At 42.5% G+C, this 57,671-nt stretch carries 51 protein-coding genes (1 of these 51 running past the window's edge); 32 read left to right on the forward strand and 19 right to left on the reverse strand.

The window, feature by feature from the left end:
* Window positions 1-198 precede the first annotated feature (198 nt).
* A complete protein-coding gene (locus AC57BQ_RS05245) occupies window positions 199-1,236 on the reverse strand; it encodes a LacI family DNA-binding transcriptional regulator (protein ID WP_496405262.1) in 1,038 nt (345 codons plus the stop codon).
* Window positions 1,237-1,519: 283 nt separating this feature from the next.
* Between AC57BQ_RS05245 and AC57BQ_RS05250 the strand changes: the two genes are divergently transcribed.
* The 10 genes from AC57BQ_RS05250 to AC57BQ_RS05295 all read left to right on the forward strand — a co-directional run bounded on the left by AC57BQ_RS05250 (window position 1,520) and on the right by AC57BQ_RS05295 (window position 9,637).
* On the forward strand, window positions 1,520-2,731 hold the full coding sequence (locus AC57BQ_RS05250; RefSeq protein WP_496405263.1) for a glycoside hydrolase family 88 protein: 1,212 nt from the start codon (window positions 1,520-1,522) through the stop codon (window positions 2,729-2,731).
* 3 nt (window positions 2,732-2,734) lie between these two features.
* On the forward strand, window positions 2,735-3,832 hold the full coding sequence (locus tag AC57BQ_RS05255; RefSeq protein WP_496405264.1) for an alginate lyase family protein: 1,098 nt from the start codon (window positions 2,735-2,737) through the stop codon (window positions 3,830-3,832).
* Between the two features lie 147 nt (window positions 3,833-3,979).
* Complete coding sequence (locus AC57BQ_RS05260) at window positions 3,980-4,672, forward strand: TapB family protein (RefSeq protein ID WP_496405265.1); 693 nt, start codon at window positions 3,980-3,982, stop codon at window positions 4,670-4,672.
* Window positions 4,673-4,881: 209 nt separating this feature from the next.
* Complete coding sequence (locus AC57BQ_RS05265; protein WP_496405266.1) at window positions 4,882-5,433, forward strand: RNA polymerase sigma factor; 552 nt, start codon at window positions 4,882-4,884, stop codon at window positions 5,431-5,433.
* Between the two features lie 11 nt (window positions 5,434-5,444).
* A complete protein-coding gene (locus AC57BQ_RS05270; RefSeq protein ID WP_496405267.1) occupies window positions 5,445-6,260 on the forward strand; it encodes a zf-HC2 domain-containing protein in 816 nt (271 codons plus the stop codon).
* A 9-nt stretch (window positions 6,261-6,269) separates the two neighbouring features.
* Complete coding sequence (locus AC57BQ_RS05275; protein WP_496405268.1) at window positions 6,270-7,118, forward strand: DUF4097 family beta strand repeat-containing protein; 849 nt, start codon at window positions 6,270-6,272, stop codon at window positions 7,116-7,118.
* Window positions 7,119-7,132: 14 nt separating this feature from the next.
* Entirely contained in the window at window positions 7,133-7,960 is an 828-nt protein-coding gene (locus AC57BQ_RS05280) for a DUF4097 family beta strand repeat-containing protein (RefSeq protein ID WP_496405269.1), read from the forward strand.
* A gap of 78 nt (window positions 7,961-8,038) precedes the next feature.
* Window positions 8,039-8,620: a Crp/Fnr family transcriptional regulator gene (locus tag AC57BQ_RS05285; RefSeq protein ID WP_496405270.1), complete on the forward strand. Its 582-nt coding sequence runs from the start codon at window positions 8,039-8,041 to the stop codon at window positions 8,618-8,620.
* A gap of 79 nt (window positions 8,621-8,699) precedes the next feature.
* Window positions 8,700-9,116 carry a VOC family protein gene (locus tag AC57BQ_RS05290; RefSeq protein ID WP_496405271.1) on the forward strand — a complete coding sequence of 139 codons (417 nt, stop codon included), beginning with the start codon at window positions 8,700-8,702 and terminating at the stop codon, window positions 9,114-9,116.
* Between the two features lie 11 nt (window positions 9,117-9,127).
* On the forward strand, window positions 9,128-9,637 hold the full coding sequence (locus AC57BQ_RS05295; RefSeq protein WP_496405272.1) for a cupin domain-containing protein: 510 nt from the start codon (window positions 9,128-9,130) through the stop codon (window positions 9,635-9,637).
* Here AC57BQ_RS05295 and AC57BQ_RS05300 read toward each other — a convergent pair.
* The 3 genes from AC57BQ_RS05300 to AC57BQ_RS05310 form a co-directional block, all read right to left on the reverse strand.
* Complete coding sequence (locus tag AC57BQ_RS05300) at window positions 9,634-10,488, reverse strand: pirin family protein (protein ID WP_496405273.1); 855 nt, start codon at window positions 10,486-10,488, stop codon at window positions 9,634-9,636. The genes AC57BQ_RS05295 and AC57BQ_RS05300 overlap by 4 nt on opposite strands.
* A 130-nt stretch (window positions 10,489-10,618) precedes the next feature.
* On the reverse strand, window positions 10,619-13,393 hold the full coding sequence (locus AC57BQ_RS05305; RefSeq protein ID WP_496405274.1) for a TonB-dependent receptor: 2,775 nt from the start codon (window positions 13,391-13,393) through the stop codon (window positions 10,619-10,621).
* Window positions 13,394-13,739: 346 nt separating this feature from the next.
* Window positions 13,740-14,429, reverse strand: a complete 690-nt coding sequence (locus AC57BQ_RS05310; protein ID WP_496405275.1) for a class I SAM-dependent methyltransferase — start codon at window positions 14,427-14,429, stop codon at window positions 13,740-13,742.
* A 186-nt stretch (window positions 14,430-14,615) separates the two neighbouring features.
* Here AC57BQ_RS05310 and AC57BQ_RS05315 point away from each other — a divergent pair, with 186 nt between their 5' ends.
* Together AC57BQ_RS05315 and AC57BQ_RS05320 are read left to right on the forward strand one after the other, a co-directional pair.
* Entirely contained in the window at window positions 14,616-15,326 is a 711-nt protein-coding gene (locus AC57BQ_RS05315) for a DUF92 domain-containing protein (protein ID WP_496405276.1), read from the forward strand.
* A 19-nt stretch (window positions 15,327-15,345) separates the two neighbouring features.
* Window positions 15,346-16,113, forward strand: coding sequence for a M90 family metallopeptidase (locus AC57BQ_RS05320; RefSeq protein WP_496405277.1), 768 nt, complete (start codon window positions 15,346-15,348; stop codon window positions 16,111-16,113).
* 211 nt (window positions 16,114-16,324) lie between these two features.
* On the opposite strand, the gene AC57BQ_RS05325 is transcribed toward AC57BQ_RS05320, so the two are convergent.
* The gene (locus tag AC57BQ_RS05325; RefSeq protein WP_496405278.1) at window positions 16,325-17,146 is read right to left on the reverse strand and encodes an MBL fold metallo-hydrolase; all 822 of its coding nucleotides are present in this window, start codon (window positions 17,144-17,146) and stop codon (window positions 16,325-16,327) included.
* Window positions 17,147-17,255: 109 nt separating this feature from the next.
* On the opposite strand from AC57BQ_RS05325, the gene AC57BQ_RS05330 reads away from it, so the two are divergent.
* Window positions 17,256-17,915, forward strand: coding sequence for a YceH family protein (locus tag AC57BQ_RS05330; protein ID WP_496405279.1), 660 nt, complete (start codon window positions 17,256-17,258; stop codon window positions 17,913-17,915).
* Window positions 17,916-18,060: 145 nt separating this feature from the next.
* On the opposite strand, the gene AC57BQ_RS05335 is transcribed toward AC57BQ_RS05330, so the two are convergent.
* Entirely contained in the window at window positions 18,061-22,320 is a 4,260-nt protein-coding gene (locus tag AC57BQ_RS05335; protein WP_496405280.1) for a hybrid sensor histidine kinase/response regulator, read from the reverse strand.
* A 177-nt stretch (window positions 22,321-22,497) separates the two neighbouring features.
* Between AC57BQ_RS05335 and AC57BQ_RS05340 the strand changes: the two genes are divergently transcribed.
* The gene (locus tag AC57BQ_RS05340) at window positions 22,498-22,809 is read left to right on the forward strand and encodes a VF530 family protein (protein WP_496405281.1); all 312 of its coding nucleotides are present in this window, start codon (window positions 22,498-22,500) and stop codon (window positions 22,807-22,809) included.
* Between the two features lies 1 nt (window position 22,810).
* On the opposite strand, the gene AC57BQ_RS05345 is transcribed toward AC57BQ_RS05340, so the two are convergent.
* The 3 genes from AC57BQ_RS05345 to AC57BQ_RS05355 form a co-directional block, all read right to left on the reverse strand.
* Entirely contained in the window at window positions 22,811-24,121 is a 1,311-nt protein-coding gene (locus AC57BQ_RS05345; protein WP_496405282.1) for a DEAD/DEAH box helicase, read from the reverse strand.
* 228 nt (window positions 24,122-24,349) lie between these two features.
* Window positions 24,350-25,144, reverse strand: coding sequence for a tRNA pseudouridine synthase A (locus tag AC57BQ_RS05350; protein ID WP_496405283.1), 795 nt, complete (start codon window positions 25,142-25,144; stop codon window positions 24,350-24,352).
* An 88-nt stretch (window positions 25,145-25,232) separates the two neighbouring features.
* Window positions 25,233-25,457, reverse strand: coding sequence for a CDGSH iron-sulfur domain-containing protein (locus tag AC57BQ_RS05355; protein WP_496405284.1), 225 nt, complete (start codon window positions 25,455-25,457; stop codon window positions 25,233-25,235).
* Window positions 25,458-25,780: 323 nt separating this feature from the next.
* Here AC57BQ_RS05355 and AC57BQ_RS05360 point away from each other — a divergent pair, with 323 nt between their 5' ends.
* The 5 genes from AC57BQ_RS05360 (at window position 25,781) to AC57BQ_RS05380 (ending at window position 31,297) form a co-directional block, all read left to right on the forward strand.
* Complete coding sequence (locus tag AC57BQ_RS05360) at window positions 25,781-26,812, forward strand: aldo/keto reductase (protein ID WP_496405285.1); 1,032 nt, start codon at window positions 25,781-25,783, stop codon at window positions 26,810-26,812.
* Between the two features lie 118 nt (window positions 26,813-26,930).
* On the forward strand, window positions 26,931-27,278 hold the full coding sequence (locus tag AC57BQ_RS05365) for an MmcQ/YjbR family DNA-binding protein (RefSeq protein WP_496405286.1): 348 nt from the start codon (window positions 26,931-26,933) through the stop codon (window positions 27,276-27,278).
* Between the two features lie 204 nt (window positions 27,279-27,482).
* The gene (locus AC57BQ_RS05370; protein ID WP_496405287.1) at window positions 27,483-28,301 is read left to right on the forward strand and encodes a peptidoglycan-binding protein; all 819 of its coding nucleotides are present in this window, start codon (window positions 27,483-27,485) and stop codon (window positions 28,299-28,301) included.
* 225 nt (window positions 28,302-28,526) lie between these two features.
* Window positions 28,527-29,855, forward strand: a complete 1,329-nt coding sequence (locus AC57BQ_RS05375; protein ID WP_496405288.1) for a Gfo/Idh/MocA family protein — start codon at window positions 28,527-28,529, stop codon at window positions 29,853-29,855.
* Between the two features lie 74 nt (window positions 29,856-29,929).
* Window positions 29,930-31,297 carry a 3-keto-disaccharide hydrolase gene (locus AC57BQ_RS05380; RefSeq protein WP_496405289.1) on the forward strand — a complete coding sequence of 456 codons (1,368 nt, stop codon included), beginning with the start codon at window positions 29,930-29,932 and terminating at the stop codon, window positions 31,295-31,297.
* A 116-nt stretch (window positions 31,298-31,413) separates the two neighbouring features.
* On the opposite strand, the gene AC57BQ_RS05385 is transcribed toward AC57BQ_RS05380, so the two are convergent.
* Window positions 31,414-32,442, reverse strand: coding sequence for a GntR family transcriptional regulator (locus AC57BQ_RS05385; protein WP_496405290.1), 1,029 nt, complete (start codon window positions 32,440-32,442; stop codon window positions 31,414-31,416).
* Window positions 32,443-32,614: 172 nt separating this feature from the next.
* Between AC57BQ_RS05385 and AC57BQ_RS05390 the strand changes: the two genes are divergently transcribed.
* Window positions 32,615-34,273: an alpha-L-rhamnosidase-related protein gene (locus AC57BQ_RS05390; RefSeq protein WP_496405291.1), complete on the forward strand. Its 1,659-nt coding sequence runs from the start codon at window positions 32,615-32,617 to the stop codon at window positions 34,271-34,273.
* Between the two features lie 116 nt (window positions 34,274-34,389).
* On the opposite strand, the gene AC57BQ_RS05395 is transcribed toward AC57BQ_RS05390, so the two are convergent.
* The 4 genes from AC57BQ_RS05395 to AC57BQ_RS05410 form a co-directional block, all read right to left on the reverse strand.
* Entirely contained in the window at window positions 34,390-35,418 is a 1,029-nt protein-coding gene (locus AC57BQ_RS05395) for a cytochrome d ubiquinol oxidase subunit II (RefSeq protein ID WP_496405292.1), read from the reverse strand.
* 12 nt (window positions 35,419-35,430) lie between these two features.
* Window positions 35,431-36,738, reverse strand: a complete 1,308-nt coding sequence (locus AC57BQ_RS05400) for a cytochrome ubiquinol oxidase subunit I (RefSeq protein WP_496405293.1) — start codon at window positions 36,736-36,738, stop codon at window positions 35,431-35,433.
* Between the two features lie 144 nt (window positions 36,739-36,882).
* Window positions 36,883-37,368 (reverse strand): CYTH domain-containing protein, encoded by a 486-nt coding sequence (locus tag AC57BQ_RS05405; RefSeq protein WP_496405294.1) that lies wholly within the window; start codon window positions 37,366-37,368, stop codon window positions 36,883-36,885.
* A gap of 45 nt (window positions 37,369-37,413) precedes the next feature.
* Window positions 37,414-38,445, reverse strand: a complete 1,032-nt coding sequence (locus AC57BQ_RS05410; RefSeq protein WP_496405295.1) for a LacI family DNA-binding transcriptional regulator — start codon at window positions 38,443-38,445, stop codon at window positions 37,414-37,416.
* A 130-nt stretch (window positions 38,446-38,575) separates the two neighbouring features.
* Here AC57BQ_RS05410 and AC57BQ_RS05415 point away from each other — a divergent pair, with 130 nt between their 5' ends.
* From AC57BQ_RS05415 to AC57BQ_RS05450, 8 genes are all read left to right on the forward strand, one after another.
* Window positions 38,576-40,054 (forward strand): xylulokinase, encoded by a 1,479-nt coding sequence (locus tag AC57BQ_RS05415; RefSeq protein ID WP_496405296.1) that lies wholly within the window; start codon window positions 38,576-38,578, stop codon window positions 40,052-40,054.
* Window positions 40,055-40,148: 94 nt separating this feature from the next.
* Window positions 40,149-41,477 carry a xylose isomerase gene (gene xylA / locus AC57BQ_RS05420; RefSeq protein ID WP_496405297.1) on the forward strand — a complete coding sequence of 443 codons (1,329 nt, stop codon included), beginning with the start codon at window positions 40,149-40,151 and terminating at the stop codon, window positions 41,475-41,477.
* Between the two features lie 52 nt (window positions 41,478-41,529).
* On the forward strand, window positions 41,530-43,230 hold the full coding sequence (locus tag AC57BQ_RS05425) for a sodium/sugar symporter (RefSeq protein WP_496409458.1): 1,701 nt from the start codon (window positions 41,530-41,532) through the stop codon (window positions 43,228-43,230).
* Window positions 43,231-43,474: 244 nt separating this feature from the next.
* Window positions 43,475-44,674: a mannonate dehydratase gene (uxuA, locus tag AC57BQ_RS05430; RefSeq protein WP_496405298.1), complete on the forward strand. Its 1,200-nt coding sequence runs from the start codon at window positions 43,475-43,477 to the stop codon at window positions 44,672-44,674.
* Between the two features lie 139 nt (window positions 44,675-44,813).
* Window positions 44,814-46,223 carry a glucuronate isomerase gene (gene uxaC, locus AC57BQ_RS05435; protein ID WP_496405299.1) on the forward strand — a complete coding sequence of 470 codons (1,410 nt, stop codon included), beginning with the start codon at window positions 44,814-44,816 and terminating at the stop codon, window positions 46,221-46,223.
* Window positions 46,223-47,263 carry a PfkB family carbohydrate kinase gene (locus AC57BQ_RS05440; RefSeq protein ID WP_496405300.1) on the forward strand — a complete coding sequence of 347 codons (1,041 nt, stop codon included), beginning with the start codon at window positions 46,223-46,225 and terminating at the stop codon, window positions 47,261-47,263. The genes uxaC and AC57BQ_RS05440 overlap by 1 nt, the downstream gene beginning before the upstream one ends.
* Window positions 47,260-47,925 carry a beta/alpha barrel domain-containing protein gene (locus tag AC57BQ_RS05445; protein ID WP_496405301.1) on the forward strand — a complete coding sequence of 222 codons (666 nt, stop codon included), beginning with the start codon at window positions 47,260-47,262 and terminating at the stop codon, window positions 47,923-47,925. The genes AC57BQ_RS05440 and AC57BQ_RS05445 overlap by 4 nt, the downstream gene beginning before the upstream one ends.
* A gap of 116 nt (window positions 47,926-48,041) precedes the next feature.
* Entirely contained in the window at window positions 48,042-49,349 is a 1,308-nt protein-coding gene (locus AC57BQ_RS05450; RefSeq protein ID WP_496405302.1) for an MFS transporter, read from the forward strand.
* 53 nt (window positions 49,350-49,402) lie between these two features.
* Here the strand turns inward: AC57BQ_RS05450 and AC57BQ_RS05455 are convergent, their stop codons facing one another.
* The gene (locus tag AC57BQ_RS05455) at window positions 49,403-49,636 is read right to left on the reverse strand and encodes a hypothetical protein (RefSeq protein ID WP_496405303.1); all 234 of its coding nucleotides are present in this window, start codon (window positions 49,634-49,636) and stop codon (window positions 49,403-49,405) included.
* A 125-nt stretch (window positions 49,637-49,761) separates the two neighbouring features.
* Here AC57BQ_RS05455 and AC57BQ_RS05460 point away from each other — a divergent pair, with 125 nt between their 5' ends.
* Window positions 49,762-50,043, forward strand: a complete 282-nt coding sequence (locus AC57BQ_RS05460) for a DUF3820 family protein (RefSeq protein WP_496405304.1) — start codon at window positions 49,762-49,764, stop codon at window positions 50,041-50,043.
* 81 nt (window positions 50,044-50,124) lie between these two features.
* The gene (gene msrA, locus AC57BQ_RS05465) at window positions 50,125-50,772 is read left to right on the forward strand and encodes a peptide-methionine (S)-S-oxide reductase MsrA (RefSeq protein WP_496405305.1); all 648 of its coding nucleotides are present in this window, start codon (window positions 50,125-50,127) and stop codon (window positions 50,770-50,772) included.
* Window positions 50,773-50,884: 112 nt separating this feature from the next.
* Here the strand turns inward: msrA and corA are convergent, their stop codons facing one another.
* Window positions 50,885-52,009, reverse strand: a complete 1,125-nt coding sequence (corA, locus tag AC57BQ_RS05470) for a magnesium/cobalt transporter CorA (RefSeq protein ID WP_496405306.1) — start codon at window positions 52,007-52,009, stop codon at window positions 50,885-50,887.
* Complete coding sequence (locus tag AC57BQ_RS05475) at window positions 52,010-52,651, reverse strand: WbqC family protein (protein WP_496405307.1); 642 nt, start codon at window positions 52,649-52,651, stop codon at window positions 52,010-52,012.
* A gap of 14 nt (window positions 52,652-52,665) precedes the next feature.
* Between AC57BQ_RS05475 and AC57BQ_RS05480 the strand changes: the two genes are divergently transcribed.
* Together AC57BQ_RS05480 and AC57BQ_RS05485 are read left to right on the forward strand one after the other, a co-directional pair.
* A complete protein-coding gene (locus AC57BQ_RS05480; protein ID WP_496405308.1) occupies window positions 52,666-53,550 on the forward strand; it encodes a lysophospholipid acyltransferase family protein in 885 nt (294 codons plus the stop codon).
* On the forward strand, window positions 53,547-54,632 hold the full coding sequence (locus tag AC57BQ_RS05485; RefSeq protein WP_496405309.1) for a glycosyltransferase family 2 protein: 1,086 nt from the start codon (window positions 53,547-53,549) through the stop codon (window positions 54,630-54,632). The genes AC57BQ_RS05480 and AC57BQ_RS05485 overlap by 4 nt, the downstream gene beginning before the upstream one ends.
* On the opposite strand, the gene AC57BQ_RS05490 is transcribed toward AC57BQ_RS05485, so the two are convergent.
* Both AC57BQ_RS05490 and aroQ read right to left on the reverse strand, forming a co-directional pair.
* Window positions 54,601-57,171 carry a mechanosensitive ion channel family protein gene (locus AC57BQ_RS05490; RefSeq protein ID WP_496405310.1) on the reverse strand — a complete coding sequence of 857 codons (2,571 nt, stop codon included), beginning with the start codon at window positions 57,169-57,171 and terminating at the stop codon, window positions 54,601-54,603. The two genes, AC57BQ_RS05485 and AC57BQ_RS05490, sit on opposite strands and share 32 nt — an antisense overlap.
* Window positions 57,172-57,332: 161 nt before the next feature.
* Window positions 57,333-57,671 carry the 3' portion of a type II 3-dehydroquinate dehydratase gene (gene aroQ, locus AC57BQ_RS05495; RefSeq protein ID WP_090472347.1) on the reverse strand. Its footprint extends 81 nt past the window's final position, so the window shows 339 of its 420 coding nt (coding positions 82-420); its start codon lies off the right edge, out of view; the stop codon is at window positions 57,333-57,335.

Here is a 57,671-nt window from a genome sequence, read left to right on the forward strand (position 1 = left end):
CGCCTTATTCGGGCGAAAGGCACATATCAAAAGTACCTACATTTGATACGGTGTTTTACACTTTGCCCCAATTTTATTTACGCAATCGTTTTCGAAAAATTAGGAATTGTAACTTTCTTCTTACACTAAGGTGTTTTTCAGAAAGATGAACTGTTACAAGGATTGTCCAGGAGTCTTTTGCGGTATGATGGAGAAGTTTTATTTATGCTTATTGGCTGATGAATTCCTGATAAACAGCTCGGTAGGCAGGATGACATTCTCAAATTCAGTGATTGGGCGTTTGCTGTTAATGATGCTTAACAACATTTCGGTTGCCTTTCTGCCAATTTCAAAGGCAGGCTGATGTACCGATGTAAGCGAGGGGTTTAATACATCGGCCAGTACGGTATTGGAAAAACCTACCAGGGCTACATCCTGTGGTATCTTTATGTTTTTTCTATGAAGTAAGGTCATGGTAGATGTCGTAATCCTGTCAGAAGCGGTAAGAATGGCATCCGGACGCGGCTCAGTCCGCATCAATTCATCTATCGCCAGTTCAAGCTCATCCAGGTTAAGGCCGCCGTGCAGGCAATATTTGATGTATTCTTCATTTACGCCGACGCCTCTTTCAACAAGTGCATCTACATAGCCGGCCAGTCGTTGGGTGGTAACTGATGATGTAACCGAACTGGTGATATGGGCAATGTTTTTATAACCTGAGTCGAGCAGGTGCATCGTGGCCTGGTAGGCGCCACCCAGGTTATCAACTATAACCTTATGCGTGTCTATCTCATTGCTCACCCTATCAAAGAAAACAATCGGTAAGCCCTGTTGCTGTAGCCTTCTGAGGTGTTCAACATCGGCTGTTTCGGTTGCAATGGAAATGAGCAGGCCATCAATTGCCCGGTGGATAAGGTGACTTACGTTTTGTACTTCCAGATCATATGATTCATGGCTCTGAGTAATGATCACATTGTAGCCCTGGCTGTAGGCTTCTGACTCCATGCCATTAATTACCTGCGAAAAAAACTGGTTATCTATACTGGAAACTACAATGCCGATAGATTTGCTATGCCCTTTTTTGAGACTTTGGGCCATAGGGTTAGGGCGATAATTGTGTTTTTGGGCAAACTCCATTACGAGTTTTTTGGTTTTTTCGCTGATCTCATAACTGTCTCTCAGTGCTTTAGAAACAGTAGAAACTGATAGGTGTAATTCCCTGGCTATATCCCTTATAGTAATGGCATCAAAATTCATAATTGGCTCTCTCCCGGCGACTCAACAAGTATATGAGTATTTTCTTAAAATTAGATAAAAACATCGACTAAACAGCATTTTTACCCACTTTTTGCGAAAAAGTTGTATCGGAAAATCTATTGGAGCCCAGGTTGCATAACGTCAACTCAAACGTTTGCGTAAAAATTAACAGGCTATGCTTTTATTTTGGCAGGAATACATCGTAATATTGAACTCATCATCAGTGTCTTTTACCCCCTGAACATAAGACTAACCAAACTGATCATAAACTTTTATAAAACCCATGAGAACCAAAAACTTGATCGTCTTTTTTGTGCTGAATCTTTTGGCCATAAAGGCATTTTCACAGAGCGATGTGACCAAAGCTTTTTCATTTGCACAAAGTCAAACCTCTTTATTGCTTAAAGAGGTTGACACCGTAAAATCAGATACGGCTAATTCAGCTCTGGTATCACCACGAAGTTTAAACGCGGATGGAAAGCTGGTAATGGTGCCATCTAAAGATTGGTGCAGCGGCTTTTTCCCGGGCGAGCTTTGGTTTTTATATGAGTATACTAAAGATAAAAAGTGGATGGGGCTTGCTCAAAAATTCACCACTAATATTGAGGCTGAGAAAATAAATGGCATAACCCATGATATGGGTTTTAAGGTATATAACAGCGTTGGCAATGGCTATCGTTTAACAAAAGACGCGCATTATAAAGAAGTGATCATTGAAGCAGCCAAAACACTATCGACCCGGTTTAACCCGGTTGTGGGTTCCATAAAATCATGGGATAACCGCAAGCAATGGAAATTTCCGGTTATTATTGATAACATGCTTAACCTGGAGCTGCTGTTTGAAGCCACCCACTTAACGGGCGACTCTTCCTTTTATAAAATTGCGGTAACGCATGCCAATACCGCCATGAAAAATCATTTCAGGGCCGATTATAGCTCTTATCACGTAATTGATTATGATCCGGAGACCGGTAAAGTACTGCACAAACAAACCCACCAGGGTTATGCCGATGAATCGGCATGGGCACGCGGACAGGCATGGGGCCTTTATGGTTATACCATGTGTTATCGCGAAACGCACAACAAAGCCTATTTGAAACAGGCCGAAAATATCGCTAAGTTCATTTTTAGCAATCCTAATTTACCAACAGACCTGGTACCATACTGGGATTACAATGATCCGGCCATACCCAATGTTCCGCGCGATGCTTCTGCTGCGGCGGTAGCTGCTTCGGCATTATATGAGTTAAGTACTTATAGTAAAAACGCAAAGGAGTACCGCTCAACTGCCGATAAGATCGTAAAAACACTAAGCGAAAAATACCGGGCAAAAGCAGGTGGCAGCAAAGGTTTTTTACTCATCCATAGTACAGGGCACAAACCGGCAGGTACCGAAATAGACGTCCCTATAATTTATGCAGACTATTATTACCTGGAAGCCTTGCTGCGTAAACAACATTTGTACAAAGGTCAGCCTGTAATTAACCGTAATTAATCTATGAAAAAAGTAGTTTTATTGATGGGCTTCCTTGTTGCAGGAATGTATGCACAAGCACAGTATGTAAGTTTAAACGATGCCGAAATTAAGGCATTGAAAAAGAATATCGAAAGCAACGATGAGGTTAAAAAAGCATTTGAACCCTACAAGCAAACTGCAGAACAGGCCTTAAAGGAACAGCCAAATCCAATCGAAATAATCGTATCGCAGGGTGTATTGGCGGGCGATCCTGCAAAAACAGCCAGTCTTAAATCGCTTCAGGATGGTGGTAAAATTTACGCCTTGGCTTTGTGTTATAGATTGAATCAGCAAAAAACTTATTTGCAAAAGGCGCAAGACTTTCTGTTAGCCTGGGCTAATACCAATAAACCGAATGGCGATCCCATCAACGAAACCAAGTTGGAAGATTTCATCACCGGGTACGATCTGATCAGGAATTATGTTTCTGCAGAATCAAAACAACAAATAGATAATTGGGCTATCAAAGTTGGTGAAGCAGAACTCAACAGCGCCTCTGCCAGACCGGGTAGAACAACTGGCTTTAATAACTGGAATTCGCATCGTATCAAGACCATCACATTGGTTGCATTTACGCTGCATAACACGGGTTATGAACCGCGCATTTACCAGGAATTGGAAAAACAGATCAACGCTAACCTGAATGCAGATGGAAGCGGCTTTGACTTTTTAGAACGGGACGCGTTGCATTACCATACCTATACGCTTGAACCCTTGTTAAGGGTCAGCATGGTTATTTACCGGGCTACCGGCAAAAACTATTTTACCTATCAATCAGAAAAAGGGGCGTCTATCCAAAAATCGGTTGACTTTTTAGTGCCATTTGTAACGGGAGCTAAAACTCACGGCGAGTTTGTAAACAGCAAAGTATCGTTTGATAAAAAACGTGCCGAAAACCATGAAAAAGGATATGAAGCAGGCACCTTGTTTGAACCAGCTAATGGTGTTTATACGCTTTCGCTGGCCGCTTACTTTAACCCGGCTTATATAAAAGATATACAACAGGTAAATAGCACAAAACAAAAATTCAACTGGCAATTAGTCCTTGACCAGGTCATGAAGCCCATCGCAAATAACTAACCAACCGATCCTGCCAACTACTGGGATAAAATTGATGGAATCGGGGACTTTGTACGAATGCGTAAAACCCGCATACCGATAGCGTGTTTGTACTGTTGCTAATAATTCATAGTAAGCAGACTTTTACAGGTAAATGTTAAAGTCGAAATGAAAAGGGTCATCACTATCATCACGCTGTTATTCTTTGGGTGTCAATTTGCCATCGCGCAAAATTGTAACCAGTTTGTTGGCACGGTGAGTGGGAAAAAATTGACCTATTTGAACCAGGATGCCAAAGGAAATTCCACTGGAAAACTCATCTACACGGCCACCAAAAAAGACGCCTCTACGGTAACCGTACACAGTGAAGTTATTGATAAGAATGGTAAATCAGTAGGTGGTGGCGATTCTGAAATAATCTGCGACGGCAATGCCATTAAAATTGATATGAAGGCCTTTGTTCCGGCTTCATCCATGAAACAATTCAGCAATATGAAAATGACCGGAGATGCCAAGTATCTGGCTTATCCGCTTAACCTAAGCGTTGGTCAAAAGCTTGACGACGGAGCAGTTACTGTTGATATCAGCAATGGCGGGCAATCCATGTCGCAAATGCAAATGGATATTGTTAACCGGACGGTTGAAAAGGCTGAAAGTATTACCACCAATGCCGGGAGTTTTGATTGTTACAAGATCACCTATGATGCTACCATGAAAATTAAAATGATGGGCATCGGTATTCCCGTACATATTAAAGCCGCCGAGTGGTATGCCCCCAAATTGGGTCGCTTTGTAAAATCAGAAACATACGATAAAAAATCAAAGCTCATGGGCACCATGGTGCTTGATGCTATAAATTAATATCCCGCCCGTTCAGGTGCGAGCGTATTAGTAATGAAAAATTTTAACCTACCTTATCCCAAGAAAAGACAGGCCGACATGTATCATGGAGGCCTTCTTTTTTTTATTGATTTTTACTCATAATCAGTAAATTACAATATTTCTTAAATTTTCTGTAACCATTTCTTTTTACAGAAGTCTCCAATGTAAATTAAAACAACTAAACCTGTTTGAATACGCTAAGTGACAATGCCATTATGCTCCGGGTTAAAACAGGAGAACTGGAAAAAATGGGGCTGCTTTTTGAGCGGTACCACAGGATTTTATATGGCTTTTTGTTTCACATGACCTACAACCGGGAAGGTAGTGAGGATATGGTTCAAACTGTTTTTTACAAAATGCTCAAATACCGTAACAGCTTTACCGGCGACGGTGAGTTTATGGCGTGGATGTATCAGATAGCCCGTAATGTATTAAAAGACAGCTATAAAAAAAAGCCGCAGAACGTTGGACACTATGATGTGGCGGACTTTGCCGACAGGATTGACGGGGGCGTAGCGGCTGATGAGCAATTTGAAATAAAACAGACGCGTACGGAGCTTCACAGAGCTATGAAAAATTTAAGTGATGATCACCGCGAAGTTTTGATCATGAGCAGGTTGCAGGAGCTGAAATACCAGGAAATAGCACAGATACTTCAAACTACTGAAGGAGCTGTTAAAGTAAGGGCGCACCGGGCTATGCAGGAGTTAAAGCAGGTTTATTTAAAAAGAAAATGCTAAACAGAAATAAGATGAAGTGTGAGCAATACCAGGAGCTGTTTACAGATTATATGAATAAACAGCTAACAACCGAACAACAAACGGAGCTGGAAACCCATGTTGCCGGTTGTGATAGTTGTGGACACGAACTGGCGGCCATGAAAGAGCTGTGGGATGAACTGGGTGATCTGGAAACACCAGAGCCATCTGTAAATGTAAAGGTGAAATTTTATGCCATGCTGGATACTTATACAGCATCGGTTGCAGAAAAAAGAGGTTTTTGGGACAGAATAACTGATAACTCAAATAGGTTATGGCAATTGCAGCCGCGCTGGCCATTAGCCTATAGCATGATTGTGGTGTTGATCAGTTTTGCTTGTGGGTACTGGGTTTTTTATTCCAGCCGAACTGATAAACAAGATCAGCAGCTGCAGGCACTTTCATCACAGGTACATGAGCTAAGGCAAACCATGATGTTGGCCCTGTTGGAAAACCCGTCGGCATCTGAGCGGATGAGAGGGGTAAGCTATACCAGCGAGATAAAACATGCGGATAAACAGGTTATCAGCGCACTGCTGACTACGTTAAACAACGACCCTAATGTAAATGTACGGTTGAGTACGCTTGATGCCCTGGCACACTTGTCAGATCATCCAGAGGTTAGGGCGGGGCTTATCCGCTCTATTTTAGATCAGGATTCACCGTTAATGCAATCGGCTATAGCCGATGTGATGCTCAAGTTGCAGGAAAAACGTTCGATAGGTTCATTTAAAGAATTATTAAAACAAAAAGATCTGGATCGTGGTGTACGTGAAAAGATCAAGGAAACGATAACACAACTTATTTAAAACCAATTTATGAAAAAATTATTGATCCCCGTTTTGGCGGGAGCAGGGCTTTGTTTTGCCCAATTTTCGGCCTCGGCTCAGGAGTATAAACAACATATCAGCAAGCAATTTACCTTGCAAAGTGGGGTTGTAGCCATTTATAATGTTTATGGCTCCATCAACGTAGAAGGTTATTCGGGCGATAAGGTGATCATGGAAATTGATGAAACCATCTCGGGCAGGGATCAGCAAATTGTTGATCAGGGAAAAAATGAAGTTAAGCTTGCCTTTGATCAGAAACCCGATAGTGTGATAGCCTATATAGCGAAACCTTACAATTCAAAACCTCATCACAGCTGGCACGATGGTGATGATACGGAAGTTAAGTACAAACTCAACCTGGAATTTACAGTGAAGGTGCCGTTCAATACCAATCTACGGGTATCAACCATCAATAATGGTCACATCACTGTTAAAGATGTTTACGGTGCATTAAATATCAATAATATAAATGGCCCTATAGATATCATAAACGCCAAAGGCACCACAGATGCTCATACCATTAACGGAGGGGTTACAGCCAATTACCTTAAAGTACCGGCAGAGGCATCATCCTATAAAACTATAAATGGAGAGGTAAAGGTTACTTATCCTGCAAATCTGGCAGCCGATATGGAGTTTAAAAGCATGAACGGTCAGTTTTATACAGATTTCCCTAACGCGGAAGTAATGCCAAGCAAAGTAATTACAACCCAGTCAAAAAATAGTAAGGGTACAACTTTTAAACTCAGCAAAAATTCTGATGTAAGGATAGGGGCGGGTGGTAAATTATTCAAGTTTGAAACCCTCAACGGAGATATCTATATTAAAAAACAATAGTAAAAGCTAAGGACATGAAAATGATAAAAACTATAAAAATTACCGGGGTACTGATTGCTGTTTTATTAGCAAATACACGTATCCAGGCACAAAATGGTTCGGGGCAATTGGTGGTGCCTTTAAGTGATCCTGGCAAACCTTATAAATTAAGCGCTGGCCTGGTACGCGGATCAATTACAGTGACAGGTTATGAAGGTAAGGATATTGTGATAGACGCCCAGTCGGGAGAAGAAAGACCAGGACACGTAAAAGAGAGCGGCAACGGCATGAAACGCCTGATCGGCAATAATAATCTGGATGTTACCGCCGAAGAAAAGAACAATGTGGTTAATGTAGGCGGCAGTGCCGGCAGGTTTGTTAATCTAATTATTAAAGTGCCGCAAAATGGAGGTAAATTAAAGATATCTACTGTAAATGATGGTAATATCATTGTCTCCAATGTAAAAGGCGAGCTGGAAATAATTAATGTGAATGGTCATATCAAACTAAACGGTGTTTCTGGTTCTGTAGTGGCCAATACAATTAATGGCGATGTGACTGTTACATTCAGATCCATCGACCCAAAAGCAGCTATGGCCTTCACTACATTGAATGGGAATGTAGATGTAACTTTCCCGTCCACACTGAAAGCGAATGTAAAGCTCAAATCAGATCGCGGGGATATTTATACCGATTTTGACGTGGTGAGTACTATGCAGAAACCTGCGGTTACCCGTACTAGTAAAAACGGCATGTACAGCCTTAAAATGGACGACTGGGTTTATGGGAAAATTGACGGCGGTGGTCCCGAAATGTTGATGAAGAACATGAACGGAAATATTTATATCCGCAAAGCAAAGTAGATACGCAATTTGCCATTATACACATATAAGCGTTATCTTGGTGTTTAACTTTGAGAGTATCATTTAAGGAGTTGAACATTGGAAGATATACTGGAAAAATTCTGGCAAAGGATAAACAACTATACCAAATTATCAGATGAAAGCAGGGCAGTCTGGGAGAAAAGTCTGAAAAGAAAGGTTTATAACAAAAATGAACTTTTTTTAACCGAAGGACAGATTCCCAGAACAGTTGCCTTTGTAGCCGAGGGATTGTTTGCGCAAAGCTATACTTCTGAAGATGGCGATACTATTATCAAAAGGTTTTTTCCCGAAGGATATTTCGTAGCATCAACCAGCGCCTTGTTATTAAAAGGGCCAAGCATGTTCACGATTAAGGCGCTGGAGCCAAGTGTGGTGCTGGAGTATAATTTTAATGAGTTTAAACAATTAACAGAAAAATATAATGATATAGCGGCCATGTATATCAGGTACATGGAGCTGCACTGGATCATTGAAAAAGAACCATTGGAGATAGCCTTCCGGTCCGATACTGCTAAAACCAGGTATGCTCAATTTTTAAAAAGTTACCCCACACTTGAGCCCAGGTTAAAACAGCACGAAATAGCAGCGTACCTGGGTATTACCCCCACGCAATTAAGCCGTATCAGGGCCGAATTGTAATTTTTTATTTGTCTCAACATTTGTAAACGTTTTTACTCAGGCGGTTATGGAAATTTGTTTTAAACAAAAGCAAATTATCATGACACAGATCAATGCCTATTTAAAATTTAATGGAAACTGTCGCCAGGCGATGGCTTTCTATAAAAATTGTTTTGGCGGGGACTTAACCCTGCAAACCGTTGGCAACTCGCCCATGGCCGAATTTATGCCGCCCGAAGCTGCAGAGTCAATTATGCATGCCAGCTTAATTAGTGGTGGTATCACGTTGTTTGCCTCAGAACTGATCGAGCCGGAAGGGGTCACCCACGGTAATGCTGTTTATTTATGCATTAACAGCGAAGATAAAGAAGAGGTCAAAACCTTTTTTGAAAAGCTTTCTGCCGAAGCCAGGTTTATTTCGCCATTGCAGGATACTCCATGGGGTGCCTTCGGGGTAATTACAGATCAGTTTGGTTTCGGCTGGTATTTGAATTATGAAGTTAAAACTCAGGCTTAATACTCCATACCATGAATACTGAAATAACCAATCATTATACCGACGTATTAAAGAACGAAGCCGTGGTTTTTAACCCCGGCGAAGGGGAAGTATTAGCTATTGAAAATAGCAGGATCACGCTTAAAGTAACCAGCGAATTGTCAAATAACCAAATGGGGGTATATGAAATTGTGTTAGGCCCCGGTACCGTGGGTGCACAGTTGCATTATCATCGTTTTATGGACGAAACCTTTATTGTAAACAAAGGTACCCTAACCATTCAGCTATCAGACAAGATGATAGATGCCATTGAAGGCTCGGTAGTTTACATTCCCCGATTTACACCTCATGGTTTTCGCAATACCACCGATCGGGATGTTACAGCGACGTTGATATTTAATCCGGGTCAAAGCCGGGAAGGTTTCTTTTTTGGTTTAAAAGAAATACTCACCGAACAACCCATTAACCCGGCTAAGTTTTTAAAGCTTTATGAAAAGTACGACAGCATTCCGGTAAATACCGAAAACATGCTGCCCGGTTAAAAGCTTAAAGTTCCGAACAGGCCGTTCTTATAATCAGCAATGGCCTGTTCGTTTTCTTCGGGTGTGTTCATTACAAAATTATCTTTCGCGGCAACGGGTTCATCAATAGGTTCTGCCGATAGGTATAATACCTGTGCATCGGTTGTGGCTGTTATAGTGATCTCCTCATTTTCTTTGCTGAATACGATAAGGTTATGAACAGATACCGCAGTATCGTTAACCACTACATCGCCATGGATAATATACAGCAAAGCCCAGTAACCCGGTATAGCGGTAAAATTGGCGGTTTTACCCGCTGTTATTTTGCCGACTATAGAAATAACGGGCGTAAAGTTTTTTATAGGTCCGGTTTTACCTTCATAGTCGCCACTTAACAGGCGGAAACTCAAACCATCGCTCTCTAATACCCGGGGTTGCTGTTCTTGAGTGGCGGCCTGATAAAAAGGCTCATCCCATTTGTTGGCCTTGGGGGCATTTATCCAAAGTTGTATCAACTCCTGTAGGCCACCTGTTTTTAACATTTTGTCGGTTGGGCCTTCGCTGTGTAAAATGCCCTTTCCTGCAAACATTTGTTGTACATCGCCGGCTTTAATTACTTTATCGTTGCCTGCATTATCCCGGTGATACCCTTCGCCCTGCAGCATGATGGTATAAGGACTAAAACCACGATGTGGGTGCGGGTGTATTCGTGATGATTGCCCTGGTTTAATAACAAGTGGCCTCATGTGGTGCAAAACAATAAAAGGGTTTGCAAACCGGAAATTTTGATGGGGCAGGGGCTGTATCACTACATCCTCTTCCGTTATTTTTTTCTCGCGCCCCTCCAGTATATGATCGATAGTTTTTTTCATAGCTGATATCAATTCATTAAAAACAACCTAAATATATTTATAATCTGCAGAAAGGGCTTATGCATAATGTCATAAAAACACAAAGCCATCTCATGAACATGAGATGGCTTTATTATAGTGCAGGTTAGTCTTAAAAATTGAAACCCACCCGTGCAAAAAAGCGGCGGCCATTACTGCCCATTTGTACAGCATCGAATGGTCCGGCTGGCTCATTATTAAAGGCAGATAGTTTAGCTCCTTTAACATAGGCAAGATCTGGATGTACATTAAATACGTTATCGGAACCTATAGATATACGAATTGTTTTGTTGAATTTGTAAGCCAGATATACATCGCTTACAACTTTGCCATTGTAGTTATATGCATCTGGCAATTGTCCGGATCCATTATCTGCCGGCACGGTAGGTAGTAGGGTTGATCCGTCGCCATAACCGTCAATAACCACTTTACCAAAATAGGTGAAACGTGTACCCACAGTAAGGTTTTTATGTCCGAATTCCGGATTTAAAGAAAGTTTTTGTGGTGGGGCCGATGCCAGGATGAATTTCTTCTCTCTATCACTTAAAAAAGTTTCTTTTAATTGTGGTGTAGTGCCCAGTATTGGCGGATAGTTTATCTTATCAATGGTCATGTGTTGGAAGTTTCCGGTGAACAATACGCGGAAACGATTATCGCCAATGGTTTTATTATAATCAATAACTACGTCTAAACCGCGATTAGTGGTATTTACCGCGTTTGCAAAAAACTGAGCGGTAGCTACATGCAGGTTATTTAAGGCCGCTATGAAAGCCGGATCAAGGGTGTTATCTGTAGCGCTAAACTGTCCCGAAAGTACTACACGGTCTTTTACCTTGATCAGATAACCATCCGTTGTAATGCTTAATTCCGGAATGGGTTTAAATGTAAAACCCAGACCTAAGTTTTTTGACTTTTCCTGCTTTAGCGTAGGTATGCCCGCTGCTTTGGTGATTGGACTGTAATTGGGCGCTATTTTAACTTCGGTTATTATATTTCCCTGCACATTAGTAAATGTCGAGCTGTAATTGATCTGTTGTAATGAGGGTGCACGGAAACCTGTACCAGCAGAGGCCCGGATATTAAAGTTGTCGGTTATTTTATATCGTGTGGCCAGTTTTGTATTAAAGTTATAACCAAAATCGCTGTAATGTTCCAGGCGGTTTGCAAAATCTACCAGCCATTTTTGGGTAATGTCGGCTTCCAGGTCTACGTATCCGCCAAATACCGAACGGCTTTGTTTTGTAGCATCGCTGGGTTGATAGCCCGGAAAACCCTGCGCACCTGGTGCTTTTACACCTGTAGGATCGTAGTTTTTATAGGATGCCTCCTCACCTGCAAATAAGGTATAGTGTTCATAACGATACTCGGAACCAAAGCCAAGGTTTAAACCCTGCATTATTTTTGAATAGTGTTTATTGATATTAAGATTTGAGGTGCTTTGTAAAAACTCCGATCCGCCATCATCAAAATGTGTTTGTGTGGCTCCTAAGGAGGCATTAAATGTTTTCTCTCCAAAAAAGTGAAACTTATTATTACCGGTATTATTGCTCAGATCCCAGTCCCAACCCTCACCTAATGTTCCTCTAAATCCGGTAGCCAGGGCTAAGTCGGTATTATGGGTTCTGATGATGGGGTTATAATAGGAATCGCCATCAGGAGTGTTGAATATAATGCCACTAACTGGGATTATTTTACCATCGCTTGTAGTAGGGAAACGACCGGGTCTTGAGGAAAAGTTACGACTAAAAGCATAATCATCAGATGCTTTATAGCTATAACCGCCAAAACTGTAAAAAGTGGTTCGGGTACCGGCTAAAGGTATCTCGTTGTTAAAAAAGAACGTCCCGGTTTCTGCAGAACCATCACCATTAGCCCTCCTGGAGGTGTTTATACCCAAAGCTTTTGGGTTTGAGTAGGTAGTATCGTGCGTTTGGCGAAATGTTTTACCATTTTTTGAATAATCGCCTGTAAGGTTTATAAAACCACCGTTTTTACCAATAGCTAAACCATAGTTGGCATCAATAGTGAGCGTATTGCCATCGATAGCGCCACCATGTGGGTATTGTGCTGCAACAACACTTTTTCCGCTGTTAAATGCCGGGTCATAATAGCCCGAGTAACCTACATTCACTACAAACTGGTTGATGTTTTTCTTTAAAACAAGGTTAATTACACCGGCAATAGCGTCTGAACCATATTGAGCGGATGCACCGTCACGTAAAATTTCAACTTTATCGATGGCCGCCGTTGGTATCGCGCTTAAGTCGACGCCTGAGTTGCCACGGCCACGGGTACCAAATACCGCAACAAAAGCAGTAGAGTGGCGGCGTTTACCGTTAACCAATACCAGCGTTTGGTCGGGGCCAAGACCGCGCAAGGTTCCTAACTCCACATGATCGGCTCCGTCAGATCCTGATTGTTTATTGTAATTGAATGAAGGAGCCGCATAATTTAATATATCCGTCAGATCCATACGGCCGGTTGTGGCCGCAGCTTTGGTTATATTTACCACATCTACAGGCACGGCTGTTTCTAATTTAACCCGACCGGCCGACCGGGTGCCTAGCAGTACAACTTCATTAAGTTGGGCTACATCACTTATCAGCGTAACATCAATTTTGGAACGGCCATTTACCGAAATGGTTAGCGTTTTAAAGCCTGTATAGCTAATTACTATTTCGTCAGAGGCGGCCGCGATAATAGAAAACTGACCTTTTGCATTAGTACTGGTGCCTTGAGTGTCATCTTTAACACGCACGGATACGCCAGCCATAGGATTATTACCTGCAGCGTCAGTAACTGTTCCGGTAATTGTTTTTTTTTGAGCCGATGCTATTTCTATACTGAGTAGAAATAATACGATAAAAAATAATAATTTTTTAGTCATAGGAATAGGGGTTTATGTTAATTGAAAATTAAATTAATATCAACCAATATAACTCTTATTGCTATTTTTTCAAATTATTGATTTGTAAATTAAATTTATATTGATTCTGTATTCTGTTTGTTAATAAAAAAGCAAAATTTTTAAACGTTTACAATATTTTATTATAATTCATTTTAGGAGTATAATTATGTTTAAATATGATATATATCATCATAATTATATTATGATGATACTTTTTTATAAGAAGGGTTGTTGGAGTTTTATGACTGTTTTAGCCGGGGTCTGATAAGGGAAAGGAAACTAAATGACATAAAACGATGCCGGGCAGAAAAACTATAGCGAATATTTACTTTAAAGTGAGTCTTACCAGATACTGTTTAAACTCATCTTCGAGTAAAACCTCCATATCGTATCCCATTTCGTCCGCAATTCCGGTGAGTGTTTGTTCGTCGATGTAGAGCCATGGGAACCAGTCGCTTTTTTGCTGGTTATATTGATACTGATATTGTATTTCGCCATAGTAGGGGCCATTTTCGGGGAGCTTACCTTCATACAGGTAGGCGATCTCTGATGAATCAAACAAAAGCTGTCCGCCCGGCTTAAGCAGTTGTTTGGCGTGCTGCAAAAATGTTTTTAGCTTGAGTAGGGTACCCGTCAAACCAATGCCATTCATGAGCAATAGCAGGGTGTCATACCGCTGCTCCTGGTATTCAAATATATCGGCAGTGATTACTTTGTTAACTCCGCGCGCTTTCATTACTACTGATGCCAGGTCGGATATTTCTAAGGCGGCAACCTCGAAGCCACGTTCCTGCAGCAGTAATACATGCCCGCCTGCACCGGCGCCGATATCCAATACATCGCCACGGCACTCGTTTAAGGCCAGCCACTCTATATCGGGCATATCATCTTCTTCGCGGAAATAAGCCTCCACGGGCATCTCCTCGCGGGGGCCATATTGATTATTGATCCAAAGCTGATGCTCCGGCTTTTTATAATAATGATCATGGATGGCCTGGCCTAATATATCTTTCATATCGCCGCAAAAATAGCGAGAAAGGCGTTGGAATCAAGAATCAAGAGCCAAGAATCAAGAAAAACAATGATAATGGCCCGACTAAATCCTAACCGCTAATGGAAAATGATTATTGAAATTATAACCTTACAATTAAGTTTTTTATTAATCTTGACTCTTGATTCTAATCTCTTGACTCTAACATCCATGCTGGCACATTACGGTTTATTGGTTCTTATTCTTATCGCGGGTGTAGTTTATAGCGTATCTGCCCGTAAACTAACCCTAGTGGCGGCCATCACCGGGGCTGTGGTTGCCTGTTTGGTTTTTGCCGGGGCGGGATATACAGGCGTGGCTATAATGACCACCTTTTTTATTTTAGGTTCGGCTGCTACCTCCTGGCAAAAACATACAAAAGAAAGTTTCGCCAATTCCGAAGAGCATCAAGGTGGCAGAACCCCTGCCCAGGTGTTGGCTAATGCGGGTGTAGGCGCCATAACCGGGCTTTTAGTTTTATTGTTCCCTGCATATACCACACTATGGGTGTTAATGATGGCTGCAAGCTTTGCATCGGCAACAGCAGATACTTTATCTTCTGAACTGGGTACTGTTTACGGTCGGCGATTTTTTAATATCATTACGCTGAAACCCGACCAGCGGGGATTGGATGGTGTGATCAGTATAGAAGGGACTTTAATAGGTGGGGCAGGCAGTTGCGTTATAGCTCTGGTTTATGCCATTGGTTTTGGATGGGGTAGCAGTTTGATCTGGATTATTATTGCCGGAACGATTGGTAATTTAACAGATTCTATACTGGGAGCCTTGTTGGAGCGCCGTGGATACATGAGCAATAATGTCGTAAACTTTTTAAATACCCTGGTGGCTGCCCTGATTATAGGGGTGATTTACCTGATTTAATGTTGATATTTGATCTACTATGACTGCAGGTATCATATTACTCATCATTATTTTGCTTATCGGGTATTACTTTTTAAAAGGTAAACGCAAACCTCATACTATAACTTCAAACCTTGTTTATAAGGCTATTTTAGCCCAGTATATCCCGTTTTATCAAACCTTGAGTGCCGTTGATAAGCTCCTGTTTGAGCAAAAAGTAAGTGATTTTTTGGAAGGTATTACCATAGAAGGGGTAGGCACGGCCATTGAAGATACCGACCGGGTAATGATCGCTTCAAGCGCGGTGATCCCCATTTTCAGACTGAATAATTGGAGGTATAGCAACCTTACCAATGTGATATTATATCCGGATACTTTTGATAGTGAGTTTCAGTTTGAGGGCGAGGGCCGGAATATCCTGGGCATGGTAGGTTCGGGCTATATGAACGGACAAATGATCCTCTCGCGGGCGGCGCTTACTAAAGGTTTTTCGCGTTCGGCTGGTAAAGAAAATACGGCCATTCATGAGTTTGCGCATCTGCTGGATAAATCGGACGGTGCTACCGACGGTATTCCCGAAAACCTGCTGGCGCATGATTATGTGCTGCCCTGGTTAAAAATGATCCACCACGAGATCCATCAAATAGAAGAAGGTAAATCGGATATCAACCCATACGCCGCTACCAGCGAAGCGGAGTTTTTTGCTGTAGCCGCCGAATACTTTTTTCAAAAGCCCGAAGAGCTGAAACACAAACACCCGGAGCTATACGAAATGTTATTTATGATGTTTATGCGGGTGAGGAGATGATTTTTAGTGCCAAGTTTTAGTATCAAGTATCAAATACTTTTTTAGTGTTATCCTTCTCTGAAATTTAAATGGGTGTTATGCAGAGCTCGTCGAAGCATAGCGGGGAGGCCTCTGCGCACGACCCTTCGACAAGCTCAGGGTGACAGGCCCTTTTTAGGAGTCTGGCAAAAATTTCAATCTCTTGATACTTGCTAGCTGCTTGATACTAAAATCAAATACTGCCAAAGCCCAGGTCCAGCTGGCCGGCAAATGAGGGTGCTTTATCTGTTTCACCGATATGATAAACCGGGGTTTCTTCAAATCTTGATGCTACAACTACATGGATACCTTCGGCACAGGCGGTAAACAGGTCTTCGACTAGTTTGGGGTTGTTGTTATTGTGCGATAAGTGCGAGAGCAGCAAATGGGTCATGTGCGTGGGCCTGTGCGTAGTGAATAATGCCAGCGCCTGCTTGTTTGACAGGTGACCCTTACCGCCACGGATGCGTCGTTTAAGATGATAGGGGTAACCACCGTTATCGAGCATATCGTCATCATAATTGGCTTCTAAAAAAGCAGCATGGCATTGGCTAAAATAGCGGATGAGCCTGTCGCACACCACACCAATGTCTGTAAATATACCTACGTTGATATCGCGGCAGCTTACAAAAAAGCTATGCGGCTCAGAGGCGTCATGTTCTTTGGGGAATGAGGTAACCTGCAGTTCGCCAATGTTCACTGTTTCAAACTCCCGTAAATGGTGCACCAGTTGTATATTCACGCTGTTGCCTAAATGTAACAGGGTGCCCGGAGTAATATATACCGGCAGGTTGAACTTTTTGGCCAGTACCGGTATGCCGCGGATGTGGTCAGAATGCTCATGCGATACAAATATGGCTTTTACTTTTTGCATGGATAAGCCCAGGCGGGCCATGCGTTTCTCCGTTTCGCGGCATGATATGCCGGCATCAACCAATATAGCCTCCCGCTCGTTCCCTACGTAATAGCAATTGCCGTTACTGCCCGAATTTAGTGATGTAATGAATAATGACATGTAAATACAAAGTAACGGATTTAAGCCAAATTTTATCTTTACTTAACGTGCAGTGTTTAAAAATAATCACTAAAGTTTCGCGGCTATAAAAAGCTGCTTATATTTAGCCATGGATTCACCCCAAACTTTACCGGTACTTGATGCTACAGAGCTGCGTGTATTGGGCTCGCTGATGGAAAAAAGCAAAACCACGCCCGATTATTATCCAATGACTCTTAATGGTTTAACCGCGGCATGTAATCAAAAAACATCGCGCAAGCCGGTTGTGAATTATGATGAAGGCACAGTTACCGAGGCGTTAAATACGCTCAAAAGACGCGGACTGATCTCTACCGTTACCGGTGGCTCTATCCGGAATATAAAATACAAACACAATTTTGCCATCGTATTTCCGGTAATACCGGCCGAAGTAGCTTTACTATGTCTGCTGATATTGCGCGGTCCGCAAACACCGGGCGAGCTCAACACCAATTCCGGCAGGTTATATGAGTTTGAAACGATAGAGGAGGTACAGGAAATGCTTGAGAAACTGGCCGATCCGGCTTTGCCTTACGTGGTGCAATTACCAAAACGACCTGGGCAAAAAGAAGTACGGTATGCGCATCTTTTAAGCGGTACGCCCGATATTAATGACTACGATGATGTGGAAGAAACCGGCTCTCGCTCAACCAGTGGTCTGGAAGCCCGTGTGACTCAACTGGAAAATGAACTGGCCGAAGTGAAAGAGAAACTGGTTAAATTGATGCAGGAATTAGGGGTGGGGGAATAAATTATTTTTGGTTGATATCGTCTATACGCGTATGGTACTTATGATGAACGAGTACAGAAGTGGTGCGGTGATAACACCGACCACAAGCTGAACATGTTGTTCATACGTCATTGCCACGCTGCGCTCGCAATGACGCGTGGGGAGTCTATTTATACTTCTCTTTATCCAGGTTCTTTTTTACCACAGCTTCATGAGCCCTTTTGAGTATAGCTACCAGGTCTTCGGTTTTCATGGGTTTGGCAATGTAATCATCCATGCCTTCAATCAAACAAAGTTCACGGTCTTCGGGGCCAGCGTTGGCGGTCATGGCAATGATGTAAGGTTGTTTAAAAGCGTACTTACGAATATGGCGGGTGGCTTCAAAGCCATCCATTTCGGGCATTTGCACATCCATAAATATCACATCAACAGGGTTTAATTTTAGTTTGTTTAGGGCCTCGAGTCCGTTTGGGGCCATGATAAATTGGTAGCCCAATTTGGTTAGCATCCGGTCAACCAGTTTTTGATTGATCAGGTTGTCCTCGGCCACTAAAATGCGCATCGGGAAATCAGCCACGAAATCTGCATCAAATAATTTAGGAGATACTGACTCGGCGAAAACCATAGCTGGCTGGTTTTGGAATTCGGCCTGTATGCTTTTACCCAGCTGATTTTGCTTAACAGGCTTGGTGAGGATAGCGGCGAACAATCCCGGGTATTTTTTCTTTGAACCATCACCAATGGAGCTCAGCATAATTACAGGCAGATTTTTATAATTTCTTTTAATGGCTCGTGCCAGGTCGACCCCATCCATATCTGGCATTTCCATATCGGTGATGACCAGGTTGAATTTTGCGCCTTCCGATAAAAGATCAAGCGCTTCTACAGCCGATGCTACGGATACGGTTACTATTCCCCATTGTTCCAGCTGGGTTTTTAGTATAAACCGGTTGGTTTGGTTATCATCAACCACCAATATCTTTTTACCTTCCATTTCGGCAGGGTTCAATATTATCGGTACATGTTTTGATTGCTTTTTACTGATAGCTGCCCTGATGGTAAACATGAATACCGAACCTTCTTTGTAAATACTCTCCACCCAGATATCGCCGCCCATGAGCTTCACCAGTCGCTGACTGATCACCAGGCCCAAACCGGTGCCGCCATATTTGCGGGTAGTTGATGAATCAACCTGCGAGAAGGCATTGAACAGGCCCGGGAGTTTTTCGTCGGGAATACCTATTCCGGTGTCCATCACACTAAAGCCAATCTCAATATCGCCATTTTTAAAGGTCTTGGACAGGAATACTTTTATAAATACTTCGCCTTTTTGAGTGAATTTTAAGGCGTTACCAGTTAGATTGGTGATCACCTGTTTAAGCCTTAGGCTGTCACCGATAATTTGTATGGGGAGGATGGGATCTATCTGGTAAACGAGTTCCAGGTTTTGCTGTGAGGCTTGCTGTGAAAAAAGGTCCATTACCTCTTCGATGCAATGGCGCAGGTCAAAATCCTCCTGCTCAATATCCATTTTACCGGACTCTATTTTTGAAAAATCAAGGATGTCATTGATCACGTTCACCAAACTGTCACCGCTGGCTATAATCGTATTGGTATATTCCCGCTGTTCGCTGTTCAATTCCGTCTCATTCAAAAGGGAGGCCATCCCAATCACGCCATTCATCGGTGTCCTTATTTCATGACTCATGGTGGCCAGAAATATACTTTTAGCTTTGTTGGCTTTATCAGCTTCTTCACGGGCCTGTCGTTCTTGCTGACGTTGCAGTTCCAGTTCTTCAGATTGTACCAGCAATTCTTCGTTCAAGGCTTGTAGCTCTTCAGATTGAGACTGTAATTCACCATTCAGGTCCTGCAGGTCGGCAGATTGCTTTTTCAGCTCTTCAGACTGTTGCAAAACTTCTGCTGTACGTTCAGATACCTGCTGCTCTAATAGCGCTTTTTGTTTAATGATGGAATTTACTTTTAAACGGTATAAGCCATATATAACAGCAAAAACAAAAACAGTAACCAGGATAATAAACCACCAGGTGAGCCAAAACGGAGGCAAAACTGTTAATTCTAAAGTCAGCTCATGGGTTGACCACACGCCATCCCCATTATGACTTTTTACTTTAAAAGTGTAATTACCGGGAGGTAAATTGGTATAGGTTGCCGTGTTTTTCTGTCCAACATTATTCCAGCTCTTATCAAAGCCTACTAATTGATAAGCATAAATGGTACGGCTTGATAAGGCATAATCGAGCGAAACAAATTCAAATGAAATTACCGATTGATCATAGCTTAAAGTAATAGCTTTGGTAACACTGATATCTTGTTTTAAGGGCGATGGATCCCGATCATTTATAGCTACCGGTATGGAATTGTTAAAGATCTGGAAGTCGGTTAAAACTAAAGGCGGATTATAATGACCAGAGAGAATCTTTTCTGGGTCAAATACGTTGAACCCGTTAACCCCGCCAAAATACAAGCGGCCATCCTTGCTTTTTAAAGCAGATTTGGCTTTAAATTCATCTGCCTGCAAGCCATCATCAACGGTAAAGTTTTTGAATTTTTTGGTTACAGGATTGTATTTCGAGATACCTGTATTAGTACTTATCCAGAAACTCCCACTATTGTCTTCTTCAATAGCGTAGGTGTAGTTATTGGGTAAGCCGTCTTCAGTTTTAAAAACGACAAATTTGCCTGTTTTTGGATCAAAACGATTTAATCCATCAAATGTACATATCCATATATTACCGGCCTGATCTTCTAATAAATCGAGCACAGCGTTGTCACTAATACTGTTTTTTGAAGGATCATGTTCATAAACGGTAAACTTGCCGCTTTTAGGATCAAAAAGATCAAGGCCGCCATCGCTTGTTCCTACCCAAAGATTGCCCTTCGAATCTGTCAGTAATGAATTAATATTATCGTTGCTCAGGCTTTTGGGGTCATTGACATTATGCCTGTAGTGCTTGAATTTGTTTGTTTTAGAATCGTATTGATCAAGACCCTGACCAAAAGTACCGATCCATATTTTATGATCGGTTGTTGCTGTAAGGGCATATACATTATCCCCGGCCAAACTGCTGCTATCATTAGGGTTGTGGTGGTATGATTTAAACTGATGGGTGCGGGTATTCATCACGCTGATGCCGTTGCCCCAGGTACCTATCCATAAGTTGTCTTTATCGTCTTCTTCAATAGCCAAAACATAGTTACCGGCAATGCCGTTTTTATTATTTTCCTGATGTTTGTATGTTGTAAACATCCCTTTGATAGGGTCAAACAGGTTTAATCCGCCTCCATCTGTGCCTATCCATATATTATCCTTTTTATCCTGATAAAAATCCAGTACATAATTATTTGAAAGGCTTCCGGTTTGAGCAGTATGCTTATAGTGGGCGAAGTTTTCCTTTATTTTTTTATACAGACTTATGCCCGAAGCGAAGGTGCCTATCCACATATTCCCCACATTATCTTTTAATATTACATCAACAGAATTACTGGCTATACTGCTATTATCAATATCGTCCTGATAATGGCGGGTAAACTTGTTTTGGGTATAATTAAATATACTTAAGCCTCCGTTTTCTATCCCTATCCATAAATTTTGATCACTGTCTTCGGCGATGCTTTGAATGCTGTTGCCCGAGATTGAATTGTTATCGTTGGGGTCGTTTTTAAAATGTTTGAAGGTATGGGTATTGCCATCATATAAATTTAAGCCCCCACCATCCGATGACCCTATCCAAAGGCGATGGGTGCTATCTTCAAAAATGCAGTTTACGTTATTTACAGATATGGACCCCTCAATCTTATCATCATGCATAAAACGGGTAAACGTTTTAGTAGATGAATTAAAGAGATTTAAACCACCATTTATAGTTCCAACCCATAAGTTGTTATAACTATCAACACAAATACTTCTGATGTTGTTATCACTCAAACTACCGGGATCATTACTGTTATGTTTATAGTGTGTAAACCGGTTTTTATCAACACGGTATTCATCAATACCATCTTCCTGATAGCCGATCCATAAATTACCTGTTTTATCAAAAACAAGCTTTGTTATATTGTTGCTCGCTATAGTGTTCGCATTGTTTTTATTGTGCAGGTAGTGATAAAAATGATTTTTTTTTCGATCATATTTATTTAATCCACCGCCCAATGTGGCTATCCAAAGGTCGCCGTTTTTATCTTCAGCAATATGAGTAATATAATTACTACTGATGCTTGTACTGTCGGTAACAATGTTCCGGAAGATCTTGAATTTATTACCATCAAAGCGGTTTAAGCCATCAAGTGTTCCTGCCCATATAAAACCATGGCTATCCTGAAAAATAGTGTTGATGTTGAGCTCTGACAAGTTAGCACGACTACCAATGCGCTGAAAATGCAAAGGCTGGTTTTGAGCAAACACACATAATGATATAGTCTGAAAAAGTAAAACAAGATAAAACTTACAGCCCCTCATTATATCAATAAATTATGATTTATATGGTAGCAAATAATCGAATGAAATGATTATCTAATTTACTAAAATACTGTTAAATAAATCGGAATTAGGTATAGCTATTTAAACACCGGAATATTATAATTGGTTGTAACGCAAAAGCCGCACGCTATAGGCAGTTTAGCAAAAGTAAATACACTGCGTATATTAATACCTAAACAAGCCGTACTTTTGCATATGCAACAACAAAGCAAGGATCCGCTGCACGGGAAAACATTACAGGTGATACTAGAAGAACTTTTGGCTCAGTTTGGCTGGGAAGAATTAGACAAACGCATCCGTATTAATTGTTTTCATGATAACCCCAGCATACAATCAAGCCTTAAGTTTTTACGTAAAACCCCCTGGGCCCGCAAAAAGGTAGAAGATCTGTACGTGGCTTACTGTGTAAAGTAGCTTAGTGTTTACGTTTGTTGTTCATCTTGGCCTTTTGGCCAGAACTATAATTGTAGGTTTTTGCATTAGCGGCCTTTTTTTCATGAAAGGCGGCGCCAGCTATAGGAGCATCGGGGTTTGATTTGGCTGGTTTTTTATCAGCTTCCTCTTTTTTTGCTTTTATCTCTTTTTCAATAACCAGTTCATCGGGCAGGGTGGCTGTAGGTATTTTTTTACCACTGACTTGTTCTATCTTTTTAACCTGGCTTAGCTCCAGATCGGTGGCAAAGGTAATAGCCAGGGTTTCCTGCTCATTGGTGGGGTTGTGGTTGGAGACTCGCTCAATAAATGTTTCTTTTTCCAGGGGCAGATCAAAATGAATCAGGAAGGGGATACCGGCTAAGTCGACGGTGTCGTTATTTTCATTGATCACAATTAACACCCTTGAGTTTTCGGCAGTTTTAAAATCTTCGATGTTTTTAAAACCGTTGGTATCAAAAAACTGCGGGTTTAAAAAAGCTACGGCATCACGCAAGCGGCTATGCAGGCTTTTATATAGTTTGTCGGCAGTAACTTTGGTGTTTACAAAAACCACTGTTTTGGTGAACAGTTCCTCATCATACAGGAACAAATTGAGCAAATTGAGCTTAGTGCCAAAGTTTGGCACATTATACAGCAGTTGCGGATGTGTTTGTAAAGGTTGTTCCTCTAGTTCTTCTATTTCAATAATGGCAGGCTGATTCATGAAAGGGGCCAGCATTTTTTCGAGCTTACTGTGCATTACCTCGGTAAATACCAGGTGCTGGCCTCTGCCTATGCTGTTGGCCAACTCTACAACCGGCAGCTGCAAACCTTTTTTGACCATCAGATCGGCATCATCAATTACCAACAGATCAACTTTGTTTAAGTTAAGCGCCAGTTTCAGGTAAATAGCCCTTGCCCTGTCGGGAGTGGCCACCACAATATCAGCACCGTCAGCCAGTGCATCCATCTGCGCTTCAATGCCTGGAGCAACGTATAAACCAACAATCGAGATCGATTTGTTTTTATTGAGCAATTCAAATTGTTCAATAACCGCCATTACCTGTTCTTTTTCGGGCACCAGGATCAATACACGCGGAACACCTTCGGGGGCGTAATTGAACCTGTTTAAAACACCTAAAACATAAGTGGTGGTTTTGCCGCTACCTTCGGGACCTATGGCTATAATATCCTGACCGCCAACTATGCGGGTAAGCGTTTTTAATTGCAATTCCTTAGGGTCTGTAAAACCTGCTTCATTTACCGATCTAACCAGTTGCTTATTCAGCTTTAATTTTTCAAACCACACCATCAGGAATTCTATTAATTTATTTAAGATGGCAAAATTACCAATTTAACTGCTCATATTTTTATAAAGATGAATTATAGGTAAAAGAGTAAGGATAGAAGAGCAAGGCTAGGAGGATAAAGGAGCAAAGATAAAGGACAAGGGAATGTTCAAGACTTCTTTCGGCTGAAGGCGAAGAGAGGGTGGTCCAGCGAAGCGCAGACCGGGTGAGTCGACTTTACGCCAGGATAATCAAAATAACATACCTGAAAAAGTGCTCCGTGGCGCCAGGTCAAGATAGGGGTAGGTAACCTTTGAAAGATATAAGCCCTGTGGATGGGCGGGTATAATGATCTGTGGAGTTTGTTTGCTGGCCAGGTAATGTTCAAATTCATCAACACTCATGTCTCCACGACCAATATCCAGCAAGCGGCCAACGATGATCCGGATCATTTTACTCAAAAACCTGTTGGCCGATATGTGAAACCGCAGCCTGTCGCCGCTTTGATCAACAAACAAGCCGGCCGATGATACCTTACAAATGGTATGGTCGATCCTGTCAGGCATTTTGCAAAATGCCCGGTAATCATCATACAATGGCAGCAGTGCGGTGGCCTTTTTCATGGCATCAATATCCAGGTTTGTTTCTGGATACAACGAACTAAAGCCGCTTAAAAACGGATCTTTATAGGTATGGATAAAATAATCGTAGGCGCGTTGTACGGCATCAAAGCGGGCATGAGGCAGGCCTTGCATCGGGATAATATCGAATAATGCTATATCATCAGGTAATATTTTATTGAGCCTGAAAAACAGGTCGAAATCCCATTCCTTTTCCAGATCAACATGAAAAAAAAACTGACTCGCGTGTACATGCGCATCGGTGCGGCCGCAGCCAACAACAGCAACAGGATATTTAAACAGCTTGCCAAGAGCGGTTTCTAAAACCAGTTGAACACTAATAACACCCGCGTGTTTCTGCCAGCCACTGTACTGTGTACCATGATAACCTATATGGAAAAAATAACGTATCAATATGTGGCTCAAAAATCTGTAAAAAATCTGGTAAAGTAGCTATCAAACAAAAGCCTCCGGTTTTATATACCGGAGGCTTTATAAATTTTTATATACCGCTTTAAACTTTTTTAGGCGGCAGATCAAACGCTATAGCGTCATGTTCAAAATGACTTTTGTGTGAGCCATCACAAAATGGCTTGTTGGCCGATAGGCCACAACGGCAAATTGATAATACGGTACGGCCTTGTAAACCGTATACGTTGCCTTGCGCGTCAACAATTTCAAAATCGCCGTCAACTTTTACAGAGCCGTTATTATTAATGGTAAGTCTGGTTTTCTCCATGTGTTAATTTTTTGCCAAAGTTAACACATGGCATTATCTGTAAATGGCTTATTTGTTATTTAGAGTTGTTCCGGATTGCGAAAATCATAACCTACAAATGACAAATTGATGATGCGTAAAATTTAATGTCGAAACACATAAGTTTTAGCTTTGTTAAGCAGTGGGAAAGAGAGTCAAGATATTAGAATCAAGAGTCAAGAAATAAGAGGCAATAGGAAAAGCGATAACGGGATAATTGCATTGCTGATCCTTTTTTCAATTGTCTTGATTCTTGACTCTTAATTCTTGCCTCTTTCTCCGCGTTACATCAAAAAAATACCATTATGGAATACAGACAATTAGGAGCATCGGGATTAAAAGTGCCCGTATTAAGTTTTGGAACGGCCACCTTTGGCGGCGGTAACGAGTTTTTTAAAGCCTGGGGAAACACGCAGGTGGATGAGGCTAAAAAGTTGATTCATCTTTGCCTGGATGCAGGTGTTAACTTTTTTGACACGGCCAATGTTTACTCGCGTGGACTATCTGAAGAAATATTGGGCCAGGCGCTCGAAGGTTTACGCAACCGGGTACTTATTTCGTCAAAAGCTACTTTTACCATGGGCGATGGCGCTAACGATTATGGCTCGTCCCGTTATCATCTGATACAGCAATGCGAAGCCAGTTTGCGCCGCTTAAATACAGATCATATTGATGTTTATCATATGCACGGCTTCGACGGCACCACACCGGTAGAAGAAACTTTACGCGCCCTGGACGACCTGGTTACCAGTGGCAAGATCCGTTATATAGCAGCTTCTAATTTTTCGGGCTGGCATTTGATGAAATCCTTGTCGGTATCAGAACGTTATGGCTGGAGCAGGTATGTTGGCCATCAGGCTTATTACTCATTACTTGATCGCGAGTTTGAGTGGGAATTGATGCCGCTGGGTATCGACCAAAAAGTAGGTACCATAGTTTGGAGTCCGCTGGCTTCCGGCCAGTTAAGCGGCAAATATCGCAGAGGACAACCTATTCCACAAGACAACAGGAGAGCACAAGGTGGTAGCCATGGCCCGGAAACTAACCTTGAACGTTTATATAACATTGTTGATGCCCTTGACGAGGTGGCCGAAGAAACCGGGAAATCGGTAGCGCAGGTATCGTTGAACTGGTTATTACAGCGGCCAACCGTAGTTAATTTAGTAATTGGTGCCCGTAATGAAGAACAACTGAAACAAAACCTGGCCGTCATTGGCTGGAACCTAACCACAGAGCAGGTTAAAAAGCTGGATGCAGCCAGCGAGGTCGATCCGATATATCCGTACTGGCATCAGCGTCAGAACACGACTTTGAATCCGCTGCCAATACAATATTAATTAAGAACCAAGAGTCAAGAACCAGGAATCAAGAAAAAGAATGCTGAAGATAAAAATATCAGCTTTTTTGTAGATATGATGTTCTTGATTCTTGACTCTAACATCTTGACTCATTATTATGGCTACAGACATGCTGACCTTTATGCAGTTTTTGCGTGCTACTTTGTTACCGCTGCCTGGAGTAATCGAAAAAATGCACTTTGAAGATCCTGCATTTTATGTAAATAAAAAAATAATAGCCAATGTGAAGCTGAAGGACGAATTGGTAGCTTTACATACGCTTGAACGGGAGAAATGGATGGCCGCCGATTCGCATACCTTTTTCATCACAGATCATTACCGAAACTACAAATACATGCTGGTGCGGCTCGAAACCGTATCGCCCGATAATCTGAAAGAACTACTGATCACCGCCTGGCGTAACCGGGCTACCCAAAAACTGATCAGGGAGTATGAAGAGCAATAGTGGTGATAGTTTTCTATCTGCATAAGCCATATAAGTAACTTTATGCGTAAAAATACGTATGCAAAAGGGTATAATTACCCGTAGAAAATTACATGATAAGGTTTAATTTTATGCAATAAATGATTCATGTTTAATAGCTGTTCAACGGGCTTTAAAAATAACAGGGGTCAAACCTAAACCTTATCACTTTAAATCTAATCGGTCATGGTAAAAAAACAATACCTGAAAGAAATAGTTATAACCGCTACTCAGCAAAGGGGCGGAAGCACCAACACCGTAAAGGATGTGATGAAGGTGCAAAGCTGGCTTAACCTGTATGCTATGGTGAACCCGTCGGCGGGCACTGCTACGGGTATCGATGGTGATTTTGGCCCGGCAACGCAAACCGCGGTGAAAGCTTTTCAGCAGGCGAAAAAACTGCCGCTTACTGGTATTGTTGATGCCGCGCTTTTTACAGAATTATCAAGACCTATGCTCAATGCTTTTACCGGTAATGTAGCCGGTAATGATCTGCGCACTTTGGTAGTAAACACAGCCTTTCAGCACCTCAATAACGCCCCATTTGAACTCACTATTAAAGGACAGAGTAACAGCGGCCCATGGGTGCGCAGCTATATGGATGGCATAGAAGGTACGCCGTGGTTTTGGTGTATGGGCTTTGTACAAGCTATTTTAGACCAGGCTGCCAGTAAGCTGGGTAAGGATTTTCGTACGCTGATGCCTTTATCTTATAGCTGTGATACCATTGGAACCACGGGTATCCATAAAGGGATCCTGAGTCGTTATGCTACGGTACGCAGTAATCCGTCGATAGTAAAACCGGGTGATATCTTCCTGCTGCAAAAAACTACTTTCGACTGGATACATACGGGGATTATCACGGCTGTTCACGGCGATGTGTTTGAAACTATTGAAGGTAATACCAATAACGATGGTAGCAGTAACGGGAATGGAGTGTATAAACGCGTTCGTAATTTTCAAGGTTCCAAGCTGGATGTATTCTCGATACAAGGTTTAGTTTAGAAAATATATTTAACTGTAAATTTAAGGAGGCCCAACTATTGGGCCTCCTTTGTTTTGGTCTTTTCTTTAAATGATTGTTTCAGAGGCTGATTTAAGTCACAGTTAAGTTACAGTTCATTTTGAAAAAAAGTTGTTCATTTTCTTTAAAGCTTTCTAAAACTTAGGTAATTTGCCATATTTGCTTACACAAGTGGTAGGGTATAAACCAATTAACCGATTTTAGATATGATTAGCCGTAGAAAGTTCATCCAGACAACTTCAATAGCGAGCACCTGTTTCCTGCTTACGCCCGAGCTATCAAAAGCCGGGATTTTTAAAGGGTCGCCAAATGATAAGGTGGTATTAGGGATGATGGGAACCAATAGCCGGGGCTTGTACCTGGCTCAAAGCTTTGCCCGTATACCCAATGTTGAAATAGGATATATATGTGATGTAGACTCCAAAGTGGTTGATAAAACCATTAATGAGATATTCAAAATAACAGGTAAAAAGCCCAAGGGGATTACCGATATCCGTAAAATGCTCGAGATCAAGGAAATTGATGCGGTTGTTATCGCCGCGCCCGATCATTGGCATGCGCCTGCTACCATTATGGCTTGCCAGGCTGGTAAACATGTATATGTAGAAAAACCCTGTAGCCATAACCCGCATGAGGGAGAGATGGCGGTTGCGGCATCCAAAAAATACAACCGTTTGGTACAAATGGGTAGTCAACGCAGGTCATTTACCAATGTACAGGCCCTGGTTAAGGAATTACATGAGGGTGTTATCGGTCGTGCTTATTACGCCAAAGGCTGGTATACTAATCACAGAGCAAGCATAGGGCATGGCAAGGAAGTGCCTGTACCTGAAAACCTGAACTATGACCTTTGGCAAGGCCCCGCGCCACGAGTGGCTTATCGCGATAACCTGATCCATTATAACTGGCACTGGCTTTGGAACTGGGGAACCGGCGAAGCGCTGAATAATGGCACCCATGAGCTTGATGTGATCCGCTGGGGACTCGGTGTCGATTTTCCGAACAAGGTAGTATCGACCGGTGGCCGTTTTCATTTTAACGATGACTGGCAAACACCTGATACGCAGAATATCCTCTACAACTTCCCTAACAATACGGCAGCCGAGTGGGAAAGCCGCAGCTGCAACGGGTTTGGGATCGAAAAACTGGGCAGGGGAGTGATATTTTATGGCGACAAAGGAACCTTGTTTTACGGAGGCGGCAATGGCTACCAGGTTTACGATGGCGAGAACAAACTGGTAAAGGATGTTAAGGACGATACCAAAGTTGATGCTAACAATAAAGTGAGCCCAACCGAAGCGCTTGATGGTTTACACATGAAAAATTTCATCGAGGCTATTCGCGGTAACACGGCTTTAAACTGCCCGATTGAAACCGGGTTCAGGTCAACGCTGTTGCCTCAACTGGGTAATATATCTTACCGGGTTGACAGGGTACTGCATACTGATCCATCCAACGGCCATATTTTAAATGATCCGGAAGCAACCAAACTATGGAGCCGGGAGTATGAAAAGGGTTGGGAAATAAATGTATAAACCTTGTTAAACTTTTCCCGGAGAATTTACGGGATTTGAAAAATCCAAAATAAAAAACCAATATAACATTACACATGAAGAAAATCATCTACCCGGTCATGGCCCTGTTTGCCGCGGCTACCCTAATGCCAGTTACCAGTCATGCCCAAAACGCTTTATTTGATGGTAAAACCCTTAAAGGCTGGAAACGCCTGGCCGGTACCGCCGATTATAAAGTGGAAGACGGCCAGATAGTAGGTACCACTGTTTTAAATTCAGGCAATTCATTTTTAGTTACCGAAAAGGAGTATGGTGATTTTATATTGGAACTGGATGCCAAAATTGAAAGTAAGCTGAGCAACTCCGGTGTACAAACCCGTAGCCATTATGATCCCGCAGGTCATGAAGGCAAAGGCAAGGTTTATGGCCGCCAGTTTGAAATTGACCCGTCTGATCGTAAATGGACAGGCGGTATTTATGATGAAGGCAGGAGAGACTGGCTTTACCCACTTGATCTGAACGCTAAGGCAAAAGACGCTTTTAAGGTTGGTGAGTTCAACCATATCAAAATTGAATGTATTGGTAACGAAATGAAAACCTGGATTAATGGCATTCCTACTGCAGATGTGGTGGACACTATCGACCGCAAAGGTTTTATCGGTTTACAGGTTCACGCGGTGAGTAAAGAGGAGCAGGCCGGTAAAAAGGTTTATTTTAAGAATTTTAAACTGCAAACCATCAATTTAAAACGTACACCTTTTCCAAAGGATATTTATGTAGTAAATCTGCAACCCAACAGCATTACCCCGGCCGAAAAAGCTGCCGGCTGGAAATTGCTGTATGATGGTAAAACCAATACCGGCTGGCGTGCTGCTACTTTAAAAACTTTTCCAACCATGGGATGGGAGTATAAGGAAGGAACCATGCATGTACTGCCATCGGCAGGGAAAGAGGAGTCAGGAGGTGGTGATATTGTGACCAATGAGCAGTATAGCGCTTTTGATCTTTCCTTTGAATTTAAGCTAACGCCAGGTGCCAACAGTGGGGTGAAGTATTTTGTAACCCTGTCTGAAGTGACCAAAGGCTCGGCTATTGGGCTGGAGTACCAGGTATTGGATGATAAACTGCATCCGGATGCCAAGCTCGGCCGCGATGGCGACCGTACCCTGGCCTCGTTATATGATTTGATCAAGGCTAACAAACAGGAGCGTTTTGTGCACCCGATAGGCAGCTGGAACATCGGCAGGATTGTGGTTTATCCCAATAACCATGTGGAACATTATCTGAACGGTGTTAAAGTGCTCGAGTACGAGCGTGGCTCAAAAGAGTTCCGTGATCTGGTAGCCATCAGCAAATACACCATCTGGAAAAACTTTGGTGAAGCGAAAGAAGGCCACCTGTTATTACAGGATCATGGGAATGAGGCGTTTTTCAGGAATATAAAGATTAAGAATTTGAAGTAATAATATAAAACGCGTCATTGCGCGGTACGAAGCAATCCCCTACTTACAGAGTGAACTTGCTTATCGGGGATTGCCACGCTATCGCTTGCAATGACGTTTTTATATAAAATAAGGTATTACAACGAGCTCCTCATCGTAACGTGAAACGGCACAGCAAAGTGCTCATGACAATTACTCAACGCAAATTCCGCGGCTTTGCTGCCCATCAGCTTAAAGTCGGTTGAGATGGTGGTAATGCCATCCAGTATGATCTCCTTTAGAGCGGTTTCATTATAAGATATAACGCCTACGTCTTTGGCCACCATCAAATCAGATGCAATGATCTTTTTGATCAGTTCAACCAGGTCGTCCTCCATCAGGCTGATATAAACTGTTTGCGGCTGGATAGCTTCCGTAGATAAAGACTCAACCACCGCATATTCAAAAGCATATTGCCGGCAAAAATTCAGGAAACCCTTCATGATCTCTTTGGAATGGTAGGTTTTACCCGGGAATATCAATTTGATGGTATGATAATTAGTCAGCTTATCCAATAGCTTTTTCAGGGCCTCGTACACGTCAGAGGCAAAGTTTTCATATATCGCCGCGAATTTTCCGTTCACACCCGGTACCAGGTTGTCCAGCAGGATCAATTTGTCCTTAGGTATGGTATTGATGATCTCATGTGCTTTGGTTTCATTATCCAGGAAATGCGGGATAATGATATACTTGGCATAATCGTTTTGAGTGCTTTCGGTAATGAGTTTTTTAAAAAAGTAGAAATCGTTGTTGTAGATGTAAAAATCGATAGTGGCCTGTTCACCAATCGTAGCAACAAAGGCGTCGTAAATGATCTTTTTATGCGCGCTCAGTTTATTAAACAGCAGGAATATTTTAAGCGGTTTCTGAAAATCGGTGTTGGATATAAAGAAGCCCTTGCCGGGTACCGAACTTACAATGCCTTTGTCCTTTAATTCCTTATAAACCCGCTCAATGGTATTGCGTGAGGTATCCAGCGCAAAACTCAGGTCGTTGATAGAGGGAAGCATATCATCTTTAACAATATCACCGCTTTCTATACCCCGGATGATCGCGTTGGATAACTGCAGGTATTTGGGCGTGATAGAGTACTCATCTATCGATAATATTTTCAGATAATTCTTCACAAGCTATAATTGGAACAGCACAAATGTAATATTACACAATTGTATTTTATTCATTAAAAAGATGGTAGGGGATAGTTTGAAAAATGTATATATTTATCTTGTTATAACCAATTAACCATCTCCGGCACAACCAATTACCGGAGCCCTAAAAACTTAATTAAACTATTCCCCTATGGTATTAAATTTACTTAACCCAAAGTTTCTTCTTTTATCGTTTTTTTTAATTATTGTGTTTGCCGGCGGTGCAAATGCACAGGATCCTTACCAGTCATACCGGCAGGATTGGCTGAAAAAAGCCGAGGATAACAAACCTAAACTCGTTGAAACCGAAAAGCAGCCGGTAAGCCTGGTTCGATTAGAAAAAGACCCGGCGGCTTTCCAGGGCTGGAAAGCTGTGAATACCGACAGTGTGGGCAAATTATACAGTACTTCATTCAAAACACAAAGCGGTGTTGTGGTTGATTTTGGCGAACATCTTACCGGATATTTGACTTTCTCGATAAAAGCCCTCAAAGGAACCGCTGATGGGCCCGTGCGATTAAAATTTACCTTTGGTGAGGTACCGGCAGAATTATCAATACCCTTTGATCCATATAAAGGGACCCTAAGCCGGGCCTGGCTGCAGGATGAAACCGTTACGGTAACCGAAATGCCTGCCGATATTACTATACCCCGTCGTCTGGCATGTCGTTTTGTAAAGATCGAATTATTGGGCGCTTCTCCATATTTTGATTTTCATATCAGCAATATGGTGTTTAAAGCAACTTCGTCTGTAGCTTTTAAACCACCACTTTTAGCCACAACTACGCCTCAGTTGATAGCTGACATTGACCGGGTTGGTCTCGCCACTTTAAAAGAGTGTATGCAAACCGTGTATGAGGATGGCCCCAAGCGTGATCGCCGGCTTTGGATAGGTGATCTGTACCTGGAATCCTTAGCCAATCAGTTTTCGTTTCAAAATAACGAGCTTACCCGGCGGTGTCTTTACATGCTGGCTGGTTTATCTGCCGATGATGGTGTTTTACTCGCCAATGTATTTGAAAGTCCTGAACCTCATGCACAGGCCGGTAGTCGATTGTTTGACTATTGTTTATTGTATGGTGTGGCGTTGAAAGAATATGTAGCCGCTACCGATGATAAACAAACAGGCCTCGACCTGTGGCCGGTTGCCAAAAAACAGTTGGACATCATCCGTAAATACGCAGGGAAGGATGGCATGATGGATTATCAAAAAGCCGGTAAAGAGTGGTGGGTGTTTTTTGACTGGAAGGATGGTTTAGATAAACAAGCCTGTTTACAAGGACTCTCTATTTATGCCCTGAACCAAACCTACGCTCTGGCCAAACTGCTTGGGAAAGAGAGCGAAGTAGATGACATACAATCATTAGCCAAAAAATTAAAAGCCGCGGCATACAAGAATCTGTATGACCCAAAATCGGGTTTGTTTGTAAGCGGGACAAATAAACAGATCTCCTACGGTTCGCAAGCCTGGATGATATTGAGCGGGGTAGCTTCTAAGCAGGAAGCGCAAACGGCTTTAAAAGCGCTGCCTGCTGTTAAGGACGCGGTGCATCCCGGTGCACCATATATGTTTCATTATTACATAGCGGCCCTGATCGAGAGTGGTTTAAAGGCCGAGGCAAAAGACGCCCTGCAAAACTACTGGGGTGGCATGGTCAAAAAAGGAGCCGACACTTTTTGGGAAGTATATGACCCGAACGATGAGCTGAAATCGCCTTATAACTTTTATCCGGTAAACAGTTATTGCCATGCCTGGAGCTGTACCCCGGTTTATTTTATCCGCAAATACCCCGAGATATTTCAGCGATAGACCGTTGATGGATTATGATGGCGCTGATTTCGTTGATTTTTTGAAAACTTGATTTTACATAATAATTAAAATTCGATCGGTATCAACGAAATCAGCGTAATTGTCAAAATCAGCGGTTAGTGCTCTGCTGCCTGTCCGTTATCTTTCTTCTTAAAACTATAGTACAAATACCCCAATGCCGGCAATATAAATAAACTACCCACCAACAGCCCTATGCCCAGGTCGTCGATGGATTTACCTGTGGCATGATCTGTAAGTAACGACATGGAGCTACCATCTTTAAAGATCACAAAACGCGGGAAACGGGTATGTCCAACCGATATCAGGATCATACTTACCTGGAAAGCGGCCAGCACCCTGATCCATTGTTTGTTCTTTTTATCGGAGATGATAAACCATAATAATACGAGTGACAGCGTAGCCGCGATAACAGCTGCTAAACTCAAAAGGTTGCCAAATATCCAGTCGGCCAAATGAACATGCTCAAAATGCGATGCCAGGAACACAAGCGCTCCCAATACAACGGCGGCTATGTTCATGGCTTTAGCCTTCTTAATAAAGCGTTTGATATCATATACCTCGGTACATTCACCGATGAGGTAAATGGCAGCCAGGAAGCCACAGAGTGCCACGGTAAAAAGTCCTACCGAAACCGAGAACCAATTGAGCCAGCTGAAAATATAGGCCCCCACAAAAGTTTTGGCTGTAGGATCTATCTGGCCGGATAAGGCGCTGCCAGCGATGATACCCAGGAACATGGGGGTAACAAAGCTGGAGTAAACAAATATATGGTTATAAAATCCCTGCGTTTTCTCGTCTTTAATGGCATCATAATTACGGAAAGCGAAGGCCGTTCCCCGGGCTGTGATACCCAACAGCATAATGAGCAGGGGGATGTGCAGGTAAACGCACATTTCGCTGTAAATGGTCGGGAAACCTACAAACAGGATCACCACGGTAATGATGAGCCACATGTGGTTGGCTTCCCAAATGGGGCCGATAGCCTGATAGCTGGTTTTGCGGGTACGGTGTTTATTATCATTGGAGGTAAAAAGTTCAATGATCCCCGCGCCAAAATCGGCCCCGCCTAACAAAAAGTATAGGGTAATAGCAGCAAATAAAAACAAAATAACTACGTATAACATATCTTTATGGGCTTAACGATCATACAATTCGGGTACCATTTGTATCTGTCTTTTCAGCAGGAAAATAACAAACACACTTAGCGTAAAATAAATAAAGGTGAACAGGTAAAAAGAGTACTGGATACCAGGCATCGGTGTAACCGCCTCACTGGTGCGCATAACGCCCTGGATGATCCATGGCTGCCGGCCCACCTCGGTAACTGTCCACCCGGCTTCTAAGGCAATAAAACCGGCAGGGGTGGCCCAGATAAACATTTTCAGGAACCACCCTTTATCAAACCAGCTCTTCTTTTTCCATAAGGCGATAAAATATAATACGCCGATCAACATCATCAGCATGCCAAAACCAACCATGATCTGGAAAGCATAATGCGTAACGGCAATAGGTGGCTGGTTTTTAACTGGGATCTTATCCAAGCCATTAACCTGCTGTTTAAAATTATCATGCACCAGGAAACTCAATAAGCCGGGTATTTCAATACCATAATTTACCTTTTTAGCAGCTGTATCCGGTATGCCACCGATAACCAGGGGGGCATATTCCTGCGTATGAAAGTAAGCCTCCATGGCGGCCAGCTTGGCGGGTTGTCTTTTGGCAGCACCCTTGGCAGATATATCGCCGCTTAATGGTTGCAAAATGGCGGCGGCCGCGCCGAATATAATGGCTATTTTAAATGCCTTACTATGAAAATGCACATTGCGCTTGCGATAGATCATGAGCGCGTGAATACCGGCAACAGCAAAACCCGTGGCCGAGAAAGCAGCGATGGTCATGTGCAGCGCCTCGGAGAACCAGGCTTCATTGAACATAGCTTTCAGCGGATCGATATTGAGATATTTGCCATTCACAAAATCAAAGCCCGATGGACTATTCATCCAGGAATTGGCCGATACCACCAGTATGCCAGATGCTATACCGCTGATACCCACTACAATGCCGGTAAGCCAATGGAACCAGGTGTTCAACCGGTTCCAACCGTATAGGAAAAAGCCCAGTGCTATCGCCTCGATAAAAAAGGCCACACCCTCGAGGGAAAATGGCATCCCGAAGATAGGGCCGGCATGTTTCATAAAGCCCGGCCAAAGCAGGCCCAGTTCAAAGGATAACATGGTACCAGATACGGCTCCTGTGGCAAAAAAGATAGCTACGCCTTTACTCCAGGCAATGGTAATGTTTTTGTAAACCGGATCATGGGTTTTGATCCATTTGTAGTGTGATATGGCCATAAAAACCGGCATCACCATACCAATGCAGGAGTATATGATATGAAAACCTAAGGATAAGGCCATTTGCGACCTTGCTGCAATAAAATCATCCATATATGTAATACTAAATAATGGCTGAATTTAAAGCTATAATGTAACAAATTAGCGAAGATTTACTAATTGATATTAAATATAAAATATACTTTTTAAGTGTAATTGGTTGTATTAGTGGGTAAAAATTAGTAAAGATATGCGGGTTTAATCATCTTTTTGGAAACGCTTTGCAAGCTCAAAGCCATTAAATTCGGGACTGGTTGTAACTTCTCTTATATATGTTAGTGGCATCTGAAAATTATTCATCTCCACTTGTGTAGCAAATTCGATTTCTGCTATCCATAATTCTTCGGATAGGTTTGTATACCTGTCTAAACCAATAACTAAGGGGCCTGCAGCTACCAGATGCCTGGTTTTTTCTACAGCGATACACTCAAAGCTATTTAACAGCAGATATTCTTCCCGGCTTAGATAAATGGTCGTGATCTGTTGTTCTCCTGTTGTATTTAGAGGCGTCTTTTTGGTTAACTTATAGGTTGTCCCCTTCTCATCAGTAACCATACGGAATCTTATAGCGGTGTTACGTATGTAATGGTCTGTAATATGTTTATAGGGTAGGCCATTAATATTAATGTTATCGGGAGATATAAGGAATTTTCTTTCTCGTTCTACTAAAGCATATTTAGGCATAAACTTGCAAATACTGCTAATTATCAATCTTTATATTACGGAGCCTTACTTGTTTTTTAATGTCGATCCCCTGATGATCAGCTCTGGCTTAATACTGATGATCTTCGGTTTGGTCGTGGTGTCATTATTGCCTATTTCCTGAAAAAATAAATTGGCCACGGTATTGCCCATATAAACACTAAACTGATCGATAGTGGTAATGGATGGACTGGTGATCTCCGAAAAACTTTCATTGGCATAACCACAGATCCCCAGTTCTGATGGTACTTTGATACCCATGGCATTGGCCACATCCAGTACACCCAGGGCCGAAAAATCAGATGTAGAGGCAAATATGGCATCTGGAGGGTGGGGGAGACTTAGCAGTTTGCGGGTTCCTTCGGCGCCTAGTTCTTTGGTCCAGGCGTTCTCTACAATTAACTCGTCTATTACCGGCACATTGTATGCTTTAAACGCTTTTAAGTAACCTTCCTTGCGCTGTTTAAAAATGCTGAGGTTTTGAGGGCCTTCCAGCAGGGCTATTCTTTTATAACCGCCTTCTATCAGGTGTGAAACCGCCTCGTACGAAGCCTGTACGTTATCATTGATCACTTTCAGGGTTTCCAGTTCTTCAGCAACACGGTCGAACTGGATGAGCTGAATGCCATGATCCAATACGTTTTGCAGATGCTGGTAATCATAGCTATCGGCCGATACGGATATCACAATACAATCTACATGCTGGTTGATCAGGGTATTTACACACTGGATCTCTTTATTATGGTCTTCGCCCGATTGGCAAATGATCAGGTTATAACCTTTCTGGTAGGTAACCTCCTCAATACCGGCGATCACGTTCGAGAAAAAGTTCTGGTTAATGCGGGGGATCACCACACCAATAGTTTTGGATTGCCCTTTGCGCAAGTTGGAGGCCAGTATGTTACGTTTATAATTTAGCTCATCAGCGGTTTTAATGATCAGCTCCTTGGTTTTCTCGTTCACCTGGCTGCTGTTATTCAGCGCCCTGGAAACAGAAGAAGCGGTAATGCCCAGTTTTTCGGCAATATCATAAATGGTGGTACGTTTTACTTTCTTCATTACAAAGTGCAAGTTGGAAAAAATATTTTACGCAATCGATTGTAATTTTAAATATTTATTTAATTTCGTCTCGTTAAGTTACCAAAAAATAAACACACCTTAATTATTCACGTCATAACCATCTGAAAATATGTTGCTATTAGGCATCGATATAGGTACGTCTTCGGTTAAAGTAAGCGTTGTTGACGCGGGCACTCAAAAAATATTGGCTTCGGCGCAGTATCCTGATGAAGAGTCACCTATTAAAGCACTGTATCCCGGCTGGGCCGAACAATCGCCGCAGATGTGGTGGGAGCAGGCACAACAAGCCCTGGAGCGCTGCCATGCAAAAAAAGCTTATAACCCTGCTGATATAGCTGCTATCGGTATTGCCTACCAGATGCATGGCCTGGTTTTGGTTGATAAAGACCAAAATGTTTTACGCGACAGCATCATTTGGTGTGATAGCCGCGCTGTGGAAATTGGTGACAAAGCTTTTGCAGCTATAGGTGAGGAGCATTGTTTATCGCATCTACTCAACTCACCCGGCAACTTTACGGCGTCTAAACTGGCCTGGGTAAAGGAGAATGAGCCTGAAATATATAGCAAGATAGATAAGATCATGCTGCCTGGTGACTATATCGCTATGGAACTTACTGGGGAGATCACCACCTCAATATCGGCATTGTCAGAAGGGGTGTTTTTTGATTTCAAAGCCAATGGTATCTCCAAAGAGATCCTGAACTATTTTGGTTTTGATGAAAGTATCTTCCCGGTGATCAATCCGGTATTCTCATCGCATGGAACTTTATCGGCTGCTGTAGCGGAGAAACTAAAATTAAAAGCTGGCATCCCGGTGACTTATAAATCAGGCGATCAGCCCAACAACGCTCTTTCTTTAAACGTACTTAATCCGGGTGAGGTAGCTGCTACGGCTGGTACTTCTGGTGTGATATACGGTGTAAGCGACGAACTGACCTACGATCAGCAATCGCGCATCAATACTTTTGCCCACGTGAACTATGCCGAAGAGCAAAAACGCCTGGGTGTGCTTTTATGCATCAACGGTACAGGTAGCTTATATCGCTGGGCCAAATACAACTTTGGAGCAGGCTTAACCTACACTCAAATGAATAACGAGGCTAAAAAGGCTCCCTTGGGGAGCGATGGCCTACAGATATTACCTTTTGGCAACGGCGCTGAACGCATGCTGAACAATAAACAGGTAGGGGCGCATATTCAAAATATCGACCTGAACCTGCATACACAAGCCCATATTTTCCGTGCCGTACAGGAAGGCATTGCCAGCGCGTTTCGTTACGGATTGGATATTATGCGCAGCAACGGTATGAACCCAAGGGTGATCCGTGCCGGCAAAAGCAACCTGTTCCTAAGCGAACTGTTTACCGAAACCTTTGTAAATGCCACCGGCGTACCTGTGGAACTTTATGATAACGATGGCAGCGTAGGTGCAGCCCTGGGTGCTGGTATCGGCGCGGGTATATTTAAATCACCAGCTGAGGCATTTAGCAACGCCAAGGCCATTCAATTAATAGAACCCTCAACGCAGCAATTTGAACCCATATACCAGGAATGGAAGGAGCTTCTGAGCTTAAAGCTGAAGGCATAAAGCTAAAAGCTAAAAAACAAAAATCACTAATTCAGTAAATCAATAATTAAGATAAATCACTAATTCAAAACTCAATAATTCAACAATTAAAAATATGAGCATCGTAACCGGAGAAAAACAGTTTTTTAAAGAAATAGGTCAGATCAAATATGAAGGAACGCAATCAGATAACCCGCTGGCGTTCCGTTGGTATGATGCGGATAGGGTAGTGGCTGGTAAAACCATGAAAGAACACTTACGTTTTGCATGCGCGTATTGGCATTCGTTCTGCGGTACAGGTGCCGATCCCTTTGGCGGCCCGACTCACGTATTTCCATGGGATGCAAAAGCTGACGCGGTTGAACGTGCCAAAGATAAAATGGATGCAGCTTTTGAGTTCATCACCAAAATGAACCTGCCATACTACTGCTTTCACGATGTAGATGTGGTTGACTATGGCAATGATGTAAATGAGAACGACAGGCGTTTACAGGCTTTGGTAGAGTATGCCAAACAAAAACAAGCCGCCAGCGGTGTGAAACTGCTTTGGGGTACGTCAAACTTGTTCAGCCACAAAAGGTATATGAACGGTGCTTCTACCAATCCCGATTTTCATGTATTGGCACACGCAGGCGCGCAGGTTAAGGCCGCTATAGACGCCACTATTGCTTTGGGTGGCGAGAACTACGTTTTCTGGGGTGGTCGTGAAGGCTATATGAGCCTGTTGAACACCGACATGAAACGTGAGCAGGAACATTTCGCCCGTTTTTTACATACGGCTAAGGATTACGCCCGTAAGCAAGGCTTTAAAGGAACTTTCTTTATCGAGCCAAAACCTTGTGAGCCAACCAAGCACCAGTATGATTATGACGCGGCCACCGTATTAGGCTTTTTGCAGAAATACGACCTGATCAACGATTTTAAACTGAACCTGGAGGTTAACCACGCCACACTGGCAGGCCATACTTTCCAGCATGAATTGCAGGTAGCTGCCGACTCCGGTTTATTAGGTTCGATAGATGCCAACCGTGGCGATAATCAGAACGGATGGGATACCGACCAGTTCCCGAACGATATCACTGAAGTAACCGAATGTATGCTGATCATCCTGGAAGCAGGTGGTTTCCAGGGCGGCGGTATAAACTTTGACGCTAAGATCCGTCGTAACTCAACCGATCCGGCCGATCTGTTCTACGCGCACATTGGCGGCATGGACATTTTTGCACGGGCTTTGGTAACTGCCGATAGCATTTTGCAAAAATCAGATTACAAAAAGATCCGCAAAGAAAGATATGCTTCATTTGATACAGGTTCAGGTAACGATTTTGAAACAGGAAAGCTATCTTTAGAAGATTTGCGTAACTATGCTATCGCCAATGGTGAACCTAAAACCATAAGCGGTAAACAAGAATATTTAGAAAATTTGATAAATCGCTATATATAGTTTATAATTGTCAATCTAACATATTAAAACCAACTTAACCAAAACAATGAACCTGAAAACCCTCTCGTATGGCGATTATGCTGTATTTTTGATCTACTTTGTATTAGTCGCCAGCTATGGCTGGTGGGTATATAAGCGTAAACACAACGCCGATGCCACCTCAAAAGATTACTTTTTGGCCGAAGGGTCACTAACCTGGTGGGCTATTGGTGCATCACTGATCGCTTCAAATATATCTGCCGAACAGTTTATCGGAACCAGCGGATCTGCATTCAAGATGGGTTTGGCCATATCAACATACGAGTGGATGGCCGCAATTACGTTGATCATTGTAGCGGTATTTTTTATTCCGGTATATCTTAAAAATAAGATATTCACCATGCCGCAATTCCTGCATCAACGGTATAACGGTACAGTGGCTATGGTGATGGCTATATTTTGGCTGTTGTTGTACATTGTAGTTAACCTGATGTCAATATTATACCTGGGTGCCTTGGCTATCAGTGGTATATCCGGCTTAAATATCCATTTATGTATCTGGTTGCTGGCCATATTCTCTATTGTTATCACCCTGGGTGGGATGAAGGTTATTGGTTATACCGACGTTATTCAGGTAGCCGTGCTTATTTTGGGCGGTTTGATGGCCACTTACCTTGCATTAACGCTGCTGAGCGAAAAAGAAGGTACAACAGGTTTATTAAACGGGTTTAAAATACTCCACTCCGAGGCCAGCGATCACTTCCATATGATATTCAAGAAGGATAATCCGAATTATATGGACTTACCTGGTTTAACGGTATTAATTGGTGGTATGTGGATCACTAACCTCAACTATTGGGGTTGTAACCAGTACATCACGCAAAGGGCACTGGGCGCAAATTTGAAAACCGCCCGTGGTGGTATTCTTTTCGCGGCATTCCTCAAATTGCTGATGCCGGTGATCGTGGTATTGCCGGGTATAGCAGCTTACTTGTTGTATCAAAAAGGAATGTTCCACCAAGAAATGATGAGTTCATCAGGTGTATTGGATCCAAATAAAGCGTATCCATCCTTGTTAAACTTATTGCCATCGGGCTTAAAAGGACTTTCATTTGCTGCTTTAACAGCTGCCATTGTAGCTTCATTAGCAGGTAAAGCAAATAGTATTGCCACTATATTTACGCTGGATATCTACAAAAAAGCTATTAACCCGGAAGCCAATGATAAAAAACTGGTTAATTTGGGTAAATGGTCTGTTGTGGTAGCCATGGTATTAGGTATATTGTTATCAGAATTGATTGGTAAAGCATTGATGGGCGAAGGTAAACAAGGCTTTCAATACATCCAGGAGTATACCGGCTTCGTATCGCCGGGTATATTTGCCATGTTCATCTTGGGTTTCTTCTGGAAAAAAGCTACTTCCAATGCCGCTATGTTTGCGACAGTAGGTGGATTTATCATGTCATGTTTCTTTAAGCTATTGCCACGTTTTGCCGACCTGAGTTTCCTTTCGCCTTATGGCTTCTCGAAACTTGCACTGCAGGATGATAAGGTTACCCAGCTTTATGAAATACCATTCCTTGACCGTATGGGTTTTGTATTCATCATTTGCGTTGTTGGTATGTATATCATCTCTAAAATTGATGGCGCCCGCGGTGTTAAAACCAATGGCCTGGAAATCGACGCGTCGATGTTTAAAACATCCCGTGCATTTACAGCCGGTGCATTAATAGTTACAGGTATTGTAGTTGCGCTATACTCTATCTTCTGGTAGTAGTTATTTTTCAACATATAAAAAGGGCGGCGAATCTGATGATCTGCCGCCTTTTTTGTTCAAATAGGTTAATCAATAGCTAAAACGTTATATAATTTAGTTACAGGTTAAATAGTATCTTGCCTGATAACCCGCATCCGAAAACGTTTGCGTGGATTTGTTTGCGTTATACCTTACAACTTGTACAAAATGATGTGTAATTTGCCGGTCACAACAAACCTTTTATATACGATACCATCAATCCATGGTGAATAATTTAGAACAAACATTTCGCTGGTTTGGGCCTACCGATCCGGTTACATTAACAGCCATCAGGCAAACTGGTGCCACAGGCATTGTTACATCCCTTTACCACATCCCAAGCGGAGAAGTGTGGAGTTTAGAGGAGATCAACGAACGCAAAAAGATCATTGAAGATGCCGGGCTTACCTGGTCGGTAGTGGAGAGCGTAAATATTCATGAGAGTATCAAAACCGCCTCGCCCGACAGGGATAAATACATCGAAAACTATGTAAGTACGCTTAAAAATTTATCGCTGGCAGGCATAAATATTGTATGTTACAATTTTATGCCCGTGCTTGACTGGACACGTACCGATCTGGATTTCCTGTTGCCCAACAAAGGAACCGCGTTAAGATATGATGCCAATGCGCTGGCTGCTTTTGACCTGTATATCCTGGAACGTGAAGGAGCCGAAAATGATTTTACTGCTGAACAGCAACAAGCCGCAAGAAAATATTTAGACAGCATCAGCGCCGAAGAAAAGGCACAGCTGATCGATAATCTGATGGCCGGTTTACCTGGTACCAATAAAGTACTGACCATCCCGGAGTTTAAAGAGCATTTAAAACGCTATGCCGATACTGATGCCGCAGCATTGAAAAATAATTTAGGTTATTTCCTGAAAGGTATCATTCCTGGTGCCGAAGCTGCAGGCGTAAAAATGTGCATTCACCCTGACGATCCTCCCTTCCCGATATTGGGACTGCCACGCGTGGTATCAACAGAGCAGGACCTGGCCGATGTGGTTAATTTTAGCCCATCACCAAGCAATGGACTTACTTTTTGCACAGGCTCATTAGGAGCAAGACCAGATAACGACCTGCCTGGGATAGTAGAAAGATTAGGAGAGCACATCCATTTCCTGCATTTACGTAATGTACAGCGTGAAGACGATGGCAGCTTTTATGAAGCCGAGCACCTGAACGGCAGCACCGATATGTATGCGGTAATGAAAAACATTGTTTTAGAACAACAAAAACGCCAGCAAAATGGTCGTGCCGATGTAGCGATACCGATGCGCCCCGACCACGGTCATAAATTGCTGGATGATTTTAAGTATAAAACTTATCATGGGTATTCGGCTATTGGCAGGCTAAAGGGCCTCGCCGAATTAAGAGGGTTGGAAATGGGGGTTAAACGCTCATTATTTGACAAAGCATAATAGCCTCGCCCCAGCCCTCTCCAAAGGAGAGGGAGCTAAAAATATGCTGGTAAAGTCCTCTCCTTTGGAGAGGATTTAGGTGAGGCTAAATAGGCATAATTTATAAACTTAAAAAAGCAGTTTACCTGCTTAGCTAATAATGAAGAGTTTTTTAGATCAGGATTTTTTACTAAATACCAAAACAGCGCAGCGCCTGTACCATGAATATGCCAGCAAACTGCCTATAATTGATTATCACTGTCATTTACCGCCCGATCAGATAGCCCAGGATATCAGTTTTAATAACCTGACGCATGCCTGGCTCTATGGCGATCATTATAAATGGCGTGCTATGCGGGCCAACGGTGTTAATGAAGCTTATATAACCGGTAATAAAACCGATCAGGAAAAGTTTACCAAATGGGCCGAAACGGTGCCGTATACCTTGCGCAACCCATTATATCACTGGACACACCTGGAGCTGCAGCGTTATTTCGGTATTCATGAACTGCTTTCGCCGGCTACTGCTCAAAAGATATATGAGGATTGTAATGCCCAACTCAAAACACCTGAGTTTAGTGTACGTAATATACTGAAAGGTAAAAATGTAGAGGTAGTTTGTACCACCGACGATCCATTGGATAACCTGGCTTTTCATCAACAGATCAAGGCAGATGGTTATGAGATAAAAGTACTGCCAGCATTCAGGCCTGATAAGGCTATGAATGCAGACGACCTGAACACTCTTAATAGCTATATCGATCAGCTGGAAGCGGTTACCAATATTTCCGTTTCCAATATCGACGAGTATTTAAAGGCTCTAAAGAACCGTCACGATTATTTCGCTGCCAACGGTTGTACATTGTCAGATCACGGCCTGGAGCAGATCTATGCGGATGATTATACCGATAAGGAAATAGCTGACATCTTTTTAAAGCTCAGGAACAAGCAGGTTTTACTGCCGCTGGAAATATCCAAGTTCAAATCGGCTATGCTGTTTCAATTTTCGATCTGGGATCATGAAAAAGGCTGGGTACAGCAATATCATTTGGGTGCGTTACGTAACAACAATACACGCGGCTTAACCAATTCCGGTCCGGATACTGGCTGGGATTCTATTGGCGATTTTAAACAGGGTGTTACCTTATCAAAATTTTTAAACAAGCTTGATTTGGATAATCGCTTGACCAAAACTATACTGTATAACCTAAATCCGGCCGACAATGAGTTATTTGCCGCCATGACGGGTAATTTTAACGATGGTTCTGTTGCCGGTAAGGTACAGTTTGGTTCGGCATGGTGGTTCCTGGATCAAAAAGACGGGATGACCAAACAGTTAAACGCTTTGTCGAACATTGGATTGGTAAGCCGTATGGTAGGTATGCTTACCGATTCGCGCAGCTTTTTATCCTTCCCGAGACATGAGTACTTCCGCAGATTGGTTTGTAACTTATTTGCCGAGGATATCGAGAATGGTGAATTGCCAAATGATCTCGAATGGACAGGCAAGATCGTGCAGGACATCTGCTATTATAACGCTAAAAATTACTTTAATTTCGATAAGCAATAATGAGTAATTCTTTTGAAAACGGATCATCTAAAGGCAGTATACTTTCGTTTGGCGAATTACTACTGAGGATATGTCCCGATGCCGGTGGTGAGTGGTTGCATGAAAACCAGTTACCCTTCTTTGTAGGTGGCGCCGAATTGAATGTGGCTACCGCTTTAGCTTTATGGGGATTGCCATCATCTTATTTTACAGCTTTACCAGAGAATGCGCTATCTACCCAGATACTGGATTATCTGCAGGATAAAAAAGTTGATACCAAGCCGGTTTATATGGGCGGCGAGAGGATAGGCTTGTATTATTTAACCCGGGGTAAGGATATCAAGAACAACGCGCTGATCTATGACCGTGCTAATTCGGCTTTTGCCGCTTTACAACCCGGGCAGGTGGATTGGGATAAAGTGTTGAACGGTGTAAGCTGGTTTCACTTTAGCGCTATTTGTCCGGCAATAACCCAAAATGTAGCCGATGTTTGTGCCGAGGTTTTGGAAGTCGCATCTGCCCGGAATATCACTATCTCAGTCGACCTGAATTATCGTGCCCGGCTTTGGCAATACGGCAAACAACCTATTGATGTAATGCCGCAATTGGTAAAATATGCCGACCTGATCATGGGCAATATATGGGCTGCCGAACGGATGCTGAGCATACCCGTTGAACCCAATGTAACCGAATCTGGACAAAAAAGCATTTATCTCAAAGAAGCTCAAAATTCATCACAAGCCATCATGGCACAATTCCCAAAATGCAAGGCTGTTGCCAACACTTTCCGTTTTGATGCCGGTGAAGGGATTAACTACTATACCGCTTTGTATGATGGTGATAAACTGCACAGTTCAAAACAATACGATACCGATAAGGTAGTGGATAAAGTAGGCAGCGGCGATTGTTTCATGGCCGGTCTCATCTATGGTTTTTACAGCAACCTTGATCCATTGGAAACGCTGGAGTTTGCCACTTCTGCCGCTTATCAGAAATTATTTATCGAAGGTGATGCAACCAATAAAACGGTTCAACAAATAACAAATGCTATCAAACTATGAGCAAAAAAGACATTGTACTGAAAGCCATATTAACCCAGGGATCGTTACCACTTTTCTTTTATGAAGACGCGGCAGTAAGCCTGGAGATAACCCGGACCTTATACAAAGGAGGTATCCGCGTATTTGAATATACTAACCGCGGTGCAGCCGCACTGGCCAATTTTATTGTATTAAAAAAAGCGCAGCAGGAAGAAATGCCTGATCTGCACTTAGGTATCGGTACCATAAAAACAGCTGCTGAAGCAAACGCCTTTATAGCCGCCGGGGCCGACTTTATAGTGGCGCCGGTTATCAACCCCGAAGTAGGGGCTATTGCCAAACAACATGATCTGTTATGGATCCCCGGTTGTATGACGCCGACCGAAATTAATACCGCGCAACAACATGGCGCGGCCTTGATCAAATTATTCCCGGCTAACATACTGGGGCCGGAGTTTATGTCGTCTATAAAAGATCTGTTTGCGGGTCAACTATTCATGCCAACAGGTGGGGTTGAATTGAGTATTGACAGCATCAGTACCTGGTTTAAGGCCGGGGTTTGCGCGGTGGGCATGGGAAGTAAACTCATCAGCAAAAAAGTACTGGATAACCGTTTATATGAGCAGCTTTATACAGATACCGTTAAATTGATGGAAATAGCATCAAGTTTTAGTATCAAATAGTCAGTATCAAGATACATTTCATCTTTATCACCTATTTTAAATAAAAGGACAAAAGTCGTGATACTTGATACTCGCTACTTGATACCAATAATTACAACCAATTAAAACCAATTATAATGAAAGAAACTAAAGTTGGGAATTACAGATGGATAATATGCTCGCTGGTGTTTTTTGCCACTACGGTGAATTACCTGGACAGGGCAGTGATCAGTCTTTTAAAATCCAATCTGACCACCGAGTTTAAGTGGAACGATGGGGATTACGCCAATATCGAAATAGCATTTAAAATAGCTTACTCCCTGGGCTTACTTGCAGCCGGAGGCATAATTGACAAGATAGGCACCAAGTTAGGCTATTTCTTATCAACGCTTTTGTGGAGCATCTCGGCGGTTTGCCACGCTTTTGTGGGCAGTACATTTGGCTTTGGCGTAGTGCGCTCGGCTTTAGGTATCAGCGAGGCTGGTAATTTTCCGGCAGCGATCAAAACCGTGGCAGAATGGTTTCCAAAAAAGGAGCGAGCATTTGCTACCGGGATATTTAACTCCGGATCAAATATTGGCGCTATTGTGGCTCCCTTAACCGTACCCTTTATCGCTGCTGCATGGGGATGGCGCTGGGCATTTATCATTACTGGCTCTATAGGTTTTATATGGCTTGTACTGTGGTATTTGTTTTATGAAACACCCTCCAAACACAAACACGTAACACAGGCCGAGCTTGATTACATCAATAGCGATCAGGAAGTTACGGGCCAGAAAGAGGAAGTAGAAGAAGGTAAAAAAATATCCTGGGCTAAACTGTTAAGTTTTAAACAAACCTGGGCATTTGTGATCGGTAAGTTTTTAACCGATCCTATATGGTGGTTTTACCTGTTTTGGTTGCCCGATTTTTTAGAGAGCCAGTATCATTTAAAAGGCACTGCTATAGCCATTCCTGTGGCATTGGTTTACACCATGTCGACATTTGGCAGTATTGGTGGTGGTTGGATACCTATGCGGTTAATTAAAAACAATTGGCCGGTGTTCAGGGCCCGTAAAACCTCCATGTTTATCTATGCACTGTTTGTGATCCCTATTGTGTTTGCACAGGTATTAGGTGGTATCAACATGTGGCTTGCTGTAATTGTGATAGGCATAGCGGCATCAGCCCACCAGGCCTGGAGCGCCAATATATTTACTACGGTTTCTGATATGTTCCCTAAAAGATCGGTTGGCTCCGTAACTGGTATTGGTGGCATGTTTGGATCAATTGGCGGTGTGTTTTTATCATTACTGGTACAAAAAAACCTTTTTGTACACTTTAGGGCAATCCACCAAATAGAAACAGCTTATTACATCATGTTTGTGGTTTGTGGCAGCGCTTATATATTAGCCTGGCTAATTATGCACCTGCTTGTTCCAAAAATGAAACCTATTAATTTATAGAATAACACGATCTATCAAAAAAGCCCCGGTGTATAATACCGGGGCTTTTTTGATTAAAGTTTACTTTCAACCTGCTCTGCAAGTTCGTCTATCCAGCTGGATAGGAATGGTTCTGTCCCCGTTAGCCTAATCCACTCGCCGTCGGCATCTTTAGCTATAATGAGGTGCAGTGTCCCATCAGTTGATTTAAATTCGTAGGCGTTACTGAAATTAGGATATGTAATTCCCTGCGCTATACCGTCAATTGTACTGTCGGTACCTGCGAGTGTTGTTTCAAATTGTTCCATGGTGTGTATTTTATTAACTAACACTGTTTTGTGCGTTTGTGTTTGCTGAAGAAGGATTTCTAAACCAAGATTAAAGGATTACCCCGATAATCATAGAATCAAGAAATCCTTAAATCCTGTTAATCATGGTTCAGAATGATTACTACCTTTATGCCGTGCAAAATTTACAACCAGATCCCAAAATATTAATTGATATAGTACAAACCCGGATGCCTTATGGCAAGTATAAAGGAACCATTATAGCCGACCTGCCTTCAAATTATCTGGAATGGATGGCCGGCAAGGGTTTTACCAAGGACAAGATGGGGATGCTGCTCTCCACCACATTCGAGATCAAAACCAATGGACTAAGTGAAATTCTGTTGATGGTGAAAAAGTCGCTCAGGCAGGAGGGCGGATACAGGTAACCGGATTTATTGCTTATTGATGACCATCCGGTTGAAAGGTTCCACACGTATATACGACTAAACAGATAAAATCATTATCATATGAAAAAGTTGATCTTATATATCGTTGGAGCTTTTCTGTTCGTTGGCTGTGCCGATGGACAATCGTCTAATAAATTTGCCACTTTACCCAAACCTAAAGCCGGCGAGGCCGTAGCCACTTTCGGTGGTGGATGTTTTTGGAGTATGAGCGAGGCTATGTCGGAGTTAAAAGGGGTAAATAAGGTTATCTCTGGTTATGCCGGGGGAAATACGAAGAACCCTACCTACGAGGAAGTAAGCTCACAAAGTACCAATCATGCCGAAACTGTGGATGTATTTTACGACCCTAAAGTGATCAGCTATGGTCAATTGGCCGAAGCTTTCTTCTTTGCTCATGATCCTACCACATTAAACCGCCAGGGCCCTGATGAAGGAACCGACTACCGTTCCATTGCTTTTTACCGCAGCCCTGAGGAAAAGAACATTCTGCTGGTTACCATCAAAAAGGTAAATGAATCCAAACATTATAACAACCCGATAGTAACACAGGTGGTACCTTATAATGCTTTTTACCCCGCAGAAACTTACCATCAGGGTTATTACCGAAGCCACCCTAATCAGCCTTATATCATGGGGGTATCGGAGCCCAAAGTAATGAAATTCAGAAAAGCCATGGCTGCGGAATTAAAGCCGGAGTTTAAGAATTAAATCCGCGCGTCATTGCGAGGCACGAAGCAATCCCCGATTAGCAGAGTCGCCCTGTATAGCATAGAGATTGCTTCGTACCTCGCAATGACGCGTTATATAAAATGGATGGGCTCTACAACTTATTAAACCAACCCTTTTTCCAGAACACAAATACCTGGAAAATAGCTATCGCGAACATGAGCACAATGGCGTAAACATAGCCGTGCTGCCAGTAAAGTTCGGGCATATTATCAGGTATAATATGACCTTTATCGTCCTGGCGGGCAAAGTTCATTCCGTAAATGCCGGCAATAAAAGTAAGGGGGATAAATATAACCGAGATAATAGTGAGCACTTTCATGATCTCATTCATCCGGTTACTTACCATAGACAGGTACAAGTCGATAATGCTGGATGTTACCTCTTTATAGTTTTCAATCAGGTCCATAGCCTGTATGCAATGGTCATAGGCATCGCGCAGGAACAATTTGACCTCAGATGTGATCAGAGGGCTTTCCGAGCGGATCATATCATTGATCTTATCCCGCTCGGGCCAGCTTGCCCTGCGTATAATGATCAGGGTACGTTTGATCTGCTGCGAATTGAACATGATGCTTTTATCGGCACTGCTATAAACCTTGTCTTCGATGGCATCAAGTTTGTCGCCTATCAGTGCCAGTAGCATAAAGTAGTTATCAATGATGGTGTCAACAAGAGCATAGCACATATAGCTGGGTCCCGCTGTACGTATAGCGCCCTTGCCCGCCTTAAGACGTGCCTTTACCGCTTCAAAATATTCTTCGTAGTCTTCTTCAAAGCTGATGATCAGGTTATCTTTCAAAATGGCCGAAAACTGGTTGTTCACCAGCTCGTCCTCTTTGTTAAATCTAACCATTCGGCTGGTGCAAAAGGCATAAGTATCGTATTCATCAAACTTGGGGCGCTGGTGGGTATTGGCAATATCTTCCAGCACCAGCGGATTGATGTTCAGGTATGTGCCTATCTCCTCAATCAAAGCCGGATCACCAAGCCCGTTAACCTTTATCCAATGGGTATGGTTATCGCATTTTTTAAACTGATTTAAAATTACTTTGATGTCTTTCCCTTCGGAAGTAACCAGCTCTGTCTCGTTATAGGAAAACATGGCGATATGCGGTTTTAGCGCATCATCAGGTATTATTATTGTTCCCGGGCGGTCGCCAACATTCCCCTGGTGCCTTTGTACTTTATAGCGTACACGTTTTATCCTGCTGTCCATTTACAAATAATTAATACTTTGTGGTCCCTGGTTAAATAACAGATCAACAATGCTCAAATTTTTCAGAAAACCCTTACGATCTTCAAAAACCTGAAAATAGGGTTTTTGTTCCAGTTCCGTTTCTTTTTTTGGATGGATTGCGGTTCTCAGATCGACAACCGATGCTGGATATTCCCGATGATATTCGTCGGTGTATGTGATGTCGGCCTTTATTTTAGTGAGCTTCAACAGTAGCTGCAAAAGCTCCTGATTATAATCAAAAAGATAAGGCACCTGCTTTTGTTTTTGGTAAAACGCGGCGAAGTCGTCCTCATAGTATTCAAAATAAGCCGACCGGCGATAACAGGCCGCCAGGCCTTGCCAATGCAGGCGTTGCCATTCAAAATCGTAGCTGATCTTAACATCTTTGATCAGGGTATGGTTTTTTGAACCTTTTATAACCGGAACGGTCAGGGTCAACATACCATCGGGCGAGTAAATATTGGCCCGGTTACGATAAGTTTGTTTCGGGAAATGTTCTTCTCTTTCTATCAGAATATCAGGTTTATAAGTGTTTAACTTTGCAAAATATTCTACCGGCGGAAGATAAAACATAGGGAACACAGCACCTTTTTCAATCATATATTTTATGTTTGTGTTCAAAATTGGTTAAAATAATGATAAAAAAAGGGTTTTTGAGGTTAGGTATATTTTTTTTATACCTTATATCGCTGCTTCCCTTTTGGTTTTTGTACATTATATCCGATATATTGTTTGTTGTTATCTATTACCTTGTGCGTTACCGCCGGGATGTGGTACAACAAAATCTGGCCAATTCCTTCCCCGAAAAAACAGCAAAAGAACGTCACGATATCGAATTTAAATACTACCGCTACCTGGCCGATCTGATCGTGGAAACCATTAAAATGATCACCGTATCAGAAAAACAGATACAGAAAAGGGTAGTGGCTACCAATTCGGAGCTGGTGCATGAGTATTTTGCGAAAGGGAAAAGCATTATAGCCGTGGCAGGCCATTATTGCAACTGGGAGATGGCTGCACTCAATTTTAATTTTGTAACTGATAAAAGGTTCATGATCGTGTATAAATCACTGTCAAACGCTACGTTCGATGAGTTTTTTATACAGGTGCGTTCGCGCTTTGGCGGGCAGCCGGTGGCTATGAAGCAAACCATGCGCAAAATGGTTGAATACCGGAACGAGCTAACCGTAAGTGTACTGGTAGGCGATCAAACCCCGGTAATGCACGAAGTAAATTACTTTACTAATTTTTTAAATCAACCTACTGCCGTATTTTTGGGCATCGAAAAAATATCAAAGGCTATTGATGCCGCCGTGGTATTTTACGATATGAAACGCGTAAAAAGAGGTTATTATACTTATACATTGGTTCCTTTAACTGAAAATCCCAAACAAACTGCCGAGCACGAAATAACCGATGCTCATGTACAGTACCTGGAAGGTATGATCAGGCGGGAACCGCAATATTGGCTATGGTCGCACCGAAGGTGGAAGTTTAAGCCGGAGGAAAAACATAAATGATCAACACACCCAAAGTTGCTGTAGTTATATTAAACTGGAACGGCGTTAAATACCTTAAACAATTTCTTCCATCCGTGTTAGCCTCAACCTGGCCCGGTTTGGAGATTGTGATAGGGGATAATGCCTCCACCGATGATTCCATTGCTTTTATAAAAGAAAACTACCCGGCTATCAGGATCATTCAAAACGATAAGAATTACGGTTTTACCGGCGGATATAACCGGGTGCTGAACCAGGTGGACGCAGATTACTACATCCTGCTCAATTCAGATGTGGAAGTAACACCAGGCTGGATAGAGCCGGTGATCAGTTTAATGGAGAGCGATGATCTGATTGCTGCCGCAGCGCCTAAGCTGCTATCCTTTGCACAAAAAGACCAGTTTGAACATGCCGGTGCAGCCGGAGGCTTTATAGATAGCTTTGGTTATCCGTTTTGCCGTGGCCGCATGTTTTACGAGGTAGAGCATGATCTGGGGCAATATGAACAATCGGGTGAGGTATTCTGGGCATCTGGTGCGTCCTTATTCATCAAAAAGAAATATTGGGACGAAGCGGGTGGTTTTGATGAACACTTTTTTGCCCACATGGAGGAGATTGACCTATGCTGGAGATTAAAAAATATGGGATATAAGGTGATGTACTGTGCGCAATCAACCATCTATCATGTTGGCGGCGGTACGCTTAATGCGGAAAATCCGTTCAAAACCTATCTTAATTTCAGGAACAATCTGCTGCTGTTGAAAAAGAACCTGCCTTTTTGGAGAGCCTTGTTTGTGATCAGCATACGCTTTTGTATGGATCTGCTGGCCATATTCCGCTTCCTGGCCGAAGGCAAACGTAAAGATGCCTGGGCCGTGAGTCGTGCTCATCAGAATTTTGTCCTGGGGATTTTCGGGATACATGTTTCCGGATATGGCGTAAAAGACCTGAGCAACGGCGAAAACAAGCTATCGCCTAAAACCCATAAATCAAAACGTACTGTTCATAATTTAAAAGGTATGTACAAAAGCAGTATTGTATGGGCGTTTTTTGTTAAAAAGAAAACCAGGTTTACTGATCTTGATCAGATTGATTTGGTTTAGCATCGCCTGAGTTAGTTTCTTTTATCTCCTTTGGTTTCGTGGGTTTTTCTTTGTCCGGGGTACTTATAACCAGGCTTTCCGGTGGCCAAATCAAATGTACATCCTGCTGAGGGAGTTCTATACCTTCCTTATTCAATATGTCATAAATGTCGGCCAGTATCTGGCTTTTAAGCCCAACCCAGGTATTGATATCGGCAGCCCAAAAAAGCACCCTGAAATCAACCGAACTCGCACTCAGGTTATGCAACAGCACCGACGGCTCCGGTACTTGCATAATGTCGTTATGGGCATTCAGTACGTCTTTTAGCAAGCCTTTGACTTTTTCAATATCTGCACCATAAGCCACGCCAATAATAAGCTCCACCCGGCGATTGTTGTTACTCAGCGTCCAGTTAATTACATGGTGCGATATCAGGTCGCCGTTGGGTATGATCACTTCGGCGCCGTCGGCGGTGGCTATTTTACTTGCCCGTATACCAATATCCAGTATCGTGCCCGAACGGCTGTCCACCTCAATAATATCGCCTACCTGTATCGGTTTTTCAAAGGCTAGTATCAGTCCCGAAACCAGGTTGTTCACTATATTCTGCAAACCAAAACCAATACCGATACCAAAGGCGCTGATAATGATGGTTATTTTATCAATAGGCACTCCTGATGCGGCAACCGCCAGGAAAAAGCCTACAGCAATAACCCCGATGCGGATGAGCAGGGTAGAGGTACGATTTTTCTTTTTCAGCACATCCATATCATGCTTGTGCTTGGCAGATACATCATACAGGTAACTGATGATCTTGGAGGTAATGGATGATAACCAGATGACCGCTATAAATATGATGACACTTTGGAAGGTGAAAACCGTATTGGTACCGCCAATGCTGCGGTTGGTGGTTAAAAATGCTTCGATATGATCAAATACAGTATCTTCAACGCTCAGGTTTTGAGTAAGCATCACCAGCCACAACAGGCTGGCTAAAACTGTAAGCACACTTCTGAACTTGTTTTTGAGTAACTGAAAGTCAATGTAGGAACTGAAATTATTGCTGTTCTTGCTGGCTTCCAGTTGTAAAAACAAAGCCTCCATAAGCATTTGTACAATATAGTACATAGCCATGGCCAGCCATAGATTATGCACGGCCGTTACCCCAATTATTTTGGCCAGGCTAAAGCGACCAAAAACATTACATAAAACTGAAGCAATTTCAAGGGCAATAAAAAATTTTAATACGATGCTGGTATGGGGTAAGAAATCTTCGGGCGACTTGCGTACTGCGGGTAAAAGCCTGATGCTGATAAAGATAGTAGCCAGACCAAGTATCAGTACCGCAACCCTATCGGCATTGGTCACCTGTATAAATAAATTGCTGATGCAGTAAAAATTGGTAATGATAAAAAGCAGCAGCAAATAATTGAATAAGGGTTTTGGACAGGTTTTTTTAGATATGTATAGTATAGCCGCTATCAGGATTATAAAAAAGGTTTCCAATACTACCACTGGCGGGTGATCATAAAAATTGGGGATCAGGGTAAATGCAATAATAACTGAGGATGTTACAAGGTACCTGGTCACATAATTAGCCTGGTTAAAAACACCTTCAGGGGCATCATTGGTTTTTAGTATTTTTTTGCGGCTGGAATAAACCCAGAAGAAAAAGCCCAATAAAACCAATAATCCGGCAAGATGCGTTAATATATCGCGGCCGATAAAAAAGCTGAAAAGCTTGGAATTCATGGTGGCGGTTTTAGAAAGCGCCTCCTTAAAGTCACTGCCTTCACTGGCTTTCATGCTCCAGATGTTGCTGTACTCGGCCGATAATGCCCTTTCGCCAAAGTCTCTTATTTTCTGGTCTATCTGATCTTTAAGGTCAAGTATCGATATATATACAGATGAGGTACGATTTTGCAGCAGCCCGATCTTTACCATCAGTTTTTTATTAACCGTATCCAGGCGATGGTATTTACTGTCGATAGCTATTTTTTGGATCAGGAAAGTAGTGGCGAGCGAGCTATCAGCCGGCAGGATTTTCAAAACGCTGTCTTTGGATATGGCGTTCAGGTCGGTTTGATTCTGGATCATTTTGGAGTTGATATCAGCAAGCTGATCCTGCCATCCATCCAATTTGTCGCCCAGGCGGGTTAAAACATCACGTATTGTATACAAATAACGCAATGTGCTCGATTTATCATTATCAATCAATGACTTGATGGTGCCTACGCTCTTTTCATATCTGGGCAGTTGCGCGCTGATATCAACAGTGTCGACCCTTTTGGAAAGATTGGATTTGATCTGGTTAAAAGCCGAAGTATAGTACTCCACTTTTTCCAATAAGTTATTAGTTGATGTATCAGACCGTTTCAGCGCCCGCATCATGGAATCGCGAGAGAGGATAGCCGCGCGGAGCGAATCTCTTACCGAGCGTGATTTTTTCTTTTTGGTTTGTGCCAATACATCCGCACCAGAAAAAAGGGTGACAAGCAATAAGCAATATGCGGTAATTCTATATAATTTATGCATCGGGATAAATACGCTAAACGCCATGGTTAAACACTTTATTTTAAAAAGCGTTTTAATAAAGATACAAGAATCAGGAGTAAAGAATCAAGATCCAAGAGTCAATACCCCCGGTTTGGTTCAATTAATAGATATAATACACAATTTTTCTCTCTTGGTTCCTGATTCTTAGCTCTTGCCTCTATTATTTACCCATTCACCAGGTTTTCAATGGCCAGGCGGTACGAGTCCATACCAAAACCTGCAATTACCCCCCTGCAGCTGGCTGCCAGCATTGATTGGTGCCTGAATTCCTCGCGTTTATGAACATTGGAAATGTGCACTTCAATAACCGGTGTGTTGATAGCCGCAATGGCATCAGCAATTGCGATGGAAGTATGGGTATACGCGCCGGCATTCAGTACAATTCCGTCATACGAAAACCCAATTTCGTGTAGTTTGTTTATAATTTCGCCCTCAACATTACTTTGGTAATAATTAATGGTGATGTTTGCATAGCGCTTGCGCAAGGTATCAAGATAGGTTTC

Source organism: Mucilaginibacter sp. BGA-UO-ETr-C110, assembly GCF_059567985.1.

What these genes read in the sequence shown, in the direction of transcription:
- AC57BQ_RS05245 (WP_496405262.1), bottom strand. Translation starts at nt 1,236, where the DNA reads ATGAATTTTGATGCCATTACTATAAGGGATATAGCCAGGGAATTACAC.
- AC57BQ_RS05250 (WP_496405263.1), top strand. Translation starts at nt 1,520, where the DNA reads ATGAGAACCAAAAACTTGATCGTCTTTTTTGTGCTGAATCTTTTGGCC.
- AC57BQ_RS05255 (WP_496405264.1), top strand. Translation starts at nt 2,735, where the DNA reads ATGAAAAAAGTAGTTTTATTGATGGGCTTCCTTGTTGCAGGAATGTAT.
- AC57BQ_RS05260 (WP_496405265.1), top strand. Translation starts at nt 3,980, where the DNA reads ATGAAAAGGGTCATCACTATCATCACGCTGTTATTCTTTGGGTGTCAA.
- AC57BQ_RS05270 (WP_496405267.1), top strand. Translation starts at nt 5,445, where the DNA reads ATGAAGTGTGAGCAATACCAGGAGCTGTTTACAGATTATATGAATAAA.
- AC57BQ_RS05275 (WP_496405268.1), top strand. Translation starts at nt 6,270, where the DNA reads ATGAAAAAATTATTGATCCCCGTTTTGGCGGGAGCAGGGCTTTGTTTT.
- AC57BQ_RS05280 (WP_496405269.1), top strand. Translation starts at nt 7,133, where the DNA reads ATGAAAATGATAAAAACTATAAAAATTACCGGGGTACTGATTGCTGTT.
- AC57BQ_RS05290 (WP_496405271.1), top strand. Translation starts at nt 8,700, where the DNA reads ATGACACAGATCAATGCCTATTTAAAATTTAATGGAAACTGTCGCCAG.
- AC57BQ_RS05295 (WP_496405272.1), top strand. Translation starts at nt 9,128, where the DNA reads ATGAATACTGAAATAACCAATCATTATACCGACGTATTAAAGAACGAA.
- AC57BQ_RS05300 (WP_496405273.1), bottom strand. Translation starts at nt 10,488, where the DNA reads ATGAAAAAAACTATCGATCATATACTGGAGGGGCGCGAGAAAAAAATA.
- AC57BQ_RS05305 (WP_496405274.1), bottom strand. Translation starts at nt 13,393, where the DNA reads ATGACTAAAAAATTATTATTTTTTATCGTATTATTTCTACTCAGTATA.
- AC57BQ_RS05310 (WP_496405275.1), bottom strand. Translation starts at nt 14,429, where the DNA reads ATGAAAGATATATTAGGCCAGGCCATCCATGATCATTATTATAAAAAG.
- AC57BQ_RS05315 (WP_496405276.1), top strand. Translation starts at nt 14,616, where the DNA reads ATGCTGGCACATTACGGTTTATTGGTTCTTATTCTTATCGCGGGTGTA.
- AC57BQ_RS05320 (WP_496405277.1), top strand. Translation starts at nt 15,346, where the DNA reads ATGACTGCAGGTATCATATTACTCATCATTATTTTGCTTATCGGGTAT.
- AC57BQ_RS05325 (WP_496405278.1), bottom strand. Translation starts at nt 17,146, where the DNA reads ATGTCATTATTCATTACATCACTAAATTCGGGCAGTAACGGCAATTGC.
- AC57BQ_RS05330 (WP_496405279.1), top strand. Translation starts at nt 17,256, where the DNA reads ATGGATTCACCCCAAACTTTACCGGTACTTGATGCTACAGAGCTGCGT.
- AC57BQ_RS05345 (WP_496405282.1), bottom strand. Translation starts at nt 24,121, where the DNA reads ATGGTGTGGTTTGAAAAATTAAAGCTGAATAAGCAACTGGTTAGATCG.
- AC57BQ_RS05355 (WP_496405284.1), bottom strand. Translation starts at nt 25,457, where the DNA reads ATGGAGAAAACCAGACTTACCATTAATAATAACGGCTCTGTAAAAGTT.
- AC57BQ_RS05360 (WP_496405285.1), top strand. Translation starts at nt 25,781, where the DNA reads ATGGAATACAGACAATTAGGAGCATCGGGATTAAAAGTGCCCGTATTA.
- AC57BQ_RS05365 (WP_496405286.1), top strand. Translation starts at nt 26,931, where the DNA reads ATGGCTACAGACATGCTGACCTTTATGCAGTTTTTGCGTGCTACTTTG.
- AC57BQ_RS05370 (WP_496405287.1), top strand. Translation starts at nt 27,483, where the DNA reads ATGGTAAAAAAACAATACCTGAAAGAAATAGTTATAACCGCTACTCAG.
- AC57BQ_RS05375 (WP_496405288.1), top strand. Translation starts at nt 28,527, where the DNA reads ATGATTAGCCGTAGAAAGTTCATCCAGACAACTTCAATAGCGAGCACC.
- AC57BQ_RS05380 (WP_496405289.1), top strand. Translation starts at nt 29,930, where the DNA reads ATGAAGAAAATCATCTACCCGGTCATGGCCCTGTTTGCCGCGGCTACC.
- AC57BQ_RS05390 (WP_496405291.1), top strand. Translation starts at nt 32,615, where the DNA reads ATGGTATTAAATTTACTTAACCCAAAGTTTCTTCTTTTATCGTTTTTT.
- AC57BQ_RS05395 (WP_496405292.1), bottom strand. Translation starts at nt 35,418, where the DNA reads ATGTTATACGTAGTTATTTTGTTTTTATTTGCTGCTATTACCCTATAC.
- AC57BQ_RS05400 (WP_496405293.1), bottom strand. Translation starts at nt 36,738, where the DNA reads ATGGATGATTTTATTGCAGCAAGGTCGCAAATGGCCTTATCCTTAGGT.
- AC57BQ_RS05405 (WP_496405294.1), bottom strand. Translation starts at nt 37,368, where the DNA reads ATGCCTAAATATGCTTTAGTAGAACGAGAAAGAAAATTCCTTATATCT.
- AC57BQ_RS05410 (WP_496405295.1), bottom strand. Translation starts at nt 38,445, where the DNA reads ATGAAGAAAGTAAAACGTACCACCATTTATGATATTGCCGAAAAACTG.
- AC57BQ_RS05415 (WP_496405296.1), top strand. Translation starts at nt 38,576, where the DNA reads ATGTTGCTATTAGGCATCGATATAGGTACGTCTTCGGTTAAAGTAAGC.
- xylA (WP_496405297.1), top strand. Translation starts at nt 40,149, where the DNA reads ATGAGCATCGTAACCGGAGAAAAACAGTTTTTTAAAGAAATAGGTCAG.
- uxuA (WP_496405298.1), top strand. Translation starts at nt 43,475, where the DNA reads ATGGTGAATAATTTAGAACAAACATTTCGCTGGTTTGGGCCTACCGAT.
- uxaC (WP_496405299.1), top strand. Translation starts at nt 44,814, where the DNA reads ATGAAGAGTTTTTTAGATCAGGATTTTTTACTAAATACCAAAACAGCG.
- AC57BQ_RS05440 (WP_496405300.1), top strand. Translation starts at nt 46,223, where the DNA reads ATGAGTAATTCTTTTGAAAACGGATCATCTAAAGGCAGTATACTTTCG.
- AC57BQ_RS05445 (WP_496405301.1), top strand. Translation starts at nt 47,260, where the DNA reads ATGAGCAAAAAAGACATTGTACTGAAAGCCATATTAACCCAGGGATCG.
- AC57BQ_RS05450 (WP_496405302.1), top strand. Translation starts at nt 48,042, where the DNA reads ATGAAAGAAACTAAAGTTGGGAATTACAGATGGATAATATGCTCGCTG.
- AC57BQ_RS05455 (WP_496405303.1), bottom strand. Translation starts at nt 49,636, where the DNA reads ATGGAACAATTTGAAACAACACTCGCAGGTACCGACAGTACAATTGAC.
- AC57BQ_RS05460 (WP_496405304.1), top strand. Translation starts at nt 49,762, where the DNA reads ATGGTTCAGAATGATTACTACCTTTATGCCGTGCAAAATTTACAACCA.
- msrA (WP_496405305.1), top strand. Translation starts at nt 50,125, where the DNA reads ATGAAAAAGTTGATCTTATATATCGTTGGAGCTTTTCTGTTCGTTGGC.
- corA (WP_496405306.1), bottom strand. Translation starts at nt 52,009, where the DNA reads ATGGACAGCAGGATAAAACGTGTACGCTATAAAGTACAAAGGCACCAG.
- AC57BQ_RS05480 (WP_496405308.1), top strand. Translation starts at nt 52,666, where the DNA reads ATGATAAAAAAAGGGTTTTTGAGGTTAGGTATATTTTTTTTATACCTT.
- AC57BQ_RS05485 (WP_496405309.1), top strand. Translation starts at nt 53,547, where the DNA reads ATGATCAACACACCCAAAGTTGCTGTAGTTATATTAAACTGGAACGGC.
- AC57BQ_RS05490 (WP_496405310.1), bottom strand. Translation starts at nt 57,171, where the DNA reads ATGGCGTTTAGCGTATTTATCCCGATGCATAAATTATATAGAATTACC.